This is a genomic window from Mesorhizobium sp. CA12, assembly GCF_020165255.1.
In the GTDB taxonomy this organism is placed as follows: domain Bacteria; phylum Pseudomonadota; class Alphaproteobacteria; order Rhizobiales; family Rhizobiaceae; genus Mesorhizobium.
In genome coordinates, this window is record NZ_JAIUHT010000010.1 from 160,294 (window position 1) to 213,138 (window position 52,845).

Annotated in this window: 64 protein-coding genes and 1 riboswitch (2 of these 65 cut by a window edge); of the genes, 32 read left to right on the top strand and 32 right to left on the bottom strand. The window is 63.3% G+C overall.

The genetic code is table 11. The features are described from left to right. Positions 1-1,052 carry the 3' portion of a KamA family radical SAM protein gene (locus LB520_RS18230; protein ID WP_224638374.1) on the top strand. The gene continues 52 nt to the left of window position 1, outside the view, so the window shows 1,052 of its 1,104 coding nt (coding positions 53-1,104); its start codon lies off the left edge, out of view; the stop codon is at positions 1,050-1,052. A 375-nt stretch (positions 1,053-1,427) separates the two neighbouring features. After that, on the top strand, positions 1,428-2,285 hold the full coding sequence (locus tag LB520_RS18235) for a BA14K family protein (RefSeq protein ID WP_224638375.1): 858 nt from the start codon (positions 1,428-1,430) through the stop codon (positions 2,283-2,285). Between the two features lie 99 nt (positions 2,286-2,384). Here LB520_RS18235 and LB520_RS18240 read toward each other — a convergent pair whose 3' ends face one another. Further along, positions 2,385-3,764, bottom strand: coding sequence for an FAD-binding oxidoreductase (locus LB520_RS18240; protein ID WP_224638376.1), 1,380 nt, complete (start codon positions 3,762-3,764; stop codon positions 2,385-2,387). 199 nt (positions 3,765-3,963) lie between these two features. On the opposite strand from LB520_RS18240, the gene LB520_RS18245 reads away from it, so the two are divergent. From LB520_RS18245 to LB520_RS18280, 8 genes are all read left to right on the top strand, one after another. Beyond that, positions 3,964-4,836, top strand: coding sequence for a ferritin-like domain-containing protein (locus tag LB520_RS18245; RefSeq protein WP_224513233.1), 873 nt, complete (start codon positions 3,964-3,966; stop codon positions 4,834-4,836). 91 nt (positions 4,837-4,927) lie between these two features. Then, complete coding sequence (locus tag LB520_RS18250) at positions 4,928-6,499, top strand: FAD-dependent oxidoreductase (protein WP_224638377.1); 1,572 nt, start codon at positions 4,928-4,930, stop codon at positions 6,497-6,499. An 813-nt stretch (positions 6,500-7,312) separates the two neighbouring features. Further along, on the top strand, positions 7,313-7,669 hold the full coding sequence (locus LB520_RS18255) for a hypothetical protein (RefSeq protein ID WP_224543968.1): 357 nt from the start codon (positions 7,313-7,315) through the stop codon (positions 7,667-7,669). Between the two features lie 66 nt (positions 7,670-7,735). Continuing rightward, positions 7,736-7,972 (top strand): hypothetical protein, encoded by a 237-nt coding sequence (locus LB520_RS18260; protein WP_224610457.1) that lies wholly within the window; start codon positions 7,736-7,738, stop codon positions 7,970-7,972. Then, on the top strand, positions 7,969-8,298 hold the full coding sequence (locus LB520_RS18265; RefSeq protein WP_224638378.1) for a hypothetical protein: 330 nt from the start codon (positions 7,969-7,971) through the stop codon (positions 8,296-8,298). The genes LB520_RS18260 and LB520_RS18265 overlap by 4 nt, the downstream gene beginning before the upstream one ends. Further along, the gene (locus LB520_RS18270) at positions 8,295-8,567 is read left to right on the top strand and encodes a DUF1488 domain-containing protein (protein WP_224607383.1); all 273 of its coding nucleotides are present in this window, start codon (positions 8,295-8,297) and stop codon (positions 8,565-8,567) included. Before LB520_RS18265 ends, LB520_RS18270 begins: the two co-directional genes overlap by 4 nt. Positions 8,568-8,646: 79 nt before the next feature. Next, complete coding sequence (locus LB520_RS18275; protein ID WP_224607385.1) at positions 8,647-8,829, top strand: hypothetical protein; 183 nt, start codon at positions 8,647-8,649, stop codon at positions 8,827-8,829. Positions 8,830-8,940: 111 nt separating this feature from the next. Then, positions 8,941-9,090, top strand: a complete 150-nt coding sequence (locus LB520_RS18280; RefSeq protein WP_095770103.1) for a hypothetical protein — start codon at positions 8,941-8,943, stop codon at positions 9,088-9,090. A gap of 203 nt (positions 9,091-9,293) precedes the next feature. On the opposite strand, the gene LB520_RS18285 is transcribed toward LB520_RS18280, so the two are convergent. Further along, positions 9,294-9,692 carry a DUF982 domain-containing protein gene (locus tag LB520_RS18285; protein ID WP_224638379.1) on the bottom strand — a complete coding sequence of 133 codons (399 nt, stop codon included), beginning with the start codon at positions 9,690-9,692 and terminating at the stop codon, positions 9,294-9,296. A gap of 188 nt (positions 9,693-9,880) precedes the next feature. After that, the gene (locus tag LB520_RS18290; RefSeq protein ID WP_224638380.1) at positions 9,881-10,321 is read right to left on the bottom strand and encodes a hypothetical protein; all 441 of its coding nucleotides are present in this window, start codon (positions 10,319-10,321) and stop codon (positions 9,881-9,883) included. A 260-nt stretch (positions 10,322-10,581) separates the two neighbouring features. On the opposite strand from LB520_RS18290, the gene minC reads away from it, so the two are divergent. From minC to LB520_RS18320, 6 genes are all read left to right on the top strand, one after another. Then, a complete protein-coding gene (gene minC / locus LB520_RS18295; protein WP_224638381.1) occupies positions 10,582-11,472 on the top strand; it encodes a septum site-determining protein MinC in 891 nt (296 codons plus the stop codon). A 161-nt stretch (positions 11,473-11,633) separates the two neighbouring features. Then, on the top strand, positions 11,634-12,449 hold the full coding sequence (minD, locus tag LB520_RS18300; RefSeq protein ID WP_095770099.1) for a septum site-determining protein MinD: 816 nt from the start codon (positions 11,634-11,636) through the stop codon (positions 12,447-12,449). Then, positions 12,446-12,718: a cell division topological specificity factor MinE gene (gene minE / locus LB520_RS18305; RefSeq protein ID WP_042638296.1), complete on the top strand. Its 273-nt coding sequence runs from the start codon at positions 12,446-12,448 to the stop codon at positions 12,716-12,718. Before minD ends, minE begins: the two co-directional genes overlap by 4 nt. A gap of 340 nt (positions 12,719-13,058) precedes the next feature. Beyond that, positions 13,059-13,946, top strand: coding sequence for an EamA family transporter (locus tag LB520_RS18310; RefSeq protein ID WP_224638382.1), 888 nt, complete (start codon positions 13,059-13,061; stop codon positions 13,944-13,946). A 387-nt stretch (positions 13,947-14,333) separates the two neighbouring features. Beyond that, positions 14,334-14,840, top strand: a complete 507-nt coding sequence (locus tag LB520_RS18315; RefSeq protein ID WP_095770097.1) for a hypothetical protein — start codon at positions 14,334-14,336, stop codon at positions 14,838-14,840. Positions 14,841-15,212: 372 nt separating this feature from the next. Continuing rightward, on the top strand, positions 15,213-15,746 hold the full coding sequence (locus tag LB520_RS18320; protein WP_224627727.1) for a hypothetical protein: 534 nt from the start codon (positions 15,213-15,215) through the stop codon (positions 15,744-15,746). A 140-nt stretch (positions 15,747-15,886) separates the two neighbouring features. Here the strand turns inward: LB520_RS18320 and LB520_RS18325 are convergent, their stop codons facing one another. Next, complete coding sequence (locus LB520_RS18325; protein ID WP_224524745.1) at positions 15,887-16,531, bottom strand: response regulator; 645 nt, start codon at positions 16,529-16,531, stop codon at positions 15,887-15,889. Further along, the gene (locus LB520_RS18330) at positions 16,528-17,925 is read right to left on the bottom strand and encodes a sensor histidine kinase (RefSeq protein ID WP_224607395.1); all 1,398 of its coding nucleotides are present in this window, start codon (positions 17,923-17,925) and stop codon (positions 16,528-16,530) included. Before LB520_RS18330 ends, LB520_RS18325 begins: the two co-directional genes overlap by 4 nt. Before the next feature lie 1,150 nt (positions 17,926-19,075). Between LB520_RS18330 and LB520_RS18335 the strand changes: the two genes are divergently transcribed. Beyond that, the gene (locus LB520_RS18335; protein WP_224524740.1) at positions 19,076-19,291 is read left to right on the top strand and encodes a hypothetical protein; all 216 of its coding nucleotides are present in this window, start codon (positions 19,076-19,078) and stop codon (positions 19,289-19,291) included. A 21-nt stretch (positions 19,292-19,312) separates the two neighbouring features. On the opposite strand, the gene LB520_RS18340 is transcribed toward LB520_RS18335, so the two are convergent. The 3 genes from LB520_RS18340 to LB520_RS18350 form a co-directional block, all read right to left on the bottom strand. Continuing rightward, positions 19,313-19,468 carry a hypothetical protein gene (locus LB520_RS18340; RefSeq protein ID WP_181170782.1) on the bottom strand — a complete coding sequence of 52 codons (156 nt, stop codon included), beginning with the start codon at positions 19,466-19,468 and terminating at the stop codon, positions 19,313-19,315. 155 nt (positions 19,469-19,623) lie between these two features. Then, a complete protein-coding gene (locus LB520_RS18345; protein WP_224638383.1) occupies positions 19,624-20,004 on the bottom strand; it encodes a YkvA family protein in 381 nt (126 codons plus the stop codon). Between the two features lie 58 nt (positions 20,005-20,062). After that, positions 20,063-20,245 carry a hypothetical protein gene (locus tag LB520_RS18350; protein WP_036258067.1) on the bottom strand — a complete coding sequence of 61 codons (183 nt, stop codon included), beginning with the start codon at positions 20,243-20,245 and terminating at the stop codon, positions 20,063-20,065. A 248-nt stretch (positions 20,246-20,493) separates the two neighbouring features. Between LB520_RS18350 and LB520_RS18355 the strand changes: the two genes are divergently transcribed. Continuing rightward, complete coding sequence (locus LB520_RS18355; protein WP_095770090.1) at positions 20,494-20,643, top strand: hypothetical protein; 150 nt, start codon at positions 20,494-20,496, stop codon at positions 20,641-20,643. Positions 20,644-20,691: 48 nt separating this feature from the next. Here the strand turns inward: LB520_RS18355 and LB520_RS18360 are convergent, their stop codons facing one another. After that, entirely contained in the window at positions 20,692-21,027 is a 336-nt protein-coding gene (locus tag LB520_RS18360) for a hypothetical protein (protein WP_224638384.1), read from the bottom strand. 316 nt (positions 21,028-21,343) lie between these two features. Between LB520_RS18360 and LB520_RS18365 the strand changes: the two genes are divergently transcribed. The 3 genes from LB520_RS18365 (at position 21,344) to LB520_RS18375 (ending at position 23,635) form a co-directional block, all read left to right on the top strand. Continuing rightward, positions 21,344-21,601 carry a metal-sensing transcriptional repressor gene (locus LB520_RS18365; RefSeq protein WP_224638385.1) on the top strand — a complete coding sequence of 86 codons (258 nt, stop codon included), beginning with the start codon at positions 21,344-21,346 and terminating at the stop codon, positions 21,599-21,601. Between the two features lie 7 nt (positions 21,602-21,608). Further along, the gene (locus LB520_RS18370; RefSeq protein ID WP_224638386.1) at positions 21,609-22,916 is read left to right on the top strand and encodes a cation diffusion facilitator family transporter; all 1,308 of its coding nucleotides are present in this window, start codon (positions 21,609-21,611) and stop codon (positions 22,914-22,916) included. Positions 22,917-22,987: 71 nt separating this feature from the next. Next, entirely contained in the window at positions 22,988-23,635 is a 648-nt protein-coding gene (locus LB520_RS18375; RefSeq protein WP_224638387.1) for a dienelactone hydrolase family protein, read from the top strand. Between the two features lie 14 nt (positions 23,636-23,649). Here the strand turns inward: LB520_RS18375 and LB520_RS18380 are convergent, their stop codons facing one another. From LB520_RS18380 to LB520_RS18390, 3 genes are all read right to left on the bottom strand, one after another. Then, the gene (locus tag LB520_RS18380; RefSeq protein ID WP_224543952.1) at positions 23,650-24,129 is read right to left on the bottom strand and encodes a hypothetical protein; all 480 of its coding nucleotides are present in this window, start codon (positions 24,127-24,129) and stop codon (positions 23,650-23,652) included. 252 nt (positions 24,130-24,381) lie between these two features. After that, on the bottom strand, positions 24,382-25,122 hold the full coding sequence (locus LB520_RS18385) for a CbtA family protein (protein ID WP_224638388.1): 741 nt from the start codon (positions 25,120-25,122) through the stop codon (positions 24,382-24,384). Between the two features lie 162 nt (positions 25,123-25,284). Then, positions 25,285-25,494, bottom strand: a complete 210-nt coding sequence (locus LB520_RS18390; protein ID WP_224638389.1) for a CbtB domain-containing protein — start codon at positions 25,492-25,494, stop codon at positions 25,285-25,287. Beyond that, positions 25,486-25,635, bottom strand: a riboswitch (adenosylcobalamin (AdoCbl) riboswitch). It overlaps the preceding gene by 9 nt. An 83-nt stretch (positions 25,636-25,718) precedes the next feature. Between LB520_RS18390 and LB520_RS18395 the strand changes: the two genes are divergently transcribed. Beyond that, complete coding sequence (locus LB520_RS18395) at positions 25,719-26,291, top strand: histidine phosphatase family protein (protein WP_224638390.1); 573 nt, start codon at positions 25,719-25,721, stop codon at positions 26,289-26,291. A gap of 674 nt (positions 26,292-26,965) precedes the next feature. On the opposite strand, the gene LB520_RS18400 is transcribed toward LB520_RS18395, so the two are convergent. Beyond that, entirely contained in the window at positions 26,966-27,334 is a 369-nt protein-coding gene (locus LB520_RS18400) for a hypothetical protein (protein WP_224543946.1), read from the bottom strand. A gap of 353 nt (positions 27,335-27,687) precedes the next feature. Here LB520_RS18400 and LB520_RS18405 point away from each other — a divergent pair, with 353 nt between their 5' ends. Then, positions 27,688-27,960 (top strand): PilZ domain-containing protein, encoded by a 273-nt coding sequence (locus tag LB520_RS18405; protein ID WP_140846743.1) that lies wholly within the window; start codon positions 27,688-27,690, stop codon positions 27,958-27,960. Between the two features lie 3 nt (positions 27,961-27,963). Here LB520_RS18405 and LB520_RS18410 read toward each other — a convergent pair whose 3' ends face one another. Next, entirely contained in the window at positions 27,964-28,431 is a 468-nt protein-coding gene (locus LB520_RS18410) for a methyltransferase family protein (RefSeq protein ID WP_224638391.1), read from the bottom strand. Between the two features lie 280 nt (positions 28,432-28,711). Then, positions 28,712-29,227 carry a DUF6428 family protein gene (locus LB520_RS18415; RefSeq protein ID WP_411969903.1) on the bottom strand — a complete coding sequence of 172 codons (516 nt, stop codon included), beginning with the start codon at positions 29,225-29,227 and terminating at the stop codon, positions 28,712-28,714. Positions 29,228-29,269: 42 nt separating this feature from the next. Here LB520_RS18415 and LB520_RS18420 point away from each other — a divergent pair, with 42 nt between their 5' ends. From LB520_RS18420 to LB520_RS18435, 4 genes are all read left to right on the top strand, one after another. After that, positions 29,270-29,674 (top strand): ArsR/SmtB family transcription factor, encoded by a 405-nt coding sequence (locus LB520_RS18420; protein ID WP_224638393.1) that lies wholly within the window; start codon positions 29,270-29,272, stop codon positions 29,672-29,674. After that, positions 29,671-30,363, top strand: coding sequence for an aquaporin (locus tag LB520_RS18425; protein WP_224627744.1), 693 nt, complete (start codon positions 29,671-29,673; stop codon positions 30,361-30,363). The genes LB520_RS18420 and LB520_RS18425 overlap by 4 nt, the downstream gene beginning before the upstream one ends. Further along, the gene (gene arsC, locus LB520_RS18430) at positions 30,360-30,773 is read left to right on the top strand and encodes an arsenate reductase (glutaredoxin) (protein ID WP_140544977.1); all 414 of its coding nucleotides are present in this window, start codon (positions 30,360-30,362) and stop codon (positions 30,771-30,773) included. Before LB520_RS18425 ends, arsC begins: the two co-directional genes overlap by 4 nt. Positions 30,774-30,866: 93 nt before the next feature. Next, the gene (locus LB520_RS18435; protein ID WP_263483767.1) at positions 30,867-31,961 is read left to right on the top strand and encodes an MFS transporter; all 1,095 of its coding nucleotides are present in this window, start codon (positions 30,867-30,869) and stop codon (positions 31,959-31,961) included. A gap of 213 nt (positions 31,962-32,174) precedes the next feature. Here the strand turns inward: LB520_RS18435 and LB520_RS18440 are convergent, their stop codons facing one another. The 10 genes from LB520_RS18440 to LB520_RS18485 all read right to left on the bottom strand — a co-directional run bounded on the left by LB520_RS18440 (position 32,175) and on the right by LB520_RS18485 (position 41,658). Then, positions 32,175-32,459, bottom strand: coding sequence for a photosystem reaction center subunit H (locus tag LB520_RS18440; RefSeq protein ID WP_095770076.1), 285 nt, complete (start codon positions 32,457-32,459; stop codon positions 32,175-32,177). Positions 32,460-32,540: 81 nt separating this feature from the next. Next, a complete protein-coding gene (locus tag LB520_RS18445; protein ID WP_224638395.1) occupies positions 32,541-32,954 on the bottom strand; it encodes an MAPEG family protein in 414 nt (137 codons plus the stop codon). A gap of 59 nt (positions 32,955-33,013) precedes the next feature. Continuing rightward, positions 33,014-33,499 carry an SRPBCC family protein gene (locus LB520_RS18450; protein ID WP_224638396.1) on the bottom strand — a complete coding sequence of 162 codons (486 nt, stop codon included), beginning with the start codon at positions 33,497-33,499 and terminating at the stop codon, positions 33,014-33,016. After that, positions 33,496-33,813, bottom strand: a complete 318-nt coding sequence (locus tag LB520_RS18455) for an ArsR/SmtB family transcription factor (RefSeq protein WP_224638397.1) — start codon at positions 33,811-33,813, stop codon at positions 33,496-33,498. The genes LB520_RS18450 and LB520_RS18455 overlap by 4 nt, the downstream gene beginning before the upstream one ends. 431 nt (positions 33,814-34,244) lie before the next feature. Then, on the bottom strand, positions 34,245-34,577 hold the full coding sequence (locus tag LB520_RS18460) for a DUF2934 domain-containing protein (RefSeq protein WP_095770208.1): 333 nt from the start codon (positions 34,575-34,577) through the stop codon (positions 34,245-34,247). Positions 34,578-34,978: 401 nt separating this feature from the next. Beyond that, the gene (locus LB520_RS18465) at positions 34,979-36,088 is read right to left on the bottom strand and encodes a mandelate racemase/muconate lactonizing enzyme family protein (protein ID WP_224638398.1); all 1,110 of its coding nucleotides are present in this window, start codon (positions 36,086-36,088) and stop codon (positions 34,979-34,981) included. 55 nt (positions 36,089-36,143) lie between these two features. Then, positions 36,144-38,582, bottom strand: coding sequence for an FAD-dependent oxidoreductase (locus LB520_RS18470; protein WP_224638399.1), 2,439 nt, complete (start codon positions 38,580-38,582; stop codon positions 36,144-36,146). Between the two features lie 149 nt (positions 38,583-38,731). Further along, the gene (locus LB520_RS18475; protein WP_224638400.1) at positions 38,732-39,730 is read right to left on the bottom strand and encodes a L,D-transpeptidase; all 999 of its coding nucleotides are present in this window, start codon (positions 39,728-39,730) and stop codon (positions 38,732-38,734) included. A 313-nt stretch (positions 39,731-40,043) separates the two neighbouring features. Continuing rightward, positions 40,044-40,271, bottom strand: a complete 228-nt coding sequence (locus LB520_RS18480; RefSeq protein WP_095768463.1) for a hypothetical protein — start codon at positions 40,269-40,271, stop codon at positions 40,044-40,046. Between the two features lie 499 nt (positions 40,272-40,770). Continuing rightward, positions 40,771-41,658: a transcriptional regulator GcvA gene (locus LB520_RS18485; RefSeq protein WP_224638401.1), complete on the bottom strand. Its 888-nt coding sequence runs from the start codon at positions 41,656-41,658 to the stop codon at positions 40,771-40,773. A 135-nt stretch (positions 41,659-41,793) separates the two neighbouring features. Here LB520_RS18485 and LB520_RS18490 point away from each other — a divergent pair, with 135 nt between their 5' ends. From LB520_RS18490 to LB520_RS18500, 3 genes are all read left to right on the top strand, one after another. Continuing rightward, entirely contained in the window at positions 41,794-42,255 is a 462-nt protein-coding gene (locus LB520_RS18490; RefSeq protein WP_224638402.1) for a VOC family protein, read from the top strand. A gap of 34 nt (positions 42,256-42,289) precedes the next feature. Next, the gene (locus LB520_RS18495) at positions 42,290-43,036 is read left to right on the top strand and encodes an SDR family oxidoreductase (RefSeq protein ID WP_224638403.1); all 747 of its coding nucleotides are present in this window, start codon (positions 42,290-42,292) and stop codon (positions 43,034-43,036) included. A 129-nt stretch (positions 43,037-43,165) separates the two neighbouring features. Next, the gene (locus LB520_RS18500; RefSeq protein WP_224638404.1) at positions 43,166-43,531 is read left to right on the top strand and encodes a hypothetical protein; all 366 of its coding nucleotides are present in this window, start codon (positions 43,166-43,168) and stop codon (positions 43,529-43,531) included. A gap of 58 nt (positions 43,532-43,589) precedes the next feature. Here the strand turns inward: LB520_RS18500 and LB520_RS18505 are convergent, their stop codons facing one another. Further along, a complete protein-coding gene (locus tag LB520_RS18505) occupies positions 43,590-44,321 on the bottom strand; it encodes a GntR family transcriptional regulator (RefSeq protein ID WP_318012112.1) in 732 nt (243 codons plus the stop codon). A 185-nt stretch (positions 44,322-44,506) separates the two neighbouring features. Between LB520_RS18505 and LB520_RS18510 the strand changes: the two genes are divergently transcribed. Continuing rightward, a complete protein-coding gene (locus LB520_RS18510; RefSeq protein ID WP_224638406.1) occupies positions 44,507-45,520 on the top strand; it encodes an SIS domain-containing protein in 1,014 nt (337 codons plus the stop codon). 38 nt (positions 45,521-45,558) lie between these two features. Then, positions 45,559-46,371, top strand: coding sequence for a PfkB family carbohydrate kinase (locus tag LB520_RS18515; protein ID WP_224638407.1), 813 nt, complete (start codon positions 45,559-45,561; stop codon positions 46,369-46,371). A 3-nt stretch (positions 46,372-46,374) separates the two neighbouring features. Here the strand turns inward: LB520_RS18515 and LB520_RS18520 are convergent, their stop codons facing one another. From LB520_RS18520 to fabF, 6 genes are all read right to left on the bottom strand, one after another. Next, on the bottom strand, positions 46,375-47,346 hold the full coding sequence (locus tag LB520_RS18520) for an amino acid ABC transporter permease (RefSeq protein ID WP_224638408.1): 972 nt from the start codon (positions 47,344-47,346) through the stop codon (positions 46,375-46,377). A gap of 19 nt (positions 47,347-47,365) precedes the next feature. Continuing rightward, entirely contained in the window at positions 47,366-48,646 is a 1,281-nt protein-coding gene (locus tag LB520_RS18525) for an NAD(P)/FAD-dependent oxidoreductase (RefSeq protein ID WP_224638409.1), read from the bottom strand. A gap of 51 nt (positions 48,647-48,697) precedes the next feature. Continuing rightward, the gene (locus LB520_RS18530) at positions 48,698-49,525 is read right to left on the bottom strand and encodes a transporter substrate-binding domain-containing protein (RefSeq protein WP_140847683.1); all 828 of its coding nucleotides are present in this window, start codon (positions 49,523-49,525) and stop codon (positions 48,698-48,700) included. Positions 49,526-49,912: 387 nt separating this feature from the next. Then, positions 49,913-50,677: a sulfotransferase gene (locus LB520_RS18535; RefSeq protein ID WP_318012110.1), complete on the bottom strand. Its 765-nt coding sequence runs from the start codon at positions 50,675-50,677 to the stop codon at positions 49,913-49,915. A 146-nt stretch (positions 50,678-50,823) separates the two neighbouring features. Then, positions 50,824-51,639, bottom strand: coding sequence for an oxidoreductase (locus tag LB520_RS18540; RefSeq protein WP_224638410.1), 816 nt, complete (start codon positions 51,637-51,639; stop codon positions 50,824-50,826). A gap of 56 nt (positions 51,640-51,695) precedes the next feature. Continuing rightward, positions 51,696-52,845: the 3' portion of a beta-ketoacyl-ACP synthase II gene (gene fabF / locus LB520_RS18545; RefSeq protein WP_224638411.1), read on the bottom strand. 149 nt of this gene lie beyond the right edge of the window; 1,150 of the gene's 1,299 nt are visible here — the last part of the coding sequence; the start codon falls outside the window, past its right edge; its stop codon occupies positions 51,696-51,698.

Consider the following 52,845-nt stretch of genomic DNA (forward strand, 5'->3'; position numbering starts at 1 on the left):
ACATCCGCGCCGGCGTGCGCCATGTCCGCGACCTCGCGTCCCTGCCGCTTTCGCCCGCCGAGCGCGCCGTCATGCAAGAAGCCGCGACCGCGCACAAGGTGCGCGTGCCCAAACCCTATCTCGATCTGATCGACTGGAGCGACCCCAACGATCCGATCCGCGCCCAGGTGATCCCGTCGCCGGGCGAGCTCGTCGCCACCGAAGGCGAGCTCGACGACCCGATCGGCGATCATGCCTTCAGCCCGGTGCCGCGCCTGACGCACCGTCACGCCGACCGCGTGCTTTTGTTCCCGACCTATCAATGCGCGGTCTATTGCCGCTTCTGCTTCCGCAAGGAATCGCTGACCTCGATCGGCCGCGGCTACACAAGCAAAGCGCTGGAGCCGGCACTGGCCTACATCGCCGGGCACCCGGAAATCCGCGAGGCGATCCTGACCGGAGGCGATCCGCTGTCGCTGCCGGACAAGGCGCTGGCCGAGATCCGCGCCCGGCTGGAGGCGATCCCGCATCTGCGGCTTCTGCGCATCCATACCCGCGTGCCCGTGGCGCTGCCGTCGCGCATAACCTCCGGCCTGGTCGAGGCGCTGCAGGGCCGTCTGATGGTGACGGTGGTGACCCACTTCAACCATCCGCGCGAGCTCATCGCCGAAGCCGAGGCGGCCTGCCGCACGATGCGCCAGGCAGGTTTCGTGCTGCTCAACCAGAGCGTTCTCCTCAAAGGCGTCAACGACAAGGTCGAGGTGCTGGAGGAGCTCTGCCGCGAGCTGATGTACCGTCTCGGCGTAAAACCCTATTACCTGCACCACGGCGACCTCGCGCGCGGCATGGCGCACCGCCGCACGACGATTGCCCAAGGCCAGGCGCTGGTCGCGGAGCTGCGCCGGCGGCTCTCCGGCATCTGCAACCCGACCTACGTCATCGACCTGCCGGAGGGCGGCGGCAAGGTGCCGCTGGCGGCGAGCCATATCGAGGGGCGGGACGGCGAAACGTGGCGCATTCGCGGCCAGGACGGGAAGGCGAGGAGCTACAGCGAGGTGGTGGCGGACTGCTGAGTGCCCGCATGCCGCTCGGGCGCGGCCTGGCCGCCTCGTTGGGGCATTCTGCCGGGCCTGACCGGCCGCCGCCGGCTGCGAGTCCGAGGCGTGGAGTGCCATGTGAACGACCTGCGTTTATTCCTCTGTTTGCACGATGCGGCGTCGTACCAAAGGCGCGACACTGTCATCGATCCGTTTGGATCATCGTAAAGTCCCTTAGCTGCCTAGTCCCCAGCTGGGTTCACCTAGCGATCCTCTCGAAGCCCCGCGTGCTCCTCCCCGGAGCACGCGGGGCCCTTCGTTTGTTACCGCCGGGTCGCAACATCGCCCTCTTGCTGTGGGAACCGGATTCCGCGCCTCGCATTCTATCAGCGGGGACTAAAGGAGTTCGGCATGAAGGCTTTGTTGGGAATTGTCGGCGGCTTCGTGCTGACCCTTGCCGTGTTCGCCAGCGGGCTCGCCTTCGCCACCTGGCTGCTCGCCGCCAAGCCAGTGCGCCAGGCGACCCCGGCGATCGGCGTTTCCGAGCTCTGGACCAAGGACGCTCAGCCGGTCGATCCGCAAAAGCAGAATCTTCAGCGCATTCCCGCCCAGCAGGCTGCCGTCGCGCCCGCCCCAGGGGGCGAGCCGGCCAAGGCCGACAGCGCAGTGCAGACGGCGACGCTCGCGGCGTCGACAGCACCCGCGCAGCCGCAGCAGTTGCAGCCCACGACCGCTCAGCCGAACCTTCCCGCGGCCGAGCCTGACGCGACCCAGCCTTCCCAGCCGGCTCCGGCCGATCAGCAGGCCGAGCAGCAATTGCCCGTGGCTCATCTGCAATGGTGCTCGGCCCGCTATCGCAGCTACCGTCCGGCGGAAAACAGCTACCGCTCCTACAGCGGCGAGCTGCGCCCCTGCATCTCACCCTATTACGACCCGATGGGCGACCGCACCGCCTCGACCGGCTCAAACGATCGGCAACGCCAGGGTGGCCAAGCCGTCGGGACCGATCGGCAAACCGCCGCGGCCGATGATCAGACGAGCGACGACCAGGCCGAGATGGAAGGCTACGCCCCGTCGGGCGACGGCTACGTCACCACCTATGGCGGCCCGCCGGAAGAGATCTCGCCCGAGGCCGGGGCCGTGCGGGCACAGGGCCGGCAGATCTCGGCCGCCCATATCGACGATTGCTTCAGCCGCTACCGCTCCTACGATCCGCAGGACAACACCTACCAGCCCTTCGACGGCGGCCCGCGCCGCCAGTGCGAGTAGTGTTTCTGGCCCGCGACAGCGAAAAGGTGATCGCGAAGCGACCGGAGAGGGGCTGCGACAGGCAGGTTCGCTCTAGCCTCTCGCGCTCCCCCGCCGAACTCAGCCCACGCCCTTCCCCGGATTCATCACATTGCCCGGATCGATCAACTCTTTGATCGCCTTCGCCAAATCCCGCTTCACCGGATCAGCATGCCGCTCATAGGCCTCGCGTTTCTCCAGCCCCACCCCATGCTCAGCTGAGAACGAACCGCCGGCCTCGCGCAGCCCCTCATAGAGCACGCCCTCGATCGCCTCATGCCGCTCATGTGGAACCGGCCCTTCGCAATTGAGGGAGATGTGCAGATTGCCGTCGGCGAGATGACCGTAGACATAGGGCGCATATGAGGCGTCGAGCTTCTTCAGCCCCGCCTCGATGCGCGCCACATAGGCGTCCAGCGCGCCGGCCGGCACGGAGACGTCGAACGAGGGCGCCATAGGGTGCGCGCGCTCGATCTCAACGGTCTCCTCGCGCAGCCGCCACATCGCTGCGGCTTGGCCCTCGGAGCTCGCGACCAGCCCGTCGACGATGCCGACCTCTTCCCAGATCGTCGCCAGCCCGCCCTCGAGCGCGCTTCTCGCCGCCTCGATCGAGTCGGCGCCTAGGCCCAGCACCAGCAGACAGGGCGCATCGAGCGGCAGGCTGCCCGAGGCATAGTTCAGCGACCGCTGCATGAGGGACGCAAAATTACGCCACAGAATCTCGGCGGCGGTGAGCCTCGCGCTGGTCGAGGTCAAAAAATGCCGCACGATGTGCTGGGCGCTGGCCGCATTCGGCACGCCGACAAGCGCGGTGGCACTCGCCCCGGCCACCGGATCGAGCCGCAGCGCCACGCGGGTGACGATGCCGAGCGTGCCTTCCGCGCCGATGAAGAGATGCTTCAGATCGTAGCCTGCGCTGGTTTTCAGCACCCGGGTGAGATCGCAAAACAACCGCCCGTCCGGCAGCACGGCCTCCAAGCCGAGCACGCGGTGGCGCATTGTGCCGTTGCGAAACGCCATGATGCCGCCGGCGTTGGTGGAAACCATGCCGCCGATAGTGGCGCTGCCGCGCGCGGCAAGGTCGATGCCCGGGTCGAGCCCATGCTGGGCTGCCGCCTCCTGCAGCGCGCCCAGCGTCACGCCCGCCTGCACGATCGCCACGCGCGTGAAGGGATCGATGTCCTCTATTCTGTTAAGCCTGCCAAGGTCGCAGATCACCTGCCCTTGGGAAGTGGCTGCTCCGCCCGCCAGCCCGGTGCGCCCGCCCTGCGCGACAAGGCTGATGCCATGCGCCGAACAGAATTTCACCAGCGCCGCGACCTCTTCGACATCGCTCGGATGCACCAGAGCCGAGGCGCCGAAATTGCGGGTGTCGAAGCCAGGATCGCGCGAGGCGAGCTCGGCGGCGTCCCAGATGGTGGCGTTGGGGAGGGCGGCGCGGAGAGAGGGGAGGAGGGCCATGAAATGGATCCGGCGTCGGACGTGAAGCTCGTCCTATAGAGGAACCGCAGCCCGGGAGTCACGCCGGCACGCCCATCGAATCGCCCGGGTCCACAACCATACCGGCTCGGTTCAGGAACATTCCGCGTTTGGCGGAGTTGACAGGACGGCCCGCTCGTTTGAGGCCACACCGGTTCATGGCGGGCTTCGGGAGGAAGCTATGATCCATGCCACCCCTTCACTTCATGTTTCTCGCCGCGGCGCATTGCAAATTGGTCTTGGAGCGACGCTCGCTTCAGCGACCGGCGTCGCCCCCGTTTCGCCTGCTTTCGCACAGGATGACATAAAGGACGAAGACATTTTCCGGTTCGCGCTGAACCTGGAATATATGGAGGCCGAATACTACCTCCGGGGCACCACAGGAAAAGGCATCGACGATTCAGATGCCGGTTCCAAGCCCGGCGACGTCGTCGGCGGCAAGAAGGTTCCCTTCGAAACACCCGCACTGGCTGAATTTTTGCGGGAAGTCGCGGAAAATGAACTTGCCCATGTCAGGTTCTACCGCAAGACCCTGGCGTCGAATGCGGTGGACCGGCCGGCGATCGATTTTGATGCCGGCTTTGCCGCGGTCGCCAAGGCGGCCGGGCTCGGTGCCGACTTCGACCCCTTCGGCAACCAGATGAACTTCGTGCTTGGCGGCATGCTGTTCGAGGATGTCGGCGTCACCGCCTACGCCGGTGCGGCAACCGTCCTGAAGAACAAGGAATTCCTGGCAGCCGCGGCTGGAATTCTCGCGGTCGAGGCCTACCACATGGGGATGGCGCGGTCGTCGCTCTATCGCATGGGCGAGAAGGCCTGGAAGGCGGCGAATGCGATTTCCGACGCACGCGACAAGATCGACGGGCCCGATGACAAGGACCAGGGCATTCGCGTCGACGGCAAGGCCAACTTCGTTCCTTCCACGCCGGATGCGATTGCCTTCACAAGGACGCCGCAGGAGGTGCTGCGCATTGTTTATCTGACCGACCAATCGGGTGTGAGCAAGGGCGGCTTTTACCCGAACGGGATGAACGGAACGCTCAAGAGCACCTAGCCGCGAGGATGGAGCCGGTCACGATGACCTACAACCCGCGCTGCGCAGCATTGGTCGCTGGCCATCCGATATCGTCTCGACGGGGCGCGCGATGAACGTCAGCAGCGAAGCGACCAGATCGTTTTGGATGCTCGACGCCAGCTTGCCCGGCGCACCCCGCCTCGAGCAAGACGAGCATTGCGACGTGGCCGTCGTTGGAGCCGGCATCGCCGGGATTTCGATTGCCTATGAACTAGCGCTGGCAGGGCGCAAGGTGGTGCTCGTGGATCGCGGCCCGTTGCTCGGGGGCATGACATCGCGCACGACCGCTCATTTGGCGCCGATCTGCGACGATGGCTTGAGCGCGCTGATCGACATGCGCGGCGAGGCTCTGGCGCGCGGATTTCAGGAGAGCCAGCAAGCCGCCGTCAACCGCATCGAGCGGCACGTTGCCAGCCTGGAGATCGACTGCGATTTCCGGCGGCTGGACGGCTTCCTTTTCCCGGCCGCATGGATGGACGAGAAGCAGGCCGCCAGAGAATGCAATAAGGAGTATGCGGCTGCGGCAAAGATCGGCGCCGAGGCTGAACATGGCAAAGGCGTGCCGCTCAAGGGTCATGAATCGGCGCCCATCCTGCGCTACCCCGGACAGGCGACCTTCCACCCGCTGAAATATTTGCGCGCCCTGCTGGCTGATTTCGAGAAACGAGGCGGCAAGGCATTCGCCGACAGTGCCGTTGTGGAGATCGAGGAAGGGGAGCAGGTTCGCCTGAAATGCGACGGCGGCTACACCGTCACGGCTTCGAACGCGGTGTTTGCCACCAATTCCCCGATCAACACATGGGTCAAGATCCATAGCAAGATGGCGCCTTACCGCACCTATGCCATGGCTTTCGAGATCGCCAGGGGAACCCTCCCGGATGCCCTCTACTGGGACATGGACGATCCCTATTACTACGTCCGCCTCAATCCCGGCCCCGGCAAGACGGACTGTCTCATCGCCGGCGGCCGCGATCACAAATCGGGCGAAGCGGATGACGGCGAGGCACGCTTTGCCGCGCTTGAAGCATGGATCAGGGCATTGGTACCCGATCTTGGCGCAGAAAGAGCGCGGTGGTCCGGCCAGGTTCTCGAAACGATCGATTATTGCGGTTTCATCGGCCGAAGCCCCGGAAACGGCAACGTCTTCATGGCCACCGGCGATTCCGGCCAGGGCATGACGCATGGTGCATTGGCCGGATTGCTGATCCGCGATCTGATCGTGGATGGATCAAACCCCTGGGAAGCCGTCTACGCCCCCGACCGGAAGCCGCCCGCCGCGCTCGCGCACTACGTCAATGAGAACCTTACAACAGTGAAGAACCTCGCCGGCTACTTGCTGCCCGGTGAGGTCAAGTCGGCCGGCGACCTCAAGCCTGGCGAAGGCGGCATCCTTCAGGACGGCTTGAGCAAGTTCGCCGTATGCCGCGACCGCGACGGCAAGCTGCACCGGCATTCGGCCAGTTGCACGCATCTCGGCTGCCTCGTGCACTGGAATTCGACCGAGCAATGCTGGGATTGCCCCTGCCATGGCTCGCAGTTCGCGCCGGACGGTACGGTGCTCAACGGCCCTGCCATCCGCGGCTTGGCCCGGCCGGAGGGTCGCGGATCTCGCGCGGAGCCCAAGGTGGCGTCCGGAGAGTGACCTGTAGCGGTTCACCCTTTAACGCAAACGCCTCGGAGGAAGCGGTGGCCGGACGACCATATAGCCGCTATGTGCCCGGATTTTCGGTGGCTTTTTTCTGGCCAAGCCTGTCGTCGTGTAGACGGCTTTGGTTGTGGCCGATAGGAGTGAAAAAATAATTCCGGGGAAGCTCAAAAATGTTTGGGTGAAATAATCCGAAGATTTTAGGCGAGCGCCTAGAAATCGATTTACCGCTGTTTCAGGCTCGGACCCGAGATTTCTATTTACCCGGAAAAAAAATAATAGACGTGTAAGTCTTGCTTTGAGCGCAATTGAGGCGCATACAAAAAGTGTTGATTTGGTTGAGTTTGGCTTTCGCCCCGTCGGAGCCGCGCCAATCCTTTCCGAATTTTCGACAGCGAAGCGTTGCGCCGGTCCGGCGCGGCAGCTTGCTCGTTTGAACCCTGGAACGACGCAGGGCGCTGACCACGGATGTACTGGCAGCACCGCAAATCGTTCCAGCGGTTCGACTGAATAACGCGGAAGTCCATCCTAGCATGTTTTCACGGGAAAGCTGCAATCGTGGCCATTCGCATCGCGTCCATCGTCGTCGTCTGCTTCGGCTCTCCTTGGTGCTGCCGCGCTTCAGACGCGCCGCGACCGCAGAGTATCTACCGATCTCGACGAGGAGGCCCGGAAGGGTCTTTCCCGCGACGCAACGCGGCCTCTTTCATTCACCTGCCGGCGATCCTCCGCCCAATGGGGTTCACACGGTAAAAGCATCGATCAACCGGCCTCTCTCGAGGCGGCGCTCGAAGACGACCGGAGACCATCATGACAAGCCTTATGCAGCGCAACACACGGCCGATACGGCACGGCGCCCCGCCGCGCTTGTTCGACATCGGACAGGCGGTCCGTCTGAAGGGAGATTTCCGGACATTGACCGCGGAAGTCTACCACGTCACCGGCACGCTGCCACCAAAAGAAAACTCGCCGCAATACCGCATCCGCAGCGACACCGAACCGCATGAGCGCGTGGTGACCGAGGATAGGCTGGAATCGGCCGGAACCCCGGCCTCGGATCCCGGCCTGATGCTGATCGAAAGGACGTTCGGACATGGCCAAGGGACGGCAACGCTCCAATCGCGAGACGAGGACGCCGAAGCAGGGAAGAATTCCGACCAGGCCTGAGAGCCCGTTCAATCAAGGCGCCGGCCTCGGCGCGAAGGGCTCGATGCCATCGCGCGGCGGGTCTCGATGAAGGTCGTGATCGAATTCTATCGCACGCGCGTCAGCGATGACGCGCATGCCGTCATCGGCCGCGAGACGGTGCTGGCAACCGATCTCGACGATGCAATCGAGATCGCGCGGCTTCTGGCGAGGACGCTGAACATGCCGCAGTGGCCGGATGCGGTCACGATCTCCGAAGCTGACGGCGCGGCCCTTTATTCGGAGATTATCGCCGCGCAGGAAGGTGAGGAAAGACAGGTATGAACAGGTCCATTGCCAACGGCGAGACCGAGGCGGGCCACAAGGCCGTATCCGGCTGTTCCCCAAACAACCGAAGCTGGTCGGGTCACGCCTTCAGGGATCATCAATACGGCCGCCGCGTCGAAGCGGATCATTCCTGGACCGTCTGCCATCTCTTCACCGGAATTCCGGCGCATGTCGACGGCGCTCCGATGGTCGGGCTGACGCGCGCGCATGCGACGACGAGCATGCTGGATCTCAACCGTCGCAATGTCGAGGCTCGAAAGGAATGGAATAGAACCCGGCCGGCAGCAGCTGAACACCCTGAAACACGGGTGGGCAACCCATGACGCTCGCCTTTCCAAATCCCAGCCGGAGTTTCGATCAAACGCGCCGCGCCGTCTGCTTCATTGGCCATGACGGTATGTTCCAGGTCCGCTTCTTCGTCGAGGTCGAGGTCCTTGGGACATTTGGCGATGCTGGGGGCAAGGAAACGGCCGAGATGGCATATCTTTCGGCATTCGACGCCTTGCGCAGCTCCATCCAGAACGCCGCCAGCAAAGCATATGCGCGCGAGCGCCGAAACTCCTACACGCTCACGGCTTCCGGCTTCCGATAGGCAGGAAGCCAATGTCGCAGGGAAAACCCGCAGTCGCGAATAGCCTTAGCCCTGGCTGCTACAAGAAAGGATAATGCCGATGCGTTTCATGAAAACCCCCGAGGCGCCGCCCGCCGCGATCAAGCCGATCGTCAGGTCCTCAAGCATCATGTCCGCGCGGCTGACGGTCAGGAAGGACGAGGCAGCAAGGCGCAAGCTCGCCGACACTGACGGCACCTTGCGGCGGGCACGTCAGATCGCAGAACGCAATCGCCTGATTTGACATGATGGCCGCCTGACTCTTGCTTGGGCCTTATGTCTCGCGAACTGTCTTTCCCGCTCCTGGGCATGTCCAAATCCCAAGGCGCAAATTGCCTAAATCGGAAGAAACACCATGGCGATGAAACCCAACTACCGATACGAGCGCAGCAAACGCGATCAGGCGAAGGCGGCAAAGAAAGAGGCGAAGCTCGCGGCCAAGGTGGCGAAAGAGAAAGTGGTGGATCCGGAAGACGAGCGGGAGGGGAGCACTGATAACGGATAATGTCGCGTTAGGCAGGCCGGCCTTGGAACCGCAATGACACAACGAGAGTCCGATCACTTCGAAATCGATGTGGAGTGCCCGCGGTGCCATCACCAGGCGAAAACGCGTGTGGGCTGGATACGCGCTCACACCCAGATGGAGTGTGAAAATTGCGGCGAGATCATCGACATCGAAAGTAAGAATTTCAGACCGCGCGAGCAGCCTTAAGGCGTCACGAGAATGGCCGCCTCGCGGGCGGCTGCTATGAACGCCTTGCGCGCGAATGAAGCCGGTCGGCGCCCGCTGTTTACATCCGTGCAGGCCTGAATGGCTGCGCGGTGCTTGTCGCTTCGCTTGCCGCGCCATCTTCGAAGCAGGAAGTCCAGGCAGGCGGCGGCATCGCCGATTGCCTCCCGTCCGCCGGCCGGATCAACGATGATTGTCACCGACTGGTCGAATTTTTCATTTGCCATCACTGCGCTTAGGCCGCGGCGCGCAACATAGCAAGCACTGTTTGTGGGACTATCGGACGGGCGAACGGGAAGCAGCTTGAATGACGCGAGATCTAGGCAGTCGGCGGGAAACCAGCCGCAAGCAAAAGCTTCGTTCGCATGCAAGACCAAGGAGAGGCTCCTGGACAGCCCGACCTACTCAGCAAGAGATCAAGCCGGACTGTCCTCGCCGCACCAGCGAGATCGTATCGTGCGCCTTTGTTTCCTGTCTGGCCAGCAAAACCGCAGCAAATGAGACCCGTTGAGCTGCCGACCGCGACTTGTGCAGAGGTTCGATCGCCGATCGGCAATTCGCTTCTCTAGCTGCTGCTCGCCCAGATCGAGCATCCGACCTTCTGCCCCGTCGCCGGGTCCCGCGCGGTCTTCGCGAACACCCGCCTCAGACCCACCCTGTTGGATGCGACATCCTTGCTTGCGAGGTAGTTCGGGTCGCCGACTTCCCAGTGATAGCGCGTGTTGGCAGGCGCCTGCTTCCAGGTGAATTTCGAGCGGTAGGCCACCTGGCCTGGCGCGGTGTTGTCGAACCGGCAGTCGATGGTCGCCGGCATCATTCCCTTGGCGCTCATCGCGCTAACGACCTTGTCCGCATCGGACGTCGTCAGCCATTGGTCTGTGCTGCTCGTCTGGAATGCGTCTATTCCGCTCGGCTGGTGCGTCATGCATCCTGCAAGCACCATCAGGACTGCCATTGCGGCACCTGTCTTGCCTGCTCGCTTGCTATCTAGCCGGTCAATGCCCATGCCCGTCTCCTCCCTGAAGAGAGTGGAAAGTTCCGGGCAAGAAGATGGTCCGCGCGCGTCGCTTCGTATATTAGGCGCTTCACACGGTTGGCTCGTCGGAGACTCGATCTTCTGCGAATTGCGGGCGGCGGCTGGTCTTGTGACCGCCCGGCCACAGCAGTTAGCCGCGTCAGCTATTAACGGCTCCAATCCCCAAAATTAACCTTTTGTTAACCATTAGCCCGGCACCCTTTAACCATTGAGTAAGGATTCGCCCGGTCGTGACCTTCGCCGCCCCTTTGCACAACAAATCGATCCGCTTTCGCGCCCGTTCCTTCGTCGCTTTCACGCTGACGCCGGAAGCGCCGATCGCCGACTGGCTGGAGGGGTTGGATCACTGGATCGCCAATTCGCCGGGCTATTTCAGCGGCCGCCCGGTGGTGCTGGATTTGAACACCTTGCAACCGGGGCCGGAGGAGATCGCAGCACTTGTCGGCGTGCTCGGCTCGCGCGGCATCCGCGTCTATGCCATCGAGCTCGAAGGCGCCGAGCTCGGGTCTGAATTGCCGCCGCTCTTGGCCGGTGCCAAGGAGGCGACCGCCGAGGGCTTGCTTGGCCGGGCCGCGCGCAAGGCGCGGGCGGAAGAGCTGGAAATGGCCGCCGCCGGGGAGCGGGCCGAGGTGACTCGGGAAAAGATCCAGGCGGCGGCGCCTGCCGAGGTTCTGCAGGCGACCGGCGATGAGCCGGTGGATCCCGAACTGGCGAGGCTGGAAGCGGTCAGGATCGAGCCGGCCCAGACCGAACCGGAAAAGCCAGGGCAGGGCGCCGTGCCGGCGCCTGCCGCCGGCACGCTGATGATCAAGGCGCCGATCCGCTCCGGGCAGTCGGTCTTCCATCCGCATGGCGACGTGATCGTGCTGGGCTCGGTCGCGTCCGGCTCGGAAATCGTCGCCGGCGGTTCGATCCATGTCTATGGCACGTTGCGCGGCCGGGCGATCGCCGGCTCGGAAGGCAATATTTCGGCGCGCATTTTCTGCCGCAAGAACGAGGCCGAGCTGCTCGCCGTCGACGGCTGGTACACCACGGCCGAGGAGATGGAAGGCACCTCGCGCGGCAAGGCCGTGCAGGCCTTCCTCGACAATGATGCGTTGTGCGTGGTGCCGCTCGGCTGAGTTCTTGGCCGCAAGCTTCGGACCGGTTTCGCGTGCGAAGGTTATCAGTGCATGTCGCCCCAAGTGCAGCGGTTTTGGGAGAACGACATGCACCAAAAGCGAAAGATCCCGCCGTGCCTGGCACGGCCAGAGAATAAAAACCGCCAATGGAGGCTGGATATATGGGCAAGGTAGTCGTGGTCACATCGGGCAAGGGGGGCGTCGGCAAGACAACCTCGACGGCCGCGCTCGGCGCCGCCGTGGCCAGGACAGGCAAGAAGGTGGCGCTGGTCGATTTCGACGTCGGCCTGAGAAACCTCGACCTCATCATGGGCGCCGAGCGCCGCGTGGTGTTCGACCTCGTCAACGTTATCCAGGGCACGGCGAAGCTTTCGCAGGCGCTGATCCGCGACAAGCGGCTGGAGACTCTCTACCTGCTGCCCGCCTCGCAGACGCGCGACAAGGACGCGCTGACCGAAGAGGGCGTGGCGGAAGTCATCGCCCGGCTGCGATCGGTGTTCGACTATGTCTTCTGCGACAGCCCTGCCGGCATCGAGCGCGGCGCCCAGCTCGCCATGCGTTTCGCCGACGAGGCGGTCATCGTCACCAATCCGGAAGTCTCGTCGGTACGCGACTCCGACCGTATCATCGGCCTGCTCGACGCTCGCACCATGAAGGCCGAGCAGGGCGAGCTGGTGCAAAAACACGTGCTGGTCACGCGCTATGACGCGGCGCGCGCCGCGCGCGGCGAGATGCTGTCGATCGACGACGTGCTGGAGATACTCTCGACGCCGCTGCTCGGCATCATCCCGGAAAGCCAGGATGTGCTGCGGGCCTCCAATCTCGGCTCGCCCGTCACGCTCTCGGAACCGCTCAATGGTGCCGCAAAGGCTTACCTCGAAGCGGCAAGACGCCTGGAAGGTGAGGACCTGCCGGTGGTCGTCCCCTTCGAACGCAAGGGCTTCCTCGACCGGCTTCTCGGAAGGAGGGCCGCATGAGCATCCTCGATCTCTTCAAGCGGCGCACCAGCGCGCCCGTGGCGCGCGAGCGGCTGCAGCTGCTGCTCGCCTATGAGCGCCAGAGCCGCGGCCAGCCGGATCTCGTCTCCATCCTGCGCGAGGAGATCATGGCGGTCATCGCCAAGCATGTGCAGATCGACCAGGACTACCTCCAGGTCTCTATGGACCGCGGCGCGACCATGTCGACGCTGGAGATCGACATCCAGATCCCCAACAAGAGCGCCGCGCCGCTCGCCATGGCGGGATAACGCCGGCGCATTTTCTCTCCCTCGCCAAAGGCGGGGGAGAGGTTGCCGTGCTGCGGCCGGAGTGGGGGCCTGCGCCAACGCTTCGTCCTCGGCTTGATCCCAGGATTCACGCCGTTACCTTCGACTTGGAGCACGGCGGTCCGGAATTCCGTGCGCGTTGCAACGCTTTAGCGCCATGGCATGACCCTGGGTCTGCGCGCGTCGCTTCGCTCCTTGCTCCGCGCCAGGATGACGAAGGCGTAAACCTCACTCTCTTGTCCCACCATCCGCCCCGCACTGCCTCACGACAGCGTGGTGCCCGCGCCCTATCTCCATTCCCGAACCAGGGATGGAGCCAGGATTGATCTCGACGCAGACCGCGAAGCCGGAAACCCATGTCGGCGCAATGCCCGTTCTGGGGCTGCTCGGCGCCATCCTGTCGGTTCAGGTCGGCGCCGCCTTTGCCAAGGGGCTGTTCCCGGTGCTGGGCTCGGAAGGCACGACCATGCTGAGGCTCGCCATCGGCGCGCTGATGCTGGCGGCGGTGCTGAGGCCCTGGAAGGTGCTGCCCTCGCGGAAAACCCTGCCTTGGCTCGCCGCCTACGGCATCACGGTCTGTGCCATGAACATGCTGTTCTACGCAGCGCTCCAGCGCATTCCGCTCGGCATCTGCGTGGCGCTCGAATTCACCGGGCCGCTGCTCGTCGCTATGCTCGGCTCCCGGCGCATGCTCGACCTCGTCTGGGTGGCGCTCGCGATAACCGGCATCGTGTTGCTCTCGCCCTTTGCCGATGCCAGAAGCGGGCTCGATCCGCTGGGGGTGGTGCTGGCGCTCGCAGCGGGCGCCTGCTGGGGGCTCTACATCATCTTCGCGCAGAAGGCCGGCGCCGAGCTCGGCGTGCGCACCTCCGCCTATGGCATGGCGATCGCCGCTGTGTTGGCGCTGCCTTTCGGCTTCAGCGCCGCTCAACCCTATCTCGCCGACCCGCACATCATGGCGGGCGCGGCCGTGGTCGGCCTGTTCTCCAGCGCGCTCCCCTTCTATCTGGAAATGCTGGTGCTGGCGCGCATGCCGGCCAAGGTCTACGGCATGCTGGTTTGCCTGGAGCCGGCGGGCGGCGCGCTGACCGGCTTCCTGTTTCTGCATGAGAAGCTCAACCTTTTGCAATGCGCGGGCGTCGCTGCCGTCATTGCTGCCGCCTTCGGCACGGCGGTCGCGGCGCGGCGGCCGGTGCCTTTGCCGGCCTGAATCCATCTTTCGGACCGGGGCAATCCCGGACAATGCGCAAAACGGCAGGCTCGGCGCCTCGCGGCGGTAATCCATCCTGAGCTGCTTCGAAACAAGGACGTGCGATGGTTTGCCGTTTCCGTGAAACGGTGAACCGCTTCGGCACCCGCAGCTCGTTAAGGGGTTGGTTGGCTTTGGAAAAACACCCCCGTGGCGGCAACATCCGACCGCATCCGGTGGTTGAAATAAGACCTAAGTCCTATAACAAAATTGCAATAGGTCCGAATGGACAAGACATGGGTCGTGGGCCACTTCCTTATGCACTGCTGATTGGGGATGCTTATGCTGCGATATTGCCGGTGGGGTAGTTCGGCCGACGGGCTGAAGGGCTGGCATGGGGAGAACCGAATGCGCACATCGCGCGGGGGCTGCAGGCTAGTCTTGCCAGCGCTGGCTGCGTTGGCGCTTGTCGTCGCGCCTGTCAGTCTCTCCGTCGATGGTCTCGTCGTGACCAAGGCCTATGCCGACAAAGGCGGCGGTGGTCATGGCGGCAGCGGTGGTGGAAACGGAAGCGGCGGCGGCAACAGCGGGAACGGTGGCGGAAATAGCGGCGGCAACAGTGGAAACGGCAATAGCGGCGGCAACAACGGAAACAGCAATAGCGGCAGCAACAACGGCAAGAGCAATAACGGCGCGAGCAGCAGCGCGGCAGGCACCGCGGATGTCGATAGTCATGTGAACGCCGTTACCGGCGACAAGGTCGAGGCCACTAGCAGCAGCATCCAGGTCACGCACCGCAATGGAATGAAGGAGACGATCGAGAACGGCCGGTTCAGGATGGAAGACAAGTACGGACGCACCATCGTCGACCGCAGGGCTACCATGGCCGATCTCAATCGCCTGAAGAACTTGTGAGACAGAGTTTGTGGGAGTGAGGTTTTATCCGGATTAGATCTTAAGGGACCGAAGGTCAGCGCTGCAAAATCAGGTTGCCACCTTTTGCTTCGTCTCTGCGGTCCTGATCGTCTTGCGATGGAACTTGGCTACTCACCTTGCCCCCGCCTTCGTGCGGGGGTAATTTTTTGCGCCGGGAAAGCCTGTCCGTTGCGACATTGGTCAGCTATGGCGCCGGAAATGGTCCGACGGGTGGGGGCAAGGGTCGTGGGCCGCTTTCGTCGCCCCGCCGGAATGTGAATTCTCGCCCGGATCAACACACCGGTTCCGCCTCGTCTGTGCCGTGAGCGGAGCTTCAGCCATGCGGAAGTGGGACCGGAACGAAGAGAAGATATGCGAAACCGCCCCTTCAGCAGGCTCGCCTGGCTCGCGCTGCGTGTGTTTAGCGCGCTGGTGCTGATCTTTGCGCCCTGGCACATCACCTTTGACGGCGCGCCGAGGATTGCCGCAGCCACCGCCGCCGGTAACGGCAATGGCGGCAACGGGGGGAACGGCGGTGGTGGAGGCGGCGGCAGCGGTAATTCCGGCTCGGCCGGCGGCTCGAATTCCGGCAATAGTGGCGACAACGGCAACAGCAATGGCCAGGGCGACAACGGCAATAGCAATGCCGGCGCGAGCAACCCCAATGCCGGGCCGGGCAACAACAGCGGCAAGGGCAATACCAATCCCGGCGGCAAGAATAGCTACACCAATGCCGCGACCGGCGACACGCTTTCGATCGACGGCGATAAGGTCACCGTCATTCATCGCAACGGTATGAAGGAGCAGGTCCAGAACGGCCGTTTCGAGATGACGGATGCGCAAGGCCGCACCATCATCGAACGGCAAGCGACGGAGGAGGACCTGTCGCGCCTGCTGAACTTGTGAGCGTTGAGAGTTGAAGAACCGGGGAATTGAAGAACTGAAGAACTGAAGAACTGAAGAACTGAAGAACTGAAGAACTGAAGAGTCCTCTCTTATCCAGTTTCCCGATTCCTCAATTCCTCAATTCTTCAATTCCCCAGGCCTTAGTGCCTTTCCCTCGCCTCATGCATCAGCAGCGCCGCCTCGGTGCGGTTGCGCACGTTGAGCTTGGCGAGCACCCTGGTCATGTGATGCTTGACCGTCTTCTCCTGCAGCGACAGCCGGGCGGCCACCTCCTTGTTGCTCAATCCTTCGGCGACCAGTTTCAGGATCTCGGCCTCGCGGCCGGTGAGCTGACTGAGCGGATCGGGCTTGCTGCCGGTGGGTTGCAAAAGGTCGGAGAGCAGCCTGGCCGAAAGGCTCGGCGATACGTAGCTCTGGCCGTTGGCGACATCGCGCAGGATCTCGGCCAGCGCCTTGGAGCCCACGCCTTTCAGTACATAGCCGCGCGCGCCGGCCTTCAGCGCCTGGGCGACATCGGCATTGGTCTCCGATACCGTGAGCATGACGATCTTCTGTTCGGGCATCGCTGAAAGGATACTGGCGAGCGCGTTGAGACCGCCGCCCGGCATGCTGATGTCGAGCAGGAGAATATCGGGCGCGCTGGCGCGCGCCAGCCTTTCGGCGTCCTCGGCGCTGGCGCCTTCGCCGACAAGCTCGAAGCCGCCGATTTCGCCGAGGCTGCGCGCCACGCCCTCGCGAAACAGGGGGTGGTCGTCCACTATTGCGATGCGGATGGATGTGCTCACGGTTGCTCCTCGACAGACAAGGCAATCACCAGTCTTGTTCCTTCCGGGCCGGACAGCGTCTCGAACTGCCCGCCTATGCTTTCGATGCGTTCCCTGAGGCCCGCAAGCCCAAGGCCCTCGCTTCGGGCCGGGTCGAAGCCGGGACCCGAATCCATCACCTCGACCAAAAGCTTGCCGCCTTTCGTCGTGGCTCTGACCTGCTGGCCCTTGCCCTTGCCATGCCGGAAGGCGTTGTTCAGGCCTTCCTGCACGAAGCGATAGACGCTTATCTTTTCCGAGGTGCCGAGTTCCGGCAAGCGCTCAGGCAGGGTTAGCAACACCTTGGTGCTGGTGCGGCGCTCATGCTCGGCTACCGCCAGCCGCAAAATGTCTGCGATGGCCTGCGCCTCGATCTGCGGCAGCACCAGCCCGTTGCAGATGCCGCGTATCTCGCGCATCGCTTCGCCGAGCGTCTTGTGTATGCCGGCGATCTCGGCTTCGCGCAGCTGGCTGGACGTGGCCGGGTCGACCAGCGCCGGGCTGTCCATCCTCAGCGCGGCAAGCGCCACCAGTTGCGCCGGTCCGTCATGCAGGTCGGCGCCGATGCGCCTTAGATACCGCTCGTTGATCGCTGTGGCGCGGCGCGAGGCGCGTTGAACGCGCTGGCGCAGCGACGAGTTCTGCGCCAGGGCCGTCTGCAATTCGGAAACCTTGGCCTCGAGCGCAGCCTGCTGCGTGACGATGGTGCGGCTGCCGCGGAAAACGATGCCGGAGAGCAGGGCAAGCGCCGCGGCGGTGGCGGCCGCCACCACCAGCCATGTCCACAGCAGAGCTGAGTGGAGCGATTCCTCGAAGTCGCCGGATAATTCGTAGAATTCGCTGACCGCCACGACCTCGCCGGACCACGGCTCGCGCACCGGGTTGTAGATTTCGAGCAGCGGAACGCCCATCGACCGCTCCTTGTCGTCTTCCTCGTCCTCGAGCCTGTTGTATTTGACCATGACGTTGCCGGCGAAAGCGGCGATGAGGTTGGCGTTGGGCCTGATCTGCTTGCCGATCAGGCTGGCATCCTTGGAGTAGAGGATCGTTCCGTCGCGCCGCCACAGCTTGAACGAGACCAGCCTTTTCCCGAGCGCGCCCTGGCCCAGCGTCTCGTCCAGCGCGCGCTTGACGGTGTCGTCGAGTTCCTGGCTCTTGCGCATATCGGGCAGCAAGGGTGCGATCACGCTGTCGACATAGAGCGCGGTGGTGGCGGCGGAATTGTGCAGGACCCCGTCACGGATCTGCGATGTCACCCACAGCCCAACCACGAGCATCACCGCCAGAAGGCCGATACCGCCCGCGATCACGAACTGCCAGGCCAGAGAGAGCCCGCTCCAGATTCGTGCAGGTCGTGTTAAATACCTCCCAAACATCGGCACCATTCACCCACCCGTCCGCGACAGTATAGGTGAGGGGAGGCAATTGCGACACCGACCTTGGTCCGTGCCCGTGGGGAAGGTTAATGGCAGAGCAGGTTTGGGCGCACGCCGACGGGTGGGCTTTGATTCGCAAGCAAGGAGGCTGCTTGCTCCGCCGGGCGGCAAAGCCAGCGCCATTCCTGTTGACGGAGGAGACGCGGGCCGGCTGCCACCTGAAATTACAGGTTCTTTTGCAATGCCGACACAACCACCAATCAAGCCCCGGCTCCAGACCAACGGCATATGCCCCGCGGGATATAGCGCCACACCGCTGATGCCTTGGCCTGGCGCGGTCTCTTCATCGATCGTTGTGGATGTAGACATATAGCGGCGACCTCTCGCGGGCGGCCCGGCTTGCAACCCGTCCATATCGGCGGGCGGGCCGCTCTTTCCCGACATGAACTGCGGACGTCGCGGCAAAAATTTGCCCCCAAAAGAAGTCAGGATCAAGCTGTTGATGGGTCGAACAACCGCCGCATATACAATGGGCTTCATCAAGCTGTTGGCAACGCAGTATGGACGTCGGCGAAAAAAAGCGAAAAAGAAACCAGCGGTTGTCAATTTTTGAGCTCGAGGCACTGCGGGAAGCTTTCAGGCAGTCCGTTCGCGAGAATGACGTCGCGGAAGCGGAATGGGCGCAACACGCCGAGCTTTTCGTCAAAAGAGCGCTTCGAGAAGACGGTCGTCTTACACGAGTTTGAGCGCTCGGGCGCCTGAAGCAATTCCAGGAAGGTCTGCGCGGTTTTCAGCCTTGGAGTTGCGGCACCGCGGCTTCCAACCGGTCGGACCATTGCGCCGGCGCGTAGGACCTCAGCAACAATTGCGGGCGCAGCGGGAAACCGACACTCTATCCCTGCGCCGGCTCCCCCCAAGGAAACCCAAAGGTCGGCGCTTCAGCCCGGCTTGCCAGTCAAAGAGCCGTACTCTTTTACCGCCAAGGCAAGCCGGGCTACCCCAACCGCCGGTCCGGCACTTTCCGCTCGTTTGTCGCATCGGTAGCAGCGTTGCGCGGTGCCGCCAGCCTGGCCCCACGGGTCATTGCAATGCGCAGAGGGTCATCCGCTTTCGCGGAACGAAAAGGGGAGTCGGCGCGTTTTCCGCCGCGATGTCGAGGACTCCTCACCATCACAAGGCCGAAAGCCCTTTTCAGGCTTCCGAGGCGGAGCGCCTGGCGCGTGCGCAAAAGAATGCCAGGCTGAAGGATCTTCGCACCCACGCTTCATGGCTCGTGCTCGATCCGCAGGCTCACTTCCAGGAGGTGATCGACTGTTCGGCATTGCTCGGCGACCTGCCGATCCGAAAGATCGCCGGCGACGGTTAGGAATTCCGTGCCTTTCAGGCTTCAGGCGGGCTGTAGCCGGGCGGCGTCCTGTCGGGATATCTCGATCAGTCGCGCGATCGCCAATGGCGCCATCAGCGCAAAGAACGCCGTGACATCGAGGAGGATCGACCGCGCCAGATCGAACCCGCTGTGGTCGTAGCAAACTGCGAATTGCATCACGCCTGACCCTTTTGACCCTGCACACTGCGCATGTGGTTTCGCGCGCGCCAAAAGCATGGCCCTGATTTACAACAAATACAAGATGTCGCTAATCTAAAGATGGCCGCGCCAGGCCAATGCAATCGATGCCGTCTGGTCAGGCCCCGAAGCATTCAGACTGGCTTTGGCCAGAACAGCCAAATGAGAGCCAGCGCCGCCAGTACCCAGAGCGCGATCATGAAGGCGAGCCCGGCCTTGCTCACCGGCTTCTCGCGTCGCACCGCCTCTTCGCGGAATTCCTGCATCAGATCGGCCGGGACCAGCTTGACCGCCAGCATGATGCCGACAGGCACGATCACCAAGTCGTCCAGGTAGCCGATTATGGGGATGAAGTCCGGGATAAGATCGACGGGGCTCAGCGCATAGGCCGCGACCGCACCCGCTGTGGCTTTTGCATACCAGGGGACACGCGGATCGCGGGCCGCAATCCACAGCGCCATCACATCGCGCTTGATCCCTCGCGCCCATTGCTTTGCCGAGTCGAAAGCCGACATGCGCCTATTCTATAGCTGTGCGGGTCTTGAGGCCATTCAGCGATGGCCGGCTGGCCCCTCAGGCGCAATCCTTCAGTTCGACAACCTCGACGCCGAGGCGGAAGGCCTGGCCATCGGCATAGGAGCGCGCATATTGCTCGGCTTCGAATGGAAAGATGAGCGTTGTGCCGTAGGCGGTGACGCGCACCGTCCACTTCTGGCCCCTGACGAGTTCAACGCCGTGAAGCTTCGCCGTAACCATCTCACCCTCCTCAGATCCGGCACTTCAGCGACATCGGCATAACGTCGCGAAAGTCATTTGAATACAAATAATCCGACTCAATCGTGTCGTTACGGTGTCGCTTCCGACATTGGGTCGTTTGCGTCCGTGAAATGGTTCACCGACAGCAGCGCTTTTTTTGCCGGCGGGCCGTGACTGGGCGGCAAGGCCCTGCTCGGAACCGCGAGGGCCCCAGGCGGATTAGAGTCCTGGTTCACAAGGAGACCGCCATGATCCGCAAGCTGAAATCCGGTGAATACCGGCTCTATTCGCGCAAAGTCGATCCCAGAACCGGCAAGCGCCGCAACCTGGGCACCTTCAAGTCCCGCGAAGCGGCAGAAAAGCACGAACGCGAGGTGCAGTATTTCAAGCGTCACTAAGGCAGTCCACCGCTTCACGGCGAGGAGGATCGCGCCTCTGCTACCGGTTTACCCGTGTGGTCTCGGCGGGGTGCGCGGGCGAGGGTGGCCGGGCACGTTCGAGCCGATATGGTCGAGGTCGCAACGCCTCGTCACCATTTCGACCGAGTTGGTGTCGACCGTCACGCGTCCCAGCACCTGCACGGTCGTGCGTCCGAGATCCTCGTCGACATGCACGACGTCGCCTTCGAGTCTGAGCTTGTCGCCTGGCTTGGCATTGGGCTCGGCCATCGAATAATTATGACCATCGCCGTCGAGCTTCAGCATCACGCGGTCCTTGATGCGCTCGATCACGGTGACGATGACAGCCACCCGGTCGCCTATCTCCACTGCGGGCCGTGTCATTGCGGCCTCCTTTCGCGCGGTCTGGCCGCCAGAGCCGCCTGGCCCCCACGGTAGGTGGCGGCAGCCGCTAAAATAAACGGCAAACCAAGCATTTGGTTGCCGCGGGGCTGCCGCTCGCCGCAGCCGGTTGATCACATGAAATCGGGATTTCGCGGCAGAGACTGCCCCGCGGGCCAAGGACCTGCTGCGTCGCGAGCATCTGCCAGCGGGCACGCTCGGCTGGGCGGCGAGTCCAGCCCTGCCGCGGGCTAGCCTCGAGAGTTCGAGGCGTATTGTCTGTTGGCAATATCCTACCCAGGGGGATAGGATATTTGCCATGACGATACACAGCTCCCATCCCGATATCATCGCCCGGCTCAAGCGAGCGCATGGCCATCTCGCCGCCGTGCTCACCATGTTCGAGCGGGGTCGGTCCTGTCTTGACCTCGCGCAACAGCTCCACGCCGTCGAAAGCGCGGTCGGCAATGCCAAGCGCGAGCTGATCCACGACCATATGGAGCATTGCCTTGTCGAAGGCGGCGAACCGACCAGGGACACGCTCAAAGAGCTGAAGCAGCTCACCAAATATCTATGAGGCGGCGATGTGGGAAAAAGCGCTCGACTGGTTCGGCTTCGGTGCGCACGGACATCATGGCGGCCACGGCCATGACCATACTCATGGCGTGATCGACGCGACCATCGCCACCACAGACCGCGGCATCTGGGCGATCAAGTGGTCGTTCGTGATTCTCGCGGTCACGGCCGCGCTGCAGATCGTCGTCGTGATGCTCTCGGGCAGCGTGGCCCTGCTTGCCGACACCATTCACAACGTCGCCGACGCGACCACCGCCATCCCGCTTTGGATCGCTTTTGTGCTCATGCGCCGCAAACCGACCAGGACCTTCACCTACGGCCTCGGCCGGGTCGAGGATCTCGCTGGCATCATCATCGTGCTCATCATCCTGGCCAGCGCGCTGGTGGCCGGATACGAGGCGATCAATCGCCTGTTCAACCCGCAGCCGGTGCATTTCCTTGGCTGGTTGGCCGTCGCCGGCATCATCGGTTTCCTCGGCAATGAAGCGGTGGCGGTTTTTCGCATCCGCGTCGGTCGCCAGATCAACAGCGCGGCGCTGGTTGCCGACGGCTATCACGCCCGCACCGACGGCCTCACCAGCCTTGCCGTCGTTGCCGGCGCGGCCGGCGTCTGGCTCGGCCTTCCGCTCGCCGATCCGGTCATCGGCCTGCTCATCACCGTCACCATTTTCGCTATCGTCTGGCAATCGGCGCGCTCGGTACTGACCCGCATGCTGGATGGCGTCGAGCCCGGCCTCGTTGACCAGATTCACCATGCTGCCGACCATGTCGCCGGGATCGAGAAGGTAGCCGACGTCAAGGCCCGTTGGCTCGGCCACAAGCTGCATGTCGATGTTACGATCGCCGTCAATGACGGCCTGCTGCTTGCCGCCGCGAACAACATCGCCGCATCGCTCAAGGCCGAGCTCTTCGCGCACATCCCGGCGCTCGACGTCGCCACGGTGCACTTTGCCGAGTTGGAGACGGAGGCCGGCCACCATCATGCGCCGGATCCGTTCCTTGTCGACGGCAAGCTAGCCAGCGGGCTGCTCGAAATCGTCGACACGCCGCAGGGCGAGCGCATGCGGCTGCGCCTGTCGCGTCACGCCGAGGGCCTGCGGGCGAACGTCGCTATTGAAAGGGCGGACGGTGCGGTCGAAAGCCTGCCGCTGTCTCCGGTCGGCGGCGACCATCATTATCTGCAGAGCCTGGTCGCGCCGACCGAACCGCATGAATTCAGCGCCAGGCTGCAACTGGCGGCCGGTCCCGACACCGAGGATTTGCCCTTCGCCATGGCCGAACCGCAAGGTCACCATCACGAGCGCGCGCATGGATGATGTGACGGCGAAGGCTTCGGAAAGGGCATGGCTGGTGGTGGGGATTCGATAAGCCGGATAAAAGACGATCATTGCCCGAGCTCAACGCGATCGGCCAGGCGACGCCGAAGGGAAAGCGGATGGCTGCTATTGTACTCTTTCACTCGGCGCTGGGCCTTCGGGCGGTGGAGCATCAAGCTGCTGAGCGCATGCGAAACACGGGGTACGATGTTGTGACGCCGGACCTCTACGCAGGGCTGACTGCGGCATCGGTCGACGACGGGCTTGACTTGATGAGCCATGTTGGGTGGGAAACCATCTGCGACCGCGCCAGGGTGGCGCTCCTCCAGACTTCTCCAGACGCGGTGCTCGCTGGCCATTCCATGGGAGCTGGCGTGATCAGTGCCGTTTGGTCAGAACGAGTCGCTGCCGCCGGCATTGTGCTGCTGCATGGCCTTGCTGATATTCCCAGCAATGTTCGCCGACACGTCCCGGTCGCGGTCCACGTCGCCGACCCAGATGCATTTGCTCAGCCAGAACAAGTTGCCGACTGGTCGGCGTCGGCGAAGCGCTGCCACGTCAGGGCAGAAATTTTCACCTATCCGGGGATCGGCCATTTCTACACCGATCAAGCGCTGCCGGATTACGATGCGTCCGCAGCCGAGCTGACATGGTTGCGCGTTCAGGCTTTCCTGAAAACGATCGCACGCAAGACCGGGAGCGGTTCGGTGATTCCGTGAAACGCTGAACCGTTCTAAGCAGCGCCGGCTCGCGGAGCGGGTGAACGGAAAATCGACCATGCGGCGGCGCCGAACGCCGCCACCATGGCGAGGATCACCGCAAGGCTCGGCAAGTGGAAGAAGATGTCGCGCCATCTGGGCTCGACGACCGCGCCGGTGCTGAAGGCCTCGCCGCTATACTGGCACAGGATCCACGACGCGCCGCTACGCACCATCTCGGCATCGATGTCCGAGATCAGCGCCTTCGCCTCGCGCCCGGCCGCGGGCATCATCGCCATATGGGCGAGCAGCGCCTTGGCGGTGGCGAGATAGGCGTGGCTGCATTCGTTGAACGGGCTTTCCTCGTCGCCGAGGCTGCCCGGCATCAGGCCCCAGAGGCAATAGGTGAATTGCAGATTGCCGTGATTGTAGAGCCGCCGGAAGGTCGGGTCGGTCGCGGTCTGGCGCTGGGCGAGGTCGAGGATCTCGCCGCGATAGCGCGCGATGACGGCCATCTGGCCGTGGGTCAGGCTGGGGATCTGGATGCCGGGAGGGGGCGGGGCCGAGGATCCGCCATGCGCTTGCGCGGATGTGGCGGCCAGAAATGCGAGCAGCGCCGCAACCGAGCAATTCCAGGAAACGTGTGCGGCGGTTTTCCGTCCGGAATTGCGAGAAAACGAAAGACCAAACTGGCTCTGCGGTCGTACCGACCGTTGAGCCGCGTTGGCCGCCAGGGCGCAGAACCGTGGCGGCCAACGCATCGGATTTCAGGCGAAGCGGCGTGCCGGGCCGCGCTGGTCGCGCACCGCGACCACGCGTTCGGCAACCGCGCCGAAGCCGAGCCCGACGACGGTCCACAGCACCAGCTGGATGCCGAGCGAGGCGACGCGGAATTGCCACAGCACCGTCGCCGAGAAGTTCTCCGGCACCTCGTTGATGTCGGGCAGCGCCGCCTTCACCAAAGCGAAGACGACGAGGAAGGCGAGGCCCGCGACGATCGAGGCGTTCCAGGCGCCGAGCCGGTTCCACAGCCGCTGCGCCAGGCCGACCGCCGCTATCATAGCCGCGATCGAGACGACGATCATGATGAAGAACAACTCGGTGCGGTAGCCGATGGTCTCGGCGTTGCCCACCGCCGGCGGGCTGGCCGGGTATTTGAGGCCGGGCACCACGATCACGGCCAGGAAGCCGAGCGCCGCGATCAGCGCCGAGGTGCCGCGCGGTCCGAGCGAGCCCAGCCGGCCATAGGCGTAGGCGAAGACCAGCGAGAACAGCCCGCCAAGCGCGGCGCCATAGATCAGCACGCCGGTTGCCAGGCCGATGCCGGCTTGCGTGGTGCGGCTGACCATCTCGGGCTCCGGCGCCCCGCCGGCGGCCTGGGCCTGCTGTTCCTCGAAGGCGATCGCCTTGTCGACCTGCGGCTCGCCATAGACGCGGGCGAAGGCGAACGCCAGAATCCCGGCGACCAGCCCGACAAGCATGCCGCGCAGCAAAAGTTTTCCAACCATGTCACCAATCCCTCCAAGCAATTCCAGGAAAAGTGCGTAGCGGTTTTCCGTCCGGAATTGCGTTAAGCCAACCAAGCAATTCCAGGAAAAGTGCGCAGCGGTTTTCCGTCCGGAATTGCGTTGGATCAGAATCGAAAGCGGGTTCAGCGATGCTGAACCGCTTTAGTGGCAGGGGAAGCCGAGCAGGTGGCGGCCGTCATGCACGAACTCGTGCACATAGGTGCCGCGGATCAGCGAGGTCGCGCCTTCTTCCGCGCCGACGAAATAGATCGCCAGCATCAAAAGCAGCCCGCCGAGGACGGCCCAGGGCAGAAGCTCGCGGACCGGAATCGCAACCGGGCCGTAGCTGGGGGCGAAGGTGGTGTCGGACATATTGACCTCCCTTGGGATACTGCGTCCCGTTGATCGAGTGCTGCGGAATAAGGCCTGACTTTCGGCTGGTGCCGATCACAGTGGCGCGACCGTGCCGGACTCGCACCGGCTTCCAATCCCGTATAGCATTAAGACACTTGTCAGTACTTCGTTCGCCTGTCAACGACATGTAATGGCGGCACGACTTCGTGAGGCCTGTTTTTCGCTGGGGCACGGAGTTTTTCATGCTTGTCCGCCTGACGATGATCGCAAGCGGAGCGACGGCCGGCATGCGCAAGGGCCGCTTTCCGAACGATGAGCCGCCGGAGCCGCGCGCCCTCGATCGCGCCGGCGCGCTGGCCGCTTCGCTGCGTCGCGCCGACCGTGTCTGGACAAGCCCGGCGCTGGCCGCGCGGCGGACGGCCGAGGCGCTCGGCCTTGACGCGGCGATCGAGCCGCTGCTTGCCGAGCAGGATTTCGCACACTGGGCCGGCAAAAGTTTCGAGGAGGTGCAGGCCGAGGATCCGGAAGGCATGGCGGCCTGGTTCGCCGACGCAGACGCGGCGCCCCATGGGGGTGAATCGCTCGCCGACGTCGCCCGGCGGGGTGCTGCGCTGATGGAGCGGCTGGCCGGCGAAAGCGGTCACATCGTCACGGTAACGCATGCCGTGCCGATCCGCGCCGCCATGGCGCATGTGCTCGGCGCGCCGCTTTCCTCAGTCTGGAAGATCGACATCGAGCCGCTGTCGCTCACCGAGTTCCGCAGCGACGGCCGCCGCTGGGTGCTGCGCGCGAGCGGCATCACTGTCGCCGGCTGAACAGTCGGGGACTATTAGCCCCCGCGCGCGAACGGCACGATACGCAGCCAGCAGACGGTCAGGGAAACGGTCGACGCGACGGTGAGGCGGCGCCGATCCGAAGGCTAAAAGTCCGGTTTAACATCGGGCAATTTTATATCGGACTGATAGAACCAGCGTCTCGTCCACTCAAAGGGCCCCTCACAAATTGCCTTTAGCGGTCTATAATTCGGTGATTCAACCCAAATGTTACAGCGATACCACTGCCCGTCGCTTTTGAGCGTCTTGTCAAATTGAAAGACAATTGTCTGGACTCTGCCTATCGTGGCGTTGTAGAGGCGATGACAATTACTGTTAATCAGTGACCCATCTTCGTTTTTCGGCACGGCTTGCTTCGGGGGGATTCTCTTTGCGATCCACCGTCCGTAGGGTTTGTCTCGTGAATACTCCATGTCGGCGGTGTAGATCAGTTCCCGATGAACAAACTGGGCATGGTCACCAAATCTATGGAACCGGGATGTCATCTGAATAAGCGGAAGCTTAATGATCCGCTCATTCGCTTCCTGGAGGGGCGTGCATTCAGCATTCTGTTCTTCTGGACGTAAATTAGACCCTTGGGAGGCCACACATGTCACGGGAGGGCAGATCAGGCAGGCGGAAAGAACGGCAACACCAAAGATTCTGCTCATCACGTTCTACCGGTAGAGGTGTGGGTATCTGGCCTTCTCAGCCTGGCAATTGCTCCCTCTCTGAGCCGCTATAGCAAATGCTCTTTCATAGGTACGTATAGCCTTCTTGAACTTAGAGGACTTGGGCGTCAGGTGTTTGTCTATCCCATCGTACAAGAGGACAGGAACAGCTATCATAGCTTTTCCATCTTCATTTAGCCTCAGCGCCGGGCATTTTTTCATCACACCGACGAGGTTGCCGGCGATTGTAGCGGCCAAATTTAACTTGGTGTCGGGCAGTCCTGCCAGATACTCGATGTTTGAGTTCGCGGCCCAAGCAGCCGAACACGCGAACGAAATTTCTACGAATGTCGCGAAAGCGAACCTAAGTTTCATTATCTCCACCCCCAGCTTTAATGAGCGAAGCACGTTTGAGCTCGTATTAGTAGCCGAAGACAAGCCATCGCGTTCCATATCCACAAGCGGGTTAGATTTTCGCGTCGCGCCCCCTATCATTGCCCCAATCGATAGATTGGAGCAGCTATGCTGCGCTGGTGCGCTCGTTCAACTCCGTCATGGTAACAACGAGCGCATGCAACAAGGCAACCGACGCTGCTTCGGGAAAGCTACAACAGCCGTCAGGCCCGACTGGCCTGATCGTTTCAGCAATCGCTAACGGAACGGAAACGCCTCGCTGCTATCGTGCTGCCCCATGGCAAGGAGGACCTTGCCTGAGGAGCCCGCCGGATATGGCCAATTTTCCCGAGATCGAACGCCGTCTTCATGCGCGCGAATTCGTGCTCAAGGAAGCCACGATCATCGCCGCCGGCGTCAGGATCGGCTGCTCGGTCAGAAATCAGCACGAGCAGGGCGCGGAATTGCGCGTCGGTGCCAATGTGGAGATTCCGGACCGCTTTCTGCTCGAGGTCCCGGCCGACGATACGGCCTATCGCGCTTTGGTGCGGTGGCGGCGCAACGACCGCGTCGGCGTGGCGCTCTACAGCAACGCGCCAAAGGACTGATGCTCAAAAATAGCGGCGCACGCTCGCCCTGTAGGCGCGGTAGGGTTCGCCGAACTTGCGTTCCAGATAGGCCTCCTCGCGCAGCACCACGCCGTAATGCAGGATGGGGAAGCTCGCGATGGTCGCGATGACGGCCCACCAGCTGTCAAAGAGCAGCCCGATTCCGAGAAGCAGTCCCATCAAGCCGACATAGAGCGGGTTGCGGGTGAAGCCGAACGGGCCGCCGGTGATGATCGCGGTGGTCGGCAGCGTCGGGTTCACATTGGTGCCGCCGCGCAACATCGTCGAGCGTCCCCAAGCGATGATCGCAACCGCCAGTACTGCCAGCACTACGCCGAGCACGATGGTCAGCGGGCGGCCGCCGATCGCCAGCGGCCAGACATAGCGCAGCGCCAGCATCGCGATCAGCGCCACGAGAAAGAGCAGCGGCGGAAACACCACCACGCCCGGATTGTCCGCTTTGTCGTCCATAGCCATCTTCATCGACCAGGCGCCATTGCCGCCACTATGCACGGACGCGCATCGTCCAGCAATTCGTGACTTGATCCTGCCTAGGCGATGTGCAGCCCGGCATATCGGGAACACAACCGTGGCGCGCGCGTTCACTATCGCCGATCGACAGGGATTGCGCGGATGAGCAAGACAGCCGTTTGGGTGGCGCTGATCGCCATCGTTCTCGTGGGCCTCTATTTGTTGCAGGCCAATGGCATGATCCGGTTCTGATCAGGGCGGCGCGTCACCATTAGCGGGCTCAACAGCAGCGACTCCCTCCGCACCCGCTCGCTGCCTTCTGTTCTTCCAGCCAGCGGTCGCGCGGCTTGCAGCTTGACGGCCGTGGCGACAGCTCGACCTCAACCGTCCCGCCAACAAGGCTCGGCTGGGCTGCCCGGTGCAGTTCGATGGGGCGCACGCCGTCGCTGACCTCGAAGGTCAGCTTCGCCGCCTGATCGAGAGCGACATGGTCCGAAACCTTGCGGATGATCGCGGCGAACTTGCCGGCTGGCATATGGACCGGTCCGCCTTGGTCCACGTCCCACAGCTGGACGAATATCTCCGACCATGATTCCGGATTCGCTTCGCAATCCAGCGCCGAGAACTGTCCCGCCTTCACCTCGGTGACGTGGTAGCCAGGCTTTACCGGCCGCCCGTCATAGCGGAACACCAGTGGCCTGTCCTTATGATCGGCCAGCGCCATCAGCAGATCGCCGATGGTCAGGTCGGAGGGATCCATAGGAGCGATGTTTTTCCGATTGTCAGAAGAGAGCATGTCGGCTATTCCTCATTTCAATATTTCAAGGATTGTTGAAACGTGGATGAACGTCAAGCCCTGACCGCCTTTGGCGCGCTGTCGCAGGAAACACGGCTGCGCCTGCTGCGGCTGCTGGTCGTTGCCGGTCCGGAAGGCATTGCCGCCGGCTCGCTCGCCGAGCAGGTCGAGGTCTCGCCGTCCAATGTCAGCTTCCACCTCAAAGAACTCGAGCGCGCCGGTCTTGTGACCGCGCGGCGCGATGCCCGCTCGATCGTCTACAGCGCCGAGTTCGACGCGCTGTCCGGATTGATCCGCTTCCTGATGGAGGATTGCTGCTCGGGCCGGCCGGAAATCTGCGCGCCGGCGCTTGCGGCATCTTGCTGCCAGCCGGGGCGAGGAGAGCCGGCAATGACCGTCACGCCCGCTACCCAACTCCCCATTGTCCAATCCAGGGTCGACCGATGAACACTTTCGATCTGCCGCGCCGGTTCGCGGCTGAAGCCCTCGGCACCGGTCTGCTGGTGGCGACCGTCGTTGGCTCCGGCATCATGGCCGAGACGCTGACGCATGACACCGCGCTGGCGCTGCTTGGCAACACGCTAGCAACCGGCGCCATGCTGGTGGTGTTGGTCACCGTGCTCGGGCCGATCTCCGGCGCGCATCTCAATCCGGCCGTTTCGCTGGTGTTTTGTCTCAACCGGTCGCTGCCTGCTCGCGATCTCCCTGCCTATCTGTTCGCGCAGGTCGTCGGTGGAATCGCCGGCACGATCGCCGCGCATCTCATGTTCGCCCTACCGGCGCTGGAGGTCGCGACGAAACTGCGTGCCGGGCCGGCGCAATGGTTCTCGGAAGTGGTCGCGACATTCGGCCTTGTCGCCGTCATTCTCGCTGGCCTCCGCTTCGAGCGGCGGGCCGTGCCGTGGCTGGTCGGGCTCTATATCACAGCGGCCTATTGGTTCACGGCATCCACTTCCTTCGCCAATCCTGCCGTCGCCGTGGCGCGCTCACTCACCAACACTTTTTCCGGCATCAGGCCGCTCGATCTGCCCGGCTTCGTCGTCGCCGAATTGCTCGGCGCCCTGATCGCGCTCGCGTTGATGGGCTGGCTGCTGCGGCCCGCGGCCATTCCGCAACCCTTGAAAGCAGAGCCATGACGGTCACGATCTATCACAACCCCGACTGCGGCACCTCCCGCAACACGCTCGCCATGATCCGCGCCAGCGGCGAAGACCCTGTCGTGATCGAATACCTCAAGACGCCGCCGGGCCGCGAAAGGCTGCTCGAACTGATCGCCGCGATGGGGATTTCTGCGCGCGAGTTGTTGCGGGAGAAGGGCACGCCTTACGCCGAACTCGGCCTCGCCGATCCAAAATGGAGCGACGATGAGCTGATCGATTTCATGCTCGCCCATCCGATCCTCATCAACCGGCCGATCGTCGAGACGCCGAAAGGGACAAAACTGTGCCGGCCGTCGGAAGCTGTGCTGCCGCTGCTCGACAATCCGGTGCGGGAGTTCGTCAAGGAGGATGGCGAGAAGGTCGCCTATCCGCCAGGGCAAGCCTGATTGGAAGCCACCGCGCCCATCGCACACAACCGCCGCGTCCTCGTTACGGCTCTTGGCATCACGCAGATTCTCGCCTGAGGATCATCCTACTACCTGCCTGCGGTGCTTGCCGCGCCGATTGCTAGAGATACCGGTTGGTCGTTTGCCTCGGTCGTTGCCGGGCTATCCTGCGGGCTCCTGCTTGCCGGGCTGGTGTCCCCCGTCACCGGCCGGCTGATCCAGCGCCACGGTGGGCGGCCGGTGCTTGCCGCCAGCTCGTTGCTGCTGGCGGCCGCGCATTCGCTGTTGGCGACGGCGACCGACTATCCTCTTTATCTGGCTGCATGGCTGCTCATGGGCTTGGGCATGTCGAGCGGCCTCTACGATGCCGGCTTCGCCACACTCGGCCGCCTCTATGGACAGGGCCCGCGCGGCGCCATCACCAACCTGACGCTTTTCGGCGGCTTTGCCAGCACCGTCTGCTGGCCGATCAGCGCCTTCCTTGTCGAGCATGGCGGCTGGCGCACCGCCTGCCTTGCCTATGCCGCGATCCATTTGGCAATCTGCTTGCCGCTCCATCTGTGGATAATACCGTCGCCTCCGGCCGCCGCGCCTGCGCCGGTCAAAGACAGGTCGAAAGAGGCATCGGCCACCGGCAGAGCGCGGGCGCGCTTCATTCTGCTGGCCTCCATTCAGACCTTGGCCGCACTGGTCGCGTCCATGCTCTCCGTGCATCTGCTGACGCTGCTGCAATTGCGCGGCGCGAGCCTGGCAGCCGCCGTCGGACTTGGCGCGCTGGTCGGCCCTTCACAAGTCGGCGCTAGAGTGGCGGAGCTGCTGATCGGCCGCAACCGGCACCATCCGATCTGGACGATGCTGACATCCGTGACGCTGCTTGCCGCCGGAATCTGGCTGCTGCTGACGAGCCAGACTTTCGTTGCTCTCGCCTTGATCCTTTATGGCGCGGGTAACGGCATCCATACGATCGCGCGCGGCGCGCTGCCGCTGGTGCTGTTCGATCCGCAGCAATATGCGGTGCTGATGGGCAAGCTCGCGACGCCCAGCCTCATCGTCCAGGCGGCGGCTCCGTCCGTTGGAGCGGTGCTTCTTGGCACGGGCAGCGCCAATCTTGTCCTGGCCACGCTGGCGCTCGCGGCAACGCTCAACGCGGGGCTGTGTATTTGCCTGCTTGCGAGCATGCGCCGCTGATCCTTGAAGCGGTTCATCGCCCCACGAAATCGCCGACCTGTCCCGGGCTTTCTCGCCGCTCCAGAGGGAACCCGCCACACATTTTTGACGCGACGGCAATTCGCGTGACGCTCGTCAGGCGACAAACGAATACCGCGCCACGCAAAAAAACCCGACCCGGCAATTGCCGGGCCGGATTCTCTGGATTGATTCACAGTCGCGAAGCGTCCCTGTTCAGTCGCGATGCTCCGGCATTGCTTTCAGCTGGTCCTTCGTCCAACTCGTGACGGCATGCACGTCGCCGTCCTCGTCGCGCATGAAATCGAGCTGGCTGGCAGTGACAGCCACCGGCTTGGCGCCGATGCCGAGAAAGCCGCCGACATCGATGACGACCTGGCTGCCGTGCAGGTGGTCGACCGAGCCGATCTTCTCGTCATCCGGGCCGTAGATGGTGGCGCCTTCGAGGATGTCGGGCGTCAGCTCGGCACTGGTCAGTCTTACGTGGCTGGTGTGGTCCATGGCGCATCTCCTGTGGTTGTACAGGGATGAACCTCTGATCGGGGCGAGGGTTCCGCCGACGGAGCAAAAAGCGAGCGCTGCTCAGCGAAGCACTGCCCAGCCCGTCACGAGGACGAGGACAAGCGTGACCACCGCTCCGGAGACATAGAGGATCGTCCTGACGCTGCCGCCCTTGGCGGCATTTCCGCCGCGCAGGTAGATGATCATGTGGACGAGACGTAGCGCCAAGTGAACCCAGACGAGCACGGCAAGCGTCACCGGCTCGACGCCAACCATCATCGCCAGCAACACGGGCACGACGAAGGGCCCGAGCGCCTCGACCGAGTTCATGTGGACGCGATCGATCCGGTAAAGAGAGTTGTCGTCGTCCGCCGGGATCACCGGCCCTGAAAGCTTGCCGGCAAAACCCTTGGACGAGCCTGAGTAGATCGCCAGCGCGACCGACAGGAGGCAGAGCGCAAGCACGCCGAGGGTGCTCAACCAATAGGCTTCCATTGTATCCAGTGCTCCTCCGATCGCCACCATGCGGGCCACGCCCCCAGGGGGTGCCGCTGTCAGGCCGCCCGGGAAAAGAGCGCCTGGAACCGCTGCAGGTAGAGCGGCCAGCCCTGATCGCCGTCGACCCCGCTGCGTACACCTTCCCAGCCTTGGCCATGCCGTTCGATATGGCGGTGCTCGATTTCGACCCGGGTCCGGTTTTCCGCCTCGGCCGTGAAGCGGACCTCCCACTCGCTCGTCTTGGCGAGGTCGGTTTCGATCTGCCAGCGCGGGCTGATGTCCCAGCTCAGAAGCAGTCGGTTCGGCGGATCGTAGGCCAGCACGCGGGCGAAGCGGCACTCTGAGCCATCGACGCCGCGGTCGTAGACATGGCCGCCGACGCGCGGCTCGAAGATCGTTTCCGCGATCGGGACGGCAAGCAGATTGTGCTCGCGTGGCTTGAAGTTGCCGAAATCCTCGGTGAACACTTTGAAGGCGCGCGCGATCGGAGCCTCGACGACGACGGAATGCCTAACGGGAGCAGGTGCCGGTTGCTTGATCATGTCTCGTCCTTTGTCGGTTGCTCGACGGCCAGCTTGTAGACCGCAAGCGTCTTCACCCAGAACTGGTCGATCTCCGCGCGAAACGCCGCGAGCCCGTCCGGATCGATCCGGTAAATGCGCTCCTTGCCGGAGCGCGTATCGGCCACCAGCCCGGCATCCTTGAGCACCTTCAGATGCTGCGAGACGGCCGGCCGCGTCACGGGCAGCGCATTGGCGAGCCCGCTGACCGAACTGGGTCGGTCGACCAGCAGTTCGAAGATCGTGCGTCGCGTCTGATCGCCGAGCGCAGTCCAGTATTTCGCGTTAGTGGCCACTAACGCGAAAATAGGACGGTGCGTCTGACCTGTCAACCCGGATGGAGAGTGCCACCTGTGGCCGGTCCGATTGGCTGGCCAACCGCCTCTTGGTGCAAGATTTTCCGTTCATTTCCGTGAAATCAGCGCAAACGCCGGGGATTGGTGGAGGCCGCCCCAACCTCGTCATTCTATGGCGGAGCAAGGAGCGAAGCGACGCGGCGCAGACCATAGAAATCCATTCCGTGACTTGGAAGCGACGCCACGGTGCAGAATTTTGCTCTGTTGCATTCCTGGGTGAAGGCAACGGCTGGATTCCAGGGTCTTCGCGACGGAGCTTCGCTCCTGCTCTGCCCTGCAAACGATCGCGATGGGCGTTTCGGCCAATCTCCAACGGGTGCCACCTGCCAACGCAAACAGAGCCGACCGGTCAAAATCTCAGTGCAGTGCCTCTAATCGACACCGCGCTTGCGTGCTTGCAGATCGCGCGCCGCTTGCTCGATCGCAGCGCGGTCGTTGCCCAGCCTGTCGAGCAGCTCTTGCGCCTCGTCGCCCGAAATGCCGGTGCGCATGGCAAGCGCCTCCACCGTCAGCACGTCCGCGCTGTCGATCTCGCGCGTTTCGGGCAGCGCATCGTCCGCCGTCATCGGCAGGGCGGCCTCGCGGTCGATCTCCAACTCCGCCTGATGCCAGTGCCGTTCATGATTGCCCAGGATGCCGCCCTCGCGCTGAAAGATCTCATAGGCACGCTGCCTGATCTTCTCGGTCCGATCGTCGTCGTCCATCGCCGTTCCTCCTTGCGTGTCACAAGAACGCAGGACAGGGCGGAACGATCCGTGGCATCGCGAAGGTGATCGGGTGCTGTGCTGCCGGTCAACATGCCGGGCGTGGCGACAATCGCGCAGGTGGTTCCCCCACTCCGTCTCGGCGCTGCGCGCCGAGCCACCTCTCCCCCTCCGGAGGGAGAGGAACGCCAATCGCCGGGGGCGAGCAATGGCAATCGCCAAGTAGAGAGGAAATAGCAATGCCGAGGTCACGACGTTGCCGGTCAGCATTTCCTCTCCCTCCGGAGGGGGGAAAGGTGGCTCGGCGAAGCCGAGACGGAGTGGGACGGCGCTGAAAATATCGGCCACGTCCGCGGCCATTCCGATCCGAATAGTAAGCCTGGCTGCCCGCCGCTTGCCCCTTACGGCCCGTATATCGCCACCGCTTTGCCGAACATACCTGGCTCCGGCTTCACGCCCAGCCCCGGCCGTTGCGGCACGGCGATGTGCCCTTGCTTGATGACGACCGGGTGCTTCTGGTCGAAATGGCCCTTGATGTATTCCTGGGCGATCCAGGCGCCCTCCATGCGGCGCGGCTCGACGGTCGCGGCCAGATGCACGCACGCCGCCGCGATGATGTCGCCGCCCCAGGCGTCGTCGCAACTGTGCGGCAGCGAGCGGATGGCACAAAGGTCGCGCACCGTGGTCATCTTCGTCAATCCGCCCAGGCGCGTCACCTTGAAGCCGAAGCCGTCGGCGATGCCCAGCGAGATGGCCCGCAGCACGGCGTTCTGATCCTCGGTGCTCTCGTCGAGATAGACCGGATGCGTCATGCGGCCTTTCAGCGTCCCGATCTCGTCCATCGTGTTGCAGGGCTGCTCGAAGACGAAGGGAATTTGCTGGCAGAGCCGGTCAAGATGGATCGCTGCGGGCACCGTCAGGCCTCGGTTGCCGTCGACCGCGATGCGCGCTTTGTAACCGACCGCTTCCCAGACCTTGTGGATGACGGCGACGTCTTCCTCCAGGTTGCGGCCTCCGATCTTCACCTGTAGGCGCGGATAGCCGGCCTTCACCTTGTCGGCGGCGATCCTCGCCGTCTCGTCCGGGGCACCCACGATCAGCGAATAATAGGCCGGCACGCGGTCGGTCAGCGCGCCGCCCAACAGCATCGAGACCGGCACGCCGAGCTTTTGGCCGAGCAGGTCGAGGAACGCCATGTCGAAGGCGGCCTTGGCATAGCCATGCCCGTTGAGCCGCTCGTCCATCTGTTTGGCGAGCAGCCTGATCGAGGCGATTTCCACGCCGATCAGCCCCGGCGCGATTTCGGCGATCGCCGCGCGGGCGCCCAGCGCATGATGCGGCTGGTAGACCGGGCCGATCGGGCAGGTCTCGCCCCAGCCGGCAAAACCGTCATCGGTAACGATCTCGACCAGCGTCGAGTCCAGCGCCTCCACATCGGCGCTGGCCATCCGGTAGACGCCGCCTTTGACCGGCAATTGCGCCGAATAGACGTTGATCCGATCGATACGCATACGGGCTTCCCTCCGAAGGACACGTCGGCAACGGGGCCTTTGCAGGCCCCGCCTATTACATCCGCGCCCTGGCCGAGGTCGGATCGTAAGGCGAATCCGCGATCACCTCGGCGACCTTCCAGTCGCCCAGGATCGCGACGTCGAGCTTGGTGCCGGGTTTCGAAAACGGTTCAGGCAGCAGCGCTAGCGCCACGTCATGTCCGAGCGTGTAGCCGTAGCCGCCCGACGTGATGCGCCCGACCAGCGCGCCGTCGCTGTAGAGCCCTTCATTGGCAAGCGTGCTGGCGCCGTCGGTTTCGATCCTGAGCGTCACGGATCGCCGCTGGTCGTTACGCTCCTTGTATTTCAGAACCGCGTCGCGCCCGGCGAAGTCGCCCTTGTCGAGCCGGATGAAGCGCTCCAGCCCGCTCTCCAGCGCGTTGAGCTCCGGGTTCATGTCGCGATACATGGCGCGATAGGATTTCTCGAGCCTGAGCGACTCCAGCGCGTGCAGCCCGACCAGCCGCATGCCGTGCTTCTCGCCTTCCTTGAGGATCGCGTCGAGCAATCGCCGCTGGTAGGGCAGGGGATGATAGAGTTCCCAACCGAGCTCGCCCTCATAGTTCACCCGCAGCAGCCGCACGTCGCTTGCCAAGGCCACGCTGCCGGTCTTGACGCCGAACCAGGGAAAACTTTCGTTGGAAAGGTCGATCTCCGTGAGGGGCTGCAGCACGGCCCGCGCGTTCGGCCCGACGACGGTAAAGCAGCCGCGGTCGTTGGTGACGTTCTTCAAGGATACGCTGCCGTCGGCGGGAAGCAGTCTTGAAAGGTCGTCGAAGTTCCAGCGTTCGGCGCGCGGCGTCGAGATCAGGTAGAACAGGTCCTCGCCAAGCCGCGCCACCATATATTCCGCCTGCACGCCACCGCTGGTGGTGAGGTGATGCGCCAGCGTCACCTTGCCGACGGCCGGCAGGCGGTTGGCGATGATCCGGTCCAGCCAGGCGGCCGCGCTAGGACCTGACACCTCGAACTTGGTCATCGGCGTCATCTCGACCAGGCCGACGGCGTTGCGTACCGCCTGTACTTCCTCGCCGACAAGATTCCCCTTGGGCGTCCAGCGCCAGCTATATTGGTCCTTGGCCTCGACGCCGTCGCGCGCGAACCAGTTGGGCATTTCCCAGCCATTGAGCACGCCCCAGACCGCTCCCAGTTCCGTCAGCCTGTCATAGGAAGGCGCGGTCTTCTGCGACCGCGCGGCGGGCATGTCCTGGCCCGGATACTTCTGTTCGGCGTGCGTGCCCCACGCCTCGCGCACCTTCTCGCGCGTCCATTCCTTGTTGGCGTAGTCGCCGAAGCGGCGCGGATCGAGATCGGATGTATCGATACTGTTGCCGCCTTCGACGATCCGCTCCGACAAATAGTAGCCGATCGCTCCGCCCCACAGGATGCCGCCCGGCACGCCTTCGGCCAGCCAGACATTGGGCAGGCCCCAAACCTGCCCCATCAAGGGCAGCTCGTCCGCCGTCATCTGGAACGGGCCACGCACATTGGCCTTGATGCCGACGCGCCCGAGCGCAGGCACCAGCTGCAGCGCCTGCTCCCAGTTCCACGACACCGCCTCGAAATCCTCTTCCAGCAGATCGGCGCCGAACCAGTCGGGAACGCCATCCTCGGCGAAGAGCTTGAGGTGTTCGGTGCGCTCATAGGGCCCGAACATCAGCCCGTCGCCTTCCTCGCGCAGATAGCCCTCGAAACCCTCGTCGCGCAGGATCGGCATTTCGGGCCGGCCGGCGCGCTTGCGCTCCACCACCTCCGGCACCGCCTCGGTGATCCAGTACTGGTGCAGGATGGGGATCGCCGGGATCTCCAAGCCAAGCATCGCGCCGGTCTGGCGCGCGTAATTGCCGGTGGCGCAAATCATATGTTCGCAGGTGATGTCGCCCTTGTTGGTCTCGACCAGCCATTCGCCGGAAGCGGTCCGCTTGAAGCCGGTGACCTCGGTGTTGAGATAGACTTTTGCGCCGAGATCCCGCGCGCCCTTGGCCATGGCATGCGTCACGTCGGCCGGCGCGATATGGCCGTCATCGGGATGGTAGAGCGCGCCCAGCATCTGTTTGTTGTCGAGCAGCGGCCAGAGCTTGCGCGCCTCGTCGGGTGTGAGCAATTGCGCCCGCATGCCCTGCACCTCGGCGACGCTCATATAGCTTTTGAATTCGTCGAGCCGGTCCCTGGAGTTGGCGATGCGCAGCTGCCCGCATTTGTGCCAGCCCACCGGCTGCCCGGTCTCGGCCTCCAGCCCCTCATAGATCTCGATCGTCTTGTTGATCATTCGCCCGACATTGATGTTGCGGGCATAGGAGGGGATCAGCCCTGCCGCGTGCCAGGTCGAGCCGGCCGTGAGCTGCGTTCGCTCCAGCAGCGCGACATCGGTCCAGCCGCGCTTGGCCAGGCCGTAAAGAATACCCGCGCCGACGCATCCGCCGCCAACGATCACCACCCGCGCATGTGCTTGCATCGAACCACCAAATCCGGACCATTCTCCAAACCGCGCCGTCGAAGCTAACAGGCGAGGCAAGGCGGTGTAACGTTCTGAAAAACTGAGGATGACGATAAATTGGGCTTATGCAGCGATCCGCGCTTGGCGGATCGCGACCTGCCGGCATCTCACTGCACTTGCCCGTCCTGTGCCGTCTCGTCCTTGAAGTCGACTTTGGTGCCCGGCTTGACCATGGCGGCGAGGTCCTCGGCGTCCCAGTTGGTCAGCCGGATGCAGCCATGCGAGAAGGTGGTGCCGATCTTACCCGGGTCAGGCGTGCCGTGAATGCCGTAGCTCTCGATCGAGAGATCGATCCACACCGATCCGACCGGATTGTTCGGCCCCTTGGCGATGGTGAAGGGCCGCTTGCTCTTCACCCCCTTGAAGGCGAATTTCGGGTTGTAGCGATAGGTCGGATTGTGCACCACGCGCTTGACCTCGGCCGTGCCGCTCGGCGCCGGCTTTTCCTCGCTGCCGATCGAGGCAGGATAGACCGCGAGCGCTTTGCCCGACGCATCGAGCGCGCGCACCTGGCGGGCACCCTTGTCGACCTCGACGCTGGCGACGGCCGCGGGAGGATCGCCACGGCCGACATCGGGCACCACCAACATGGTGTCGGCCTTCCTGAAACCGGCTTTGGGATTGAGCAGCCTCAGCAACTGTTCGCTGACATGGAAACGCTCTGCCAGTTTTTCCCGCGCGTTGCGATAGCCGAGCCGCTTCAGACGCGCCATCCGCTCCATGCGGGCGGGGATGCGCCTGGTGAACGGCCCGCGCACATCCTTGGCCGTGACCTCGTAGCTTATCAGCACCGGCCCGGCGAAAGTCGCCGCGAGCTTGTCCCAGGTTTCGCGGGTGAGCTTGCCGTCGGAGGGCAGTCCGTTGGCCGCCTGGAAGGCCGCGACGGCCTTGGAGAAATTGTCGGACAGGCGGCCGTCGATCAGGCCGGGGGACAAGCGGGCGCGATCGAGAAGGATCTGCGCTCTGAGCACCATCGGATCGACGCCCTTCGGCTCGCCCTCGCTGAATTGCGCCTGGTTAACAGCGGCGAGGTCGAGCTTGGCTGCCAGCGTCCCGCCGCACGCGAGCACCAGCGCTAATCCAGCGATAACAAGCAGCCTGATCATCGACGTCACTCCAGGGTCGCGGCAAGAGCCTGTCTCTATGACGCGGCACGGCCGATGTGGTTCCTGTCGCGAGGAGCCGCACGAAGATCATCACGAGTGTGCGCTTTCTCCCATATATGTTTGAATTTTAAGCTGGAAACCAGTTCCCATGAAAGCAGAGAACTGGCATTATGGTCTCAGGGCCTGCGCATTTTCTTATTCCATGGCCCCTTGTCCTGGTAACCGGCGGCTCCCCAACACCCCCCCGCCCATGCCGTCGGTTGCCCTGTTGCGCGCTTTTCTGAGCCCGGACGGCTGCGTCAGCTGCGGCTAATCATCGGCTGGAATTAAGCTTCTGGATACGTCCCTTATCCAGCCGGAACACGCCGTCGGTACCGCCTTGCTGCTCGAAGTCGGTTTGAAGCTCGTCCCACGTGCCGAGATATGCGCCGCACTCGGCGCAATGGATCGGTGTTGCTGGCTGGGCATCGGCCGGGATCTGCAGACGAATGGTGCCGCAAAACGGGCATTCCAGTTTGTGGTCCAGATATTCGCCAGCCATTTTGCGGAGCATCGCGCAACAAGCACGTCTTCGCAAGCAGGGAATTTCCGGCGAGCTTTGCTTCAGCCGAAAGCAGCCGGTCGCGAAATGCCGCCGCCAGATCCGACGGGCATCCGTCGCATTCAGCCGGTCACACGCGGCTTGAGGTGGACGTCTGAACACGCGCCCTTATGATGCGTGCTTCTCGCAGAAGCGACGGTCGGTCGCGCCCAACGGCCTTTATCAGCCTTCTGGCTTGAGCCTCCGAGATGCCGGTTTTCTCTTTCAGCAGAATGACGAGCTGCTTGTCGTCAATTCGACCGTGGGAACTCCCTTCACCGGGTTCAGTCATATCAAGATCCTCCTTCCAACCGAACTGGGAAGACCGTTGAAAGTTTCAATGCGGCTTTGCTTGCCTAGCCGCTCTGTGGCGGCATTATCCGCCCAGCAGTCTTCGCAAGGCGAATCGAGTTGGCGGAAAGCCGTCCGGCTTTTGGCTGTCGAGCCCGGAGCTCGCCCGTTAAAGCGGCTCGATCTCCGAAAACAGCCAATCGCGAAACGCCTTCACCTTGCGCTGGCGGATTGCCTCCGGCGGATAGACCAGATAGAAGCTCGACACCGCCTTCAGCGCGTGGTCGAACGGCCGCACCAGCCTGCCGGTGGCGAGGTCGGCGGAGACGAGCATGGTCCGGCCGAGCACCACGCCTTCGCCCTGCACGGCCGACTCCACCGCGAAAGTGGCTGAATCGAAAGTGAGCCCGCTATTCGGGTCGACATCTTCGACGCCGGCGCTGGCCAGCCACGCGGCCCAGTCGATGCGGTAGCCGTCGCGGATCAGCGTGTGGTGCTTGAGGTCCTGCGGCTGCTTGAGCGGATGCGGCCCTTCCAGAAGCTTCGGGCTGCAGACCGGAAAGACTTCCTCGCCGGTGAGAAACTCCGACGTCAGTCCGTGATAGTGGCCGGCGCCGTAGCGGATGGCGACGTCGATGCCGTCGCCGCGGAAATTGGTCAGTCGCCCGGTGGTCGAGACGCGCACGTCGATATCGCCATGCGCGCGATGAAAGCGGTAGAGCCTCGGCACCAGCCATTTTCCGGCGAAGCCGTCCGAGGTGCTGACGTTGAGCGTCGAGCCGGAATGGCGCGAGGTCGCGGTTTGCGTCGCCAGCGCGAGCTGGTCGAGCGCCTCGCGCACGGCAACCGCATAAGGCTCGCCGACCAGGGTGAGTCGCACCGAACGCGTCGCGCGCTCAAAGAGCTGCACGCCAAGCTGGTCCTCCAGATGCTTCACCGCGCGGCTGATCGCGCCATGGGTGAGGTTCAGCTCGTCGGCGGCCCGCGAAAAATTCAAATGCCGTGCAGCGGCCTCGAAGGCCGGCAAGGCGTTGAGCGGCGGCAGTCTGCGGGCCATGACGACAAAGCCATTTGTGAGTTATGGTAACAAATACTTGCCAAATTTTGGTTTGTCCGTCGAGCCTTTTCCAATCAAAAATCCTCACAGAATTTGTGATCAATACTCACTTAAGATCAAACCTGCGAGGACATCATGGCCACCGTTCATCCCTTCCTCTGGTTCAACCTCGATGCCGAAGCCGCGCGAGATTTCTATCTCTCGGTCTTCAAGAACAGCCGCGCGCTGCGGACCATCGAGTTCACCGACAAGCCGCATGCGATCTTCGATTTCGAGCTCGAAGGCCAGCGCTTCACCGCGCTCAACGCCGGCGGAGTGCCGCCCTTCAACGAGCGGATTTCGCTCTACATCGAAACCAAGGACCAGGCCGAAACCGATTATTTTTGGAACGCGCTGACCGCCGGCGGCGGCTCGGAGCAGCCCTGCGGCTGGCTGAAGGACAAGTTCGGCGTCTATTGGCAGGTCATTCCCGAACAGGCGCTGCGCCTGATGAACGACCCCGACCGCGCCAAGGCCGACCGGGCGCGTCAGGCGATGTATTCGATGAAGAAGATCATCCTCGCCGATATCGAAGCAGCCCACGCCGGCCGCGCCTGATTTTGAACCCATCGCGGAAAGACGGAGAAGACCCATGACCAATCTCTCCATGACATCGCTCAATGGAAAGAAGATCATCGTCGTCGGCGGCAGCTCCGGCATCGGCTTCGGCGTCGCGGCAGCGGCGCTTGAAAGCGGCGCGGAGGTGGTGATCGCCGGCCGTTCGGCCGAAAAGCTGAAGGCCGCCGAAAAGCGGCTCGGCGGGGCAGGGCGCGTGACAGGCATCGCCGCCGACATGGCCAATGAGGCCGAGGTGTCCGGCTTGTTCGAGCAAGCCGGCGCTTTCGATCATTTGGTGGCGACGGCCGGCACGCCGCCGCCCAATTATCCGATCGGCGAGACCGACATGGATTTCGTGCGCGGCTTCGTCGACGGCAAGCTGATCGGCGCGGTAATGCTGGCCAAGCACGCCGTGCGCACGCTGAACAAGGCTGGCTCGATGATCTTCACCTCCGGCATCAACAAGGACCGTCCGCCGGTCCCCGGCGGCTCTGTCGTCGCGGCGGTCGCCGGCTCCTTCACCTATTTCGCCCGGGCGCTGGCGCTGGAACTTGCGCCAACCCGCGTCAACATCGTCTCGCCCGGGTGGGTGGATACCGAAATGTGGGACGAGATCGTCGGCGCCGCCAAATCAGGCTATTTCGAGCAGATAGGTTCCCGCATCCCGGCTGGAAAGATCGCCAGGCCCGCCGATATCGCGCCGGCCTATCTCTATCTCATGCAGAACGAGTTCATGACCGGCGAGACCGTCCACATCGACGGCGGGCAAAGGCTGGTGTGAGCGGTAGAGCCGGACCTCGATTTGAAGGTTCCGGCTTCACCTATTGCCGTCCACAAGGGCCGGCGTCGCCTTCCAGGCCTTCGCGGCCAATGGCGTTTCCGGCGGAACGCTAATATAGATGATGCTCGAATGAGCAGCGCCTCCGCACCGCTGAGGAACGCCATGCGAAGGGTCATCGTCACAGCCATGTGGATTGTCGCCGCGACAGGCGCCGATGCTCATGACTGGTACGAAAACAAGGTCGACCCGGTGACGAATTTTAAATGTTGCGGCGGCACGGATTGCCGCCCCATCCCCGAGTCTGCCGTGCAATCCGGGGCCGACGGCGGCTATGTCTATCTACCCGATGGCTTCAACATCCCGCCAGACCGCGTGCAGGAATCGCCGGACGGCCGATACCATATCTGCGAGAACCATTACGTCATAACCAACCAGCCCTATCTGCGCTGCTTCTTCGCGCCGCGGCTCAAGGTCTCCCGGCTGCTCCCGCGCTAGTCACGGCCCTCGACATCTGCATGGCACCTGACACTGGTCATCGCGACCATTTGAGCTTTCACTTTCGTGCGAAGCTGAAGGTGAAATGGCTGCCGCGGTGATAGACGGCGGCATGGACGACCGGGGCTCCGGTCCCATCGAAACAGGTTTCCGTAATGAGCAGGGCTGGCCCAAAGCCGCGCAAGTCGTTGCGCTGCACGATTTCCTCGGGCAGCGTTACGGCTGCAACGGAGGCGGCCGACATACGCGGCTGATGGCGGTGCTTTTCCAGCAGGGCGAGCAGCGAGCCGCTCCATTCGATGTCGAAAAGGCGCCCCGGCAAAAAGCTGCGCGGTACGTAGTCGAGCGAATAGATGAGGGGCAGATCGTTGTGCAGCCGCAGCCGTTCAAGCCGGATGACGCGCTCTCCGTCCGCTAGCCGCAATTGCTGCTGGATAAATGGATCAGGCGTTTCCTCGGCGATGGAAAGAACCTTGTTGACGGTGTTGTAGCCATAGTGGCGCGACATGTCGGTCACGCTTTCGAACACCGTGATTGGACGGTCGACCTGGACGGCGGAGTTCGCGGTCACGAAGCGGCCGAGACCATGAGTGACGGAGATGATGCCGTCCTGTTCGAGAAGCTTCAGCGCTTCGCGCAGGGCAGGGCGCGAGATGCGGAAGCGCTGCGTCAGCTGGGATTCCGTTGGCAGCCGGTCGCCGGGCTTGAGCCCTTCGGTCCTGATGAGGTCGGCCATGCGGTCGCGCAGCTGAACCGCCAATGTGCGCGCGTCCCGAAGCGGCTCGTCCAAGTCCCTCTTCCCCATTGTGCCAACTCTCCTTTTGTTGTCGGACAATCGCGCCCAGGTCAAGCGGAGGCATGCGGTGGCGATCGCGTGTCGTATAGGCAACGCATGCAAACCTATCCGCAAAATTTCTCTTGAAATGTGCTCCCTCAGATGTCAGTTGTCTTACAACTTAACTGATCGAGGGAACGATGCTCAATTTCGATGAAGCCCGGTTTATGCGCATCCAATCGGGGGCGGTGGCCTTGCGCGAGCGCATTGAAGTCGTTGTGGCGCAGTGCCTCGCCGCCGAGGCGCAAAACATCTTCTTTCTCGGCACCGGCGGTGCAGCGATCCTGATGCATCCGGCGGCGCAACTGCTGCAGCGCCGATCTGGCTTTCCGGCCTTCGTCGACATCACCGCCGAGCTGCAGCTTGTCCAATCCGTGCACCTGACCGACAAATCGATCGTCGTGTTGCCCTCGCTCTCCGGCACGACCAAGGAAAGCGTGGCACTGCTGTCCCGGATCAAGGACGTCGGGGCGACGGTGATCACGCTGGTCGGACATGAGGAGACGCCGCTCGGCAAGGGCGGGGACCATGTCTTCGTCAACTTCGCCGAGGACGACACGTCCTGCGAATCCTTCTATCTCCAGTCGCTCTTCATCGCGCTTGCAGTGCTGAAGCATCGCGGCGAGCTCGCCGAATCCGAACGGATTTTCACCGAACTGGAGCAGTTGCCGCGACTGTTGCTGGAGGTGAAGCGGAGCTATGAACAGGAAGCCGCCGGCTTCGCGCACAAACTCGCCGCCTCCGACTATCACATCATAACCGGCGCCGGGAATGTCTGGCCGCAGGCCTGGTATTACGGCATGTGCATCCTGGAGGAGATGCAGTGGATCCGGACTCGCCCCGTGCACGCTTCAGACTTTTTCCACGGCACGCTGGAGCTGGTGGACAAAGACGTCAGTGTCGTGCTCTTCAAGGGCGAGGACAGCGCCCGGCCGCTGGCCGATCGCGTCGAGAAATTCGCGCCTGCCTATACGGACAAGTTGACGGTGCTCGACACGGCCGATTTCGAATTGCCCGGCATTTCGCCGGATGTGCGCGCGCTGGTTTCGCCGGTCGTGCTCGCGACCGCCCTCGAACGGGTCAGCGCGCATCTCGAGGTGATCCGTAACCACCCGCTGACGACGCGCCGCTACTATAAGCGCGTTGCCTATTGAGCTTAGCTCTCGGCGTCAGCTTGATCGCAACGCAGGATATGAGCAGCCTTCGATTTGCCGCCGTCGGCGACAACTGCATCGACCGCCTCGGAGCGCCGATCGGCCGCTCGCTGGTCGGCGGCAACGCGCTCAACGTTGCCGTCCAGCTCGCGCGGCTTGGCCATAACAGCTTCTATTTCGGCGCGGTCGGCCGCGACGCCGAGGGCGAACGCACCCGCGCTGAGCTCGAAGCCAATCGGGTGGCGGTCAAGCACCTGCGCGTAGACCAGCGCAACACCGCTTGGACCGACATCAAAGTCTTGCCGTCGGGCGAGCGTTTGATTGCTGCCGAGGATTTCGGCGCCTGCGCCGGCTATGCGCCGGACCAGGCCGAACTGGCGATCCTGGGGACGATGGATCACGTCCATATCGGCTGGCTGGATGACGGCGGCGCTTTACGCAGGCGCCTGTCGCGGGCCGGCGTCAGCGTCTCGCAGGACATCTCGGTCAACGCCGATCCCGCCGATCTCGGTGTGGAGGGTTTGAGCATAGTTTTCTGCTCGACCGGCCAAAATCGCGACGCGGCGGAAGGGATGGCCGCGGATCTCCTGTCGCGCGGCGCAGGCTGCGCCGTCGTCATGCGCGGTGCCGAGGGGTCGATGGCGCTGACGGCCCGCGAGCGCGCCGAGACCGGCATCCGCCCGGTCCAGGTCGTCGACACGACCGGCGCCGGCGACAGCTTCATCGCCGGTTTCCTGCATGCCTGGCTGGCGAGGAAGCCGCTCTTGCTGTGCCTCGAAAGCGGCCGCGATCATGCCGCTCTGGCCTGCTGCCATCTCGGCGGCTTTCCCCAGGAGGGGATGCCCCATTGAAGCTCAGCGTTTGAGCGAGCGGCCGAACCGTTCCTCGATGCGGGACTGCAGGAATTCGAGCCCAATGGACAAAAGCCAATAGATCATCGAGGCGGTGATCAGCATCTCGATATGCCGGAACTCGGTCTGGCCCTGCGTGCGTGCCAGATACATGATCTCCCAGACCCCGACCACCGAGACCAGGGAGGAATCCTTCAGCATCGCGATGAACTGATTGCCCGTCGGCGGCACGATGACGCGCATCGCCTGTGGCAGGATCACCAGGAACATCGTTTGATTGGGGCTGAGCCCAAGTGCGGTGGCGCCTTCCGTCTGGCCGCGCGGGATGCTTTCGATGCCGGCACGGAAAATCTCGGTCATATAGGCGCCGTAGCAAAGCGACAGCGCCATGATCCCGGCAGGCACGGCCCCGATCACATAGCCGACCTGCGGCAGGCCGAGATAGATGATGTAGATCTGCATCAGCAATGGCAGCCCGCGAAACAGCGAAGTGTAGAACGTGGCCAGGCCATAGACGATGCCGTTCTTGGACAGCTTGGCTATGGCGCCGATGAAGGCGATGACTGTCGCGATGGCGATCGAAATGGCGGAGATGTAGAGCGTGGTCACCACGCCCTGCGAGATGAGGAAACCGATCTTCCGGGCGATGAAAGAAAAGGACAGGTCAAAGGAATAGAAGAACAGCATCAGCAGCACGAACAGCTCGATCCATACCGCCACGATCTGCTGCTTGCGCCCGAGTTGCTGCAGCGCCTTCCAGTTGGCGGCCACGATCAGCGCGATCAGCACCGCCGAGACGGCTCGCGCCACCACGGGATTGGCCGCAAGCCATTCGATCGAGCTCGGGATCAGCTTGCCGATCCAGTCTGCCTTGATGCCGAGACCGTAGAGGCCCGCGGCGAAAGCGGCGAGCGCCAGGCACACGCCGATGCGGCGTGCGGCGTCCGGATAATTGAGCAGCAGTCTGCCGATCACCTGTCGATCTCCCTTCTGGTTAGCGGGCTCGTTCGCGCCACCAATCTTGCGCCTGCAGCTTCCAATAGGTGAGTTGCGCCGCGGCAAGCCCCACCGGTCCGCCTGCCCAGGCCAGTCCGAACGGCGCGAACAGAAGGTGGCGGTCCGATTGGCCGAGTACCGCCTCGGCGACCACCTTGCCGGCTATGGCCGTCGTGTTGATGCCGTGCCCGCCAAACGCGGTGAGATACCAGGCGCCTGGCTGCAGCTGCCCGATCTGGGGCATCAGGTGGCGGGCGTAGGCCATCAGCCCCGACCAGGCGAGTTCGGTCTTGAGCGCAGCGAGCTGAGGGTAGGTTCCAACCATCTCCCGGCGCAATTCCCTGGCCAGCGCCGCCGGTGAAGCGGCCCGCGTGGTGATTCGCCCGCCCCAGAGCAGCCGCTTTCCATCCTCCACGACGCGGTAGTAGTCGCCGGCCCGGCGGTTGTCGCCGACGGCATCCGTCGTCGCAATGGCGCCGGCGATGAGATCGGGGGCTTCCTCGCTCAGCATCACATAGGTCGCGATCGGTAACATGGCCCGCTTCAGCCGGCCGACCAGCGGTCCTGTATAGCCGCCGGTGGCAAACACCGCTTGCCGCGCGCGTACTTCGCCGCTTGCGGTGCGTAGCGTCTTGTGCGGGCCATCGAGTTTAGCCTCGATCGCGCTGGAGTCCTCGTGAATCCTGCCGCCCAGCCGCTCGATCTCCGCCCCGATGGCGCGCAGATAGTTCAGCGGATGCATGTGGAAGGCGTTGCCATCGCGCAGGCCTTGGTAGTAGCGCTCGGAACGCAGCACAGCGCGCACCTGGTCGCGCTCGAGATATTCGAGCGGATAGTCGAAATCCCGCGCCAGCTTCTCTGCATGAGCCTTCAGGTCGGCGCCGCCGTCATGGCGCAGCACGCCCATGATTCCGGGGCGAGGCTTCGCTGCCGTGATGTCGAGATCCTTGATCGTCTGCCGCACGAAATCGACGCCTTCGATCGACAGCCGATGCAGCTCTCGTGCCGCCGCCGCGCCGGCCATCGCGGCGATCTTGTCGCTGCCGGTCGCGAAGCCGGGGCTGACGAAGCCGCCGTTGCGGCCCGAGGCGCCGAAGCCGATGCTCTCGGCTTCGAGCAGCACGACCTGCTGCCCGGCGCGAGCCAGCTGCAGCGCCGTCGTCAGACCGGCCAGTCCGCCGCCGACAATGACCGTGTCGCATTCGGCCGGACCCTCGAGCGGTGGTCTGACCTTCTCGTCGGCAAGTGTACGGCGATAATAGGTGTCGGGATAAGTCATGATAGGTTCTGACGGAAGCAGGCGGCCTTGAGGGGCCGCCCGCGATGAGCGTCAATCGGCGCTGTAGTTCTTGCCGTACCACTTGGTGGTCAGCGTGGCGAGCGTGCCGTCTTTCTTCATCTGGTCGATGATGCCGCCGATCTTGGTGGTCCACTCGGCATCGCCCTTGTCGGCGATCACCACCAGCGGTTCGCGGAAGGCGTAGTCGCCCTCGATGATGCGCAGCGGATAACCGTTCTTGATGGCGTTTTGAGCGGTCTGCTCGGGCGCGATGACCGCGTCGAGCCGCACGCCGTCCCCAAGTCTCAAATCGTCGAAGGGCAGCATGGAATCGGCGAAAGTCCGGATTTCGCCAGGCTGCAGCTTGTATTCGATTGGCGGAAGGCCGGGAGCGTCGATCTCCAATTGGCGGCGGATGAAATCTTCCGAAGTGGTGGCGGTCTCGACGCCGATCACCTTGCCGTTCAGATCGTTCACCGATTTCGCCTTGCTGTCTTTGTGGACCACATAGACATAAGGGCTGTAATAATAGATGCCGGCGAAATCGATCACCCTGGCCCGGGCCTTGGTCGGCGTCACCGAGCCGACGCCAAGATCATAGCGGCCCTGCCAGTGGCCGCCGGTCATGGTCGCCCAATCGGGAGTCTCGAAGCTGACCTCGACGCCGAGGCGCTTGGCGATTTCTTTCGAAACGTCGATGTCGAAGCCGACCAACTGGTTGCTCTCGTCGAGAAAGCTCTGCGGTGGCCAGCCGCTGTTGGTCGCGACCACCATGGCCTTCTTGGTTGTGACGCGATCCAGGGTTTCTCCCGCCCACGCTGCCGACGCAAATGCGAGCGCGCCGGCAGCCAGCGCGAAACAAGCGATAAATCTCCTCACGAAACCTCCCTCTCGTATGTAAGATGTCTGACAACGCAACTTGTCCGTAAGCGGGAGGGTGAGTCAAGCGTCTTTATCGGCGCATCGTCGAGTTTGGCCTGCGATACGCGTTCCCGGCGTTGGCCGGATCGGCATTGGTCGAATTTTCTTGGACTTTTATGCGATCGGCCGCAGCCGCCGCCTGTTATGCGCATTCGCGGATCAGTCGGGCCGCCACCAGCTCTCGACGCTCGCTGCTGAATACCCGGCCCGTTGGGCGCGCCCAATCCATGCTGAAGACGTTGCTGGTTCATGGCAGGCACGCGCGCTCGCCAACACGTCGGGGCAGGCTGCTGCTTCTCAACCCGCGGCGTGCGATACGTACAAGCGCAAAGGGTCGCTTCTCGACTACGCTTGGGTCTGGTGATCGACACCCGCCGGACGCTCGGACTGCGCGTATCCGAAATAGCCCATGATTTCCCGCGCCTCGCCGGCGTCGAAACGGCAAGCCACTTCCATCGGCAGGCTGGATCGCCAGCTGCCCCGATAGTCGGTGATCGGCTGGTTCACCTGGGCGTGCCGGCGAGCGGAATGCGGCGTGCGCACCGCCCTTTCGCGCCCCCATATGACGGGCTGCTGGTGATAGTTCAGAATGCCTGGATCGAAGGTCACGCCAATGAAGCGGCATAGGCGTTCGATGGAAAGCGCAGGCGATTCGATGAAGTCTTCATAACGCCACAGGATGCTTTCGCCCTTTTCGATACGCTCCATCGAGGCCTTGCTGTCGGCGATCCATCTTTGGAAAGCCTTGTCGAAATCGCCCTCGTAACGCTGCCCGAGCGAGGCCACGATGTCCCTGCCGTCGCGCGTGACGACGATGAAGCGCGCGCCCGGGATCGTCTCGATGATCTGCCTCGTATAGTGGATATGGTTCGGGGTCTTTTCGACCCAGACGCTGCGGCGTGAAATGGCCGCCTGCAGCAAAACCGCGCTTAGCTTGGTCCATCGCGCCCCATCGCTTGAGACAAACGCGCTTGTCTCGCGGCGAACAGAGAAAATTTCCGGATGCGCAGCCAGTATCCGGGCGAGCAAAGTTGACCCCGTATGCCCGCATCCGCAAATGAATATTGAAACCTTGGGCTTCGGAAGAAGCCGCACCACGCCTCTATTCACGATTTCGTTTCCCCCGGAGATTCTAAACAACCTTTTTCTTCCGGGGATTTCAATAGGGAATGCTTATATGCGGTCAGTGACGAACAGCTAATTGCTGCCGGCGCTTTGACCTGGAGGCAGGGTGGCTGGAGTGAAAGGCTCCGTTGTCAGGCCGGCAGCCCGAGCTGCTTTCGCAGGCTCTTGTCGAATGCGGATGCGGGGACGAAACGGCGCAGGAAACTGACTTGGCGCGCTGTCTTTCCCGCCGCATAGCGCCGCTTCGGAGCGGGATCGGTCGCAGCCGCCACAACGGTGTTGGCCACCACTTCGGGTGTATCGCCTTTTTCCATCGCCTTCCGCACGGCTATGGTCATGCCGGCGCGCGCGGCGTCATAGACATCGAGCACCTGGTCCGGCCTGGCCAGATTGTCTTCGAACAAAGTCCGGGTATAGGCCGGCTCGACCAATGCGACGCGAATTCCGAACGGCCGCACTTCGTGATCAAGCGATTCGGAATAGCCTTCAACGGCATGTTTGGTCGACGAATAAAGCGCGAAATAGGGGGCGGGGATGAACCCCTGCACTGAGCTCAAGTTGACGATCCTGCCCTTTCCTTGACGTCGCATGATCGGCAGCACCGCATTGATCATGCGGATGACACCGAAGACGTTCACGTCGAACAGAGCCTGGGCCTGTGCAGTCGAGGATTCCTCCGCGCCGCCAAGCAGGCCGATGCCGGCATTGTTGACCAGCACGTCGATGCGCCCGGCATCGGCCAGCACCTCATCGACCAGCTTCGCCACGGACGCGTCATCGGTCACGTCGCAGGTCAGCATGGTAATGCCGTCGGTTTTCTTGGAGACCGCGCGACGGCTCGTTCCGAACACGCGAAAGCCGGCGCTCTGCAGCGCCTTGGCCGTTGCGTGCCCAATTCCGCTGGATGCCCCTGTGACGATGGCAACGCCAGGATTGGTCCTGTTCATGGAGATCACTTTCTTTGGGTTGGACTGGAAAGCAGGAAAGGCTGGAGCAAAGAGCGTCAATCACGAGCGGCTCGACCGTTTACGCCGTGCCCGTCCCAGCGCCGGAACAGCATGCTGGCATTGACGCCGCCGAAGCCGAAGCCGTTGGCGATCGCGTAGTCCATCTCCATCGGCCGGGCCCGGTTTGCGACGAAGTCTATTCCGTCGCCGGCCGGATCGGGGGCGCTCAAATTGAGGGTCGGCGGCGCCATTTGGTCCCTCAGCGCCAGGATGGTGAAGATGGCGCCAATTCCGCCGGCGGCTCCGAGCAGGTGTCCGGTCGCCGACTTCGTTCCGCTGACGGCTATGGAGAAATCCGCGCCGAAAACGGTTTTGATCGCTTCGATTTCTCCCAGATCGCCCACCGGCGTGGAGGTCGCGTGCGCGTTGAGATGGCGGATCTCGCGCGGTGAAATGCCGGCCTGGGCGATCGCGATCTCCATGGCGCGACGCGCGCCATCCCCATCCTCGGGACCGGACGTGACGTGATGGGCATCCGCCGTCGTGCCGTAGCCGACGACCTCGGCGAGCGGTTTCGCGCCGCGCGCCAGCGCATGGCCCAATTCCTCGATGACGAGGATGCCGGCGCCTTCGCCCATGACGAAACCATCCCGCGTCATGTCGAACGGACGCGAGGCCTGATCGGGACGGTGATTGAAGGAGGTTGAAAGCGAGCGCGCCGCCGCGAAGCCGCCCAGACTGACGAGGTTCATGCAGGCTTCCGTGCCGCCGCACACGGCGATGTCGGCTTCATCGGCGCGGATGATGCGCGCCGCATCGCCGATCGCCTGAATGCCGGCGGCGCATGCCGTTACCGGCGCGCCGATGTGGCCCTTGAAGCCGTAACGGATCGTGATGTGGCCGGCGGCGAGGTTCACCAGGAAAGACGGCACCGTGAACGGCGAAAGACGCCGAACGCCGCGCTGGTCGACGGTGCGCACCGCCTCGGTTATGGCGGGGAACCCTCCGATACCTGAAGCAATGATCGTCGCGGTGCGAAGCCGATCCCTTTCCGACTCCGGCTTCCATCCCGCCTGGGCAAGCGCCTCTTCCGCCGCCGCCAGCGCGAAAAGGATGAAGCGATCGATCTTGCGCTGATCCTTCGGCGCCAGGAAAGCATTCGCATCGAGACCGGCTTCGGGATCCTCCTCCAGCGAAAGAACCGTT

Coding starts and splice junctions, on each gene's coding strand:
- LB520_RS18235 (WP_224638375.1), top strand. CDS start 1,428: ATGAAGGCTTTGTTGGGAATTGTCGGCGGCTTCGTGCTGACCCTTGCC.
- LB520_RS18240 (WP_224638376.1), bottom strand. CDS start 3,764: ATGGCCCTCCTCCCCTCTCTCCGCGCCGCCCTCCCCAACGCCACCATC.
- LB520_RS18245 (WP_224513233.1), top strand. CDS start 3,964: ATGATCCATGCCACCCCTTCACTTCATGTTTCTCGCCGCGGCGCATTG.
- LB520_RS18250 (WP_224638377.1), top strand. CDS start 4,928: ATGAACGTCAGCAGCGAAGCGACCAGATCGTTTTGGATGCTCGACGCC.
- LB520_RS18255 (WP_224543968.1), top strand. CDS start 7,313: ATGACAAGCCTTATGCAGCGCAACACACGGCCGATACGGCACGGCGCC.
- LB520_RS18260 (WP_224610457.1), top strand. CDS start 7,736: ATGAAGGTCGTGATCGAATTCTATCGCACGCGCGTCAGCGATGACGCG.
- LB520_RS18265 (WP_224638378.1), top strand. CDS start 7,969: ATGAACAGGTCCATTGCCAACGGCGAGACCGAGGCGGGCCACAAGGCC.
- LB520_RS18270 (WP_224607383.1), top strand. CDS start 8,295: ATGACGCTCGCCTTTCCAAATCCCAGCCGGAGTTTCGATCAAACGCGC.
- LB520_RS18275 (WP_224607385.1), top strand. CDS start 8,647: ATGCGTTTCATGAAAACCCCCGAGGCGCCGCCCGCCGCGATCAAGCCG.
- LB520_RS18280 (WP_095770103.1), top strand. CDS start 8,941: ATGGCGATGAAACCCAACTACCGATACGAGCGCAGCAAACGCGATCAG.
- LB520_RS18290 (WP_224638380.1), bottom strand. CDS start 10,321: ATGGGCATTGACCGGCTAGATAGCAAGCGAGCAGGCAAGACAGGTGCC.
- minD (WP_095770099.1), top strand. CDS start 11,634: ATGGGCAAGGTAGTCGTGGTCACATCGGGCAAGGGGGGCGTCGGCAAG.
- minE (WP_042638296.1), top strand. CDS start 12,446: ATGAGCATCCTCGATCTCTTCAAGCGGCGCACCAGCGCGCCCGTGGCG.
- LB520_RS18315 (WP_095770097.1), top strand. CDS start 14,334: ATGCGCACATCGCGCGGGGGCTGCAGGCTAGTCTTGCCAGCGCTGGCT.
- LB520_RS18320 (WP_224627727.1), top strand. CDS start 15,213: ATGCGAAACCGCCCCTTCAGCAGGCTCGCCTGGCTCGCGCTGCGTGTG.
- LB520_RS18330 (WP_224607395.1), bottom strand. CDS start 17,925: ATGTTTGGGAGGTATTTAACACGACCTGCACGAATCTGGAGCGGGCTC.
- LB520_RS18335 (WP_224524740.1), top strand. CDS start 19,076: ATGTCGAGGACTCCTCACCATCACAAGGCCGAAAGCCCTTTTCAGGCT.
- LB520_RS18340 (WP_181170782.1), bottom strand. CDS start 19,468: ATGCAATTCGCAGTTTGCTACGACCACAGCGGGTTCGATCTGGCGCGG.
- LB520_RS18345 (WP_224638383.1), bottom strand. CDS start 20,004: ATGTCGGCTTTCGACTCGGCAAAGCAATGGGCGCGAGGGATCAAGCGC.
- LB520_RS18350 (WP_036258067.1), bottom strand. CDS start 20,245: ATGGTTACGGCGAAGCTTCACGGCGTTGAACTCGTCAGGGGCCAGAAG.
- LB520_RS18355 (WP_095770090.1), top strand. CDS start 20,494: ATGATCCGCAAGCTGAAATCCGGTGAATACCGGCTCTATTCGCGCAAA.
- LB520_RS18360 (WP_224638384.1), bottom strand. CDS start 21,027: ATGACACGGCCCGCAGTGGAGATAGGCGACCGGGTGGCTGTCATCGTC.
- LB520_RS18365 (WP_224638385.1), top strand. CDS start 21,344: ATGACGATACACAGCTCCCATCCCGATATCATCGCCCGGCTCAAGCGA.
- LB520_RS18370 (WP_224638386.1), top strand. CDS start 21,609: ATGTGGGAAAAAGCGCTCGACTGGTTCGGCTTCGGTGCGCACGGACAT.
- LB520_RS18380 (WP_224543952.1), bottom strand. CDS start 24,129: ATGGCCGTCATCGCGCGCTATCGCGGCGAGATCCTCGACCTCGCCCAG.
- LB520_RS18385 (WP_224638388.1), bottom strand. CDS start 25,122: ATGGTTGGAAAACTTTTGCTGCGCGGCATGCTTGTCGGGCTGGTCGCC.
- LB520_RS18390 (WP_224638389.1), bottom strand. CDS start 25,494: ATGTCCGACACCACCTTCGCCCCCAGCTACGGCCCGGTTGCGATTCCG.
- LB520_RS18395 (WP_224638390.1), top strand. CDS start 25,719: ATGCTTGTCCGCCTGACGATGATCGCAAGCGGAGCGACGGCCGGCATG.
- LB520_RS18400 (WP_224543946.1), bottom strand. CDS start 27,334: ATGAAACTTAGGTTCGCTTTCGCGACATTCGTAGAAATTTCGTTCGCG.
- LB520_RS18405 (WP_140846743.1), top strand. CDS start 27,688: ATGGCCAATTTTCCCGAGATCGAACGCCGTCTTCATGCGCGCGAATTC.
- LB520_RS18410 (WP_224638391.1), bottom strand. CDS start 28,431: ATGGACGACAAAGCGGACAATCCGGGCGTGGTGGTGTTTCCGCCGCTG.
- LB520_RS18415 (WP_411969903.1), bottom strand. CDS start 29,227: ATGCTCTCTTCTGACAATCGGAAAAACATCGCTCCTATGGATCCCTCC.
- LB520_RS18425 (WP_224627744.1), top strand. CDS start 29,671: ATGAACACTTTCGATCTGCCGCGCCGGTTCGCGGCTGAAGCCCTCGGC.
- arsC (WP_140544977.1), top strand. CDS start 30,360: ATGACGGTCACGATCTATCACAACCCCGACTGCGGCACCTCCCGCAAC.
- LB520_RS18440 (WP_095770076.1), bottom strand. CDS start 32,459: ATGGACCACACCAGCCACGTAAGACTGACCAGTGCCGAGCTGACGCCC.
- LB520_RS18445 (WP_224638395.1), bottom strand. CDS start 32,954: ATGGAAGCCTATTGGTTGAGCACCCTCGGCGTGCTTGCGCTCTGCCTC.
- LB520_RS18450 (WP_224638396.1), bottom strand. CDS start 33,499: ATGATCAAGCAACCGGCACCTGCTCCCGTTAGGCATTCCGTCGTCGTC.
- LB520_RS18460 (WP_095770208.1), bottom strand. CDS start 34,577: ATGGACGACGACGATCGGACCGAGAAGATCAGGCAGCGTGCCTATGAG.
- LB520_RS18465 (WP_224638398.1), bottom strand. CDS start 36,088: ATGCGTATCGATCGGATCAACGTCTATTCGGCGCAATTGCCGGTCAAA.
- LB520_RS18470 (WP_224638399.1), bottom strand. CDS start 38,582: ATGCAAGCACATGCGCGGGTGGTGATCGTTGGCGGCGGATGCGTCGGC.
- LB520_RS18475 (WP_224638400.1), bottom strand. CDS start 39,730: ATGATCAGGCTGCTTGTTATCGCTGGATTAGCGCTGGTGCTCGCGTGC.
- LB520_RS18480 (WP_095768463.1), bottom strand. CDS start 40,271: ATGGCTGGCGAATATCTGGACCACAAACTGGAATGCCCGTTTTGCGGC.
- LB520_RS18485 (WP_224638401.1), bottom strand. CDS start 41,658: ATGGCCCGCAGACTGCCGCCGCTCAACGCCTTGCCGGCCTTCGAGGCC.
- LB520_RS18490 (WP_224638402.1), top strand. CDS start 41,794: ATGGCCACCGTTCATCCCTTCCTCTGGTTCAACCTCGATGCCGAAGCC.
- LB520_RS18495 (WP_224638403.1), top strand. CDS start 42,290: ATGACCAATCTCTCCATGACATCGCTCAATGGAAAGAAGATCATCGTC.
- LB520_RS18500 (WP_224638404.1), top strand. CDS start 43,166: ATGAGCAGCGCCTCCGCACCGCTGAGGAACGCCATGCGAAGGGTCATC.
- LB520_RS18510 (WP_224638406.1), top strand. CDS start 44,507: ATGCTCAATTTCGATGAAGCCCGGTTTATGCGCATCCAATCGGGGGCG.
- LB520_RS18515 (WP_224638407.1), top strand. CDS start 45,559: ATGAGCAGCCTTCGATTTGCCGCCGTCGGCGACAACTGCATCGACCGC.
- LB520_RS18525 (WP_224638409.1), bottom strand. CDS start 48,646: ATGACTTATCCCGACACCTATTATCGCCGTACACTTGCCGACGAGAAG.
- LB520_RS18540 (WP_224638410.1), bottom strand. CDS start 51,639: ATGAACAGGACCAATCCTGGCGTTGCCATCGTCACAGGGGCATCCAGC.